The 57,671-nt window shown below is 59.8% G+C and carries 36 protein-coding genes, 18 pseudogenes and 1 riboswitch (1 of these 55 cut by a window edge); of the genes and pseudogenes, 24 read left to right on the top strand and 30 right to left on the bottom strand.

Annotated features, from left to right (window positions below; all coding sequences use genetic code 11):
- The 10 genes and pseudogenes from HU230_RS40195 to HU230_RS40150 form a co-directional block, all read right to left on the bottom strand.
- Positions 1–819, bottom strand: a pseudogene (locus HU230_RS40195) (IS481 family transposase) (it extends 146 nt beyond the left edge of the window).
- 344 nt (positions 820–1,163) lie between these two features.
- Positions 1,164–1,886 (bottom strand): outer membrane protein, encoded by a 723-nt coding sequence (locus tag HU230_RS40190; RefSeq protein ID WP_173643943.1) that lies wholly within the window; start codon positions 1,884–1,886, stop codon positions 1,164–1,166.
- 607 nt (positions 1,887–2,493) lie between these two features.
- Positions 2,494–2,739, bottom strand: a complete 246-nt coding sequence (locus tag HU230_RS40185; RefSeq protein WP_176533563.1) for a hypothetical protein — start codon at positions 2,737–2,739, stop codon at positions 2,494–2,496.
- 593 nt (positions 2,740–3,332) lie between these two features.
- A pseudogene (locus tag HU230_RS40180) lies at positions 3,333–4,062 on the bottom strand (IS256 family transposase); the annotation flags it as partial.
- Positions 4,047–4,583: pseudogene (locus HU230_RS40175) on the bottom strand (IS66 family transposase); the annotation flags it as partial. The pseudogenes HU230_RS40180 and HU230_RS40175, both read right to left, overlap by 16 nt.
- A gap of 7 nt (positions 4,584–4,590) precedes the next feature.
- On the bottom strand, positions 4,591–5,580 hold the full coding sequence (locus HU230_RS40170; RefSeq protein WP_173643978.1) for an IS30 family transposase: 990 nt from the start codon (positions 5,578–5,580) through the stop codon (positions 4,591–4,593).
- Between the two features lie 29 nt (positions 5,581–5,609).
- Positions 5,610–6,325 (bottom strand): annotated as a pseudogene (locus HU230_RS40165) (IS5 family transposase).
- 127 nt (positions 6,326–6,452) lie between these two features.
- A pseudogene (locus HU230_RS40160) lies at positions 6,453–6,947 on the bottom strand (IS630 family transposase); the annotation flags it as partial.
- A 79-nt stretch (positions 6,948–7,026) separates the two neighbouring features.
- On the bottom strand, positions 7,027–7,641 hold the full coding sequence (locus HU230_RS40155; RefSeq protein WP_173643996.1) for a group II intron maturase-specific domain-containing protein: 615 nt from the start codon (positions 7,639–7,641) through the stop codon (positions 7,027–7,029).
- A 4-nt stretch (positions 7,642–7,645) separates the two neighbouring features.
- A pseudogene (locus HU230_RS40150) lies at positions 7,646–7,837 on the bottom strand (helix-turn-helix domain-containing protein); the annotation flags it as partial.
- 899 nt (positions 7,838–8,736) lie between these two features.
- A riboswitch (cobalamin riboswitch) is annotated at positions 8,737–8,933 on the top strand.
- Positions 8,934–9,034: 101 nt separating this feature from the next.
- Here HU230_RS40150 and HU230_RS40145 point away from each other — a divergent pair.
- The 6 genes and pseudogenes from HU230_RS40145 to HU230_RS40125 form a co-directional block, all read left to right on the top strand.
- Positions 9,035–9,714: pseudogene (locus HU230_RS40145) on the top strand (5-methyltetrahydropteroyltriglutamate--homocysteine S-methyltransferase); the annotation flags it as partial.
- Positions 9,715–9,777: 63 nt separating this feature from the next.
- Positions 9,778–9,945 (top strand): hypothetical protein, encoded by a 168-nt coding sequence (locus tag HU230_RS44230; RefSeq protein WP_420831765.1) that lies wholly within the window; start codon positions 9,778–9,780, stop codon positions 9,943–9,945.
- A gap of 81 nt (positions 9,946–10,026) precedes the next feature.
- Positions 10,027–10,452: an IS66-like element accessory protein TnpA gene (tnpA, locus tag HU230_RS40140; protein ID WP_224924222.1), complete on the top strand. Its 426-nt coding sequence runs from the start codon at positions 10,027–10,029 to the stop codon at positions 10,450–10,452.
- On the top strand, positions 10,449–10,805 hold the full coding sequence (gene tnpB, locus HU230_RS40135; RefSeq protein WP_176529066.1) for an IS66 family insertion sequence element accessory protein TnpB: 357 nt from the start codon (positions 10,449–10,451) through the stop codon (positions 10,803–10,805). The genes tnpA and tnpB overlap by 4 nt, the downstream gene beginning before the upstream one ends.
- Positions 10,806–10,927: 122 nt before the next feature.
- Complete coding sequence (tnpC, locus tag HU230_RS40130) at positions 10,928–12,406, top strand: IS66 family transposase (RefSeq protein WP_176534836.1); 1,479 nt, start codon at positions 10,928–10,930, stop codon at positions 12,404–12,406.
- Positions 12,407–12,412: 6 nt separating this feature from the next.
- Positions 12,413–13,048 (top strand): annotated as a pseudogene (locus tag HU230_RS40125) (5-methyltetrahydropteroyltriglutamate--homocysteine S-methyltransferase); the annotation flags it as partial.
- Between the two features lie 735 nt (positions 13,049–13,783).
- Here HU230_RS40125 and hemN (HU230_RS40120) read toward each other — a convergent pair.
- The 5 genes and pseudogenes from hemN (HU230_RS40120) to HU230_RS40100 form a co-directional block, all read right to left on the bottom strand.
- Positions 13,784–15,136: an oxygen-independent coproporphyrinogen III oxidase gene (gene hemN / locus HU230_RS40120; protein WP_176533564.1), complete on the bottom strand. Its 1,353-nt coding sequence runs from the start codon at positions 15,134–15,136 to the stop codon at positions 13,784–13,786.
- Positions 15,137–15,641: 505 nt separating this feature from the next.
- Positions 15,642–16,010 carry a hemerythrin domain-containing protein gene (locus tag HU230_RS40115; protein WP_224580942.1) on the bottom strand — a complete coding sequence of 123 codons (369 nt, stop codon included), beginning with the start codon at positions 16,008–16,010 and terminating at the stop codon, positions 15,642–15,644.
- A 120-nt stretch (positions 16,011–16,130) separates the two neighbouring features.
- Positions 16,131–16,307, bottom strand: coding sequence for a helix-turn-helix domain-containing protein (locus HU230_RS40110; RefSeq protein ID WP_224924784.1), 177 nt, complete (start codon positions 16,305–16,307; stop codon positions 16,131–16,133).
- The gene (locus HU230_RS40105; protein ID WP_224924220.1) at positions 16,222–16,872 is read right to left on the bottom strand and encodes a cyclic nucleotide-binding domain-containing protein; all 651 of its coding nucleotides are present in this window, start codon (positions 16,870–16,872) and stop codon (positions 16,222–16,224) included. The genes HU230_RS40110 and HU230_RS40105 overlap by 86 nt, the downstream gene beginning before the upstream one ends.
- A 617-nt stretch (positions 16,873–17,489) precedes the next feature.
- A pseudogene (locus tag HU230_RS40100) lies at positions 17,490–18,205 on the bottom strand (IS5 family transposase).
- Between the two features lie 132 nt (positions 18,206–18,337).
- Here HU230_RS40100 and HU230_RS40095 point away from each other — a divergent pair.
- The 3 genes and pseudogenes from HU230_RS40095 to HU230_RS40080 all read left to right on the top strand — a co-directional run bounded on the left by HU230_RS40095 (position 18,338) and on the right by HU230_RS40080 (position 20,338).
- The gene (locus tag HU230_RS40095) at positions 18,338–19,207 is read left to right on the top strand and encodes a DMT family transporter (protein ID WP_224924219.1); all 870 of its coding nucleotides are present in this window, start codon (positions 18,338–18,340) and stop codon (positions 19,205–19,207) included.
- A 93-nt stretch (positions 19,208–19,300) separates the two neighbouring features.
- Positions 19,301–19,675, top strand: coding sequence for a hypothetical protein (locus HU230_RS40090; RefSeq protein ID WP_224924218.1), 375 nt, complete (start codon positions 19,301–19,303; stop codon positions 19,673–19,675).
- Positions 19,645–20,338: pseudogene (locus HU230_RS40080) on the top strand (hypothetical protein). The gene HU230_RS40090 and the pseudogene HU230_RS40080 overlap by 31 nt, the downstream one beginning before the upstream one ends.
- A 680-nt stretch (positions 20,339–21,018) precedes the next feature.
- Here HU230_RS40080 and HU230_RS40075 read toward each other — a convergent pair.
- The 4 genes and pseudogenes from HU230_RS40075 to HU230_RS40060 form a co-directional block, all read right to left on the bottom strand.
- Entirely contained in the window at positions 21,019–21,984 is a 966-nt protein-coding gene (locus HU230_RS40075; RefSeq protein WP_176533565.1) for a TauD/TfdA dioxygenase family protein, read from the bottom strand.
- Between the two features lie 198 nt (positions 21,985–22,182).
- Positions 22,183–22,772 (bottom strand): annotated as a pseudogene (locus HU230_RS40070) (helix-turn-helix domain-containing protein); the annotation flags it as partial.
- A gap of 1,246 nt (positions 22,773–24,018) precedes the next feature.
- A pseudogene (locus tag HU230_RS40065) lies at positions 24,019–24,265 on the bottom strand (IS256 family transposase); the annotation flags it as partial.
- Between the two features lie 444 nt (positions 24,266–24,709).
- A pseudogene (locus HU230_RS40060) lies at positions 24,710–25,480 on the bottom strand (NEL-type E3 ubiquitin ligase domain-containing protein); the annotation flags it as partial.
- Here HU230_RS40060 and HU230_RS40055 point away from each other — a divergent pair.
- The 3 genes and pseudogenes from HU230_RS40055 to HU230_RS40045 all read left to right on the top strand — a co-directional run.
- Positions 25,478–25,867 (top strand): annotated as a pseudogene (locus HU230_RS40055) (ISL3 family transposase); the annotation flags it as partial. The pseudogenes HU230_RS40060 and HU230_RS40055 sit on opposite strands and share 3 nt — an antisense overlap.
- Before the next feature lie 535 nt (positions 25,868–26,402).
- Positions 26,403–26,573 (top strand): hypothetical protein, encoded by a 171-nt coding sequence (locus HU230_RS40050; protein WP_176529003.1) that lies wholly within the window; start codon positions 26,403–26,405, stop codon positions 26,571–26,573.
- Positions 26,563–28,632 (top strand): recombinase family protein, encoded by a 2,070-nt coding sequence (locus HU230_RS40045; RefSeq protein ID WP_176529004.1) that lies wholly within the window; start codon positions 26,563–26,565, stop codon positions 28,630–28,632. The genes HU230_RS40050 and HU230_RS40045 overlap by 11 nt, the downstream gene beginning before the upstream one ends.
- Here the strand turns inward: HU230_RS40045 and HU230_RS40040 are convergent.
- Positions 28,602–29,704 (bottom strand): annotated as a pseudogene (locus HU230_RS40040) (IS3 family transposase). The gene HU230_RS40045 and the pseudogene HU230_RS40040 overlap by 31 nt on opposite strands.
- 1,706 nt (positions 29,705–31,410) lie before the next feature.
- On the opposite strand from HU230_RS40040, the pseudogene HU230_RS40035 reads away from it, so the two are divergent.
- The 7 genes and pseudogenes from HU230_RS40035 to HU230_RS40005 form a co-directional block, all read left to right on the top strand.
- Positions 31,411–31,512 (top strand): annotated as a pseudogene (locus tag HU230_RS40035) (IS66 family transposase); the annotation flags it as partial.
- A gap of 368 nt (positions 31,513–31,880) precedes the next feature.
- Positions 31,881–32,246, top strand: a complete 366-nt coding sequence (locus tag HU230_RS40030) for a hypothetical protein (RefSeq protein WP_173643987.1) — start codon at positions 31,881–31,883, stop codon at positions 32,244–32,246.
- Between the two features lie 291 nt (positions 32,247–32,537).
- The gene (gene hemN / locus HU230_RS40025) at positions 32,538–33,872 is read left to right on the top strand and encodes an oxygen-independent coproporphyrinogen III oxidase (RefSeq protein WP_173643988.1); all 1,335 of its coding nucleotides are present in this window, start codon (positions 32,538–32,540) and stop codon (positions 33,870–33,872) included.
- Between the two features lie 215 nt (positions 33,873–34,087).
- Entirely contained in the window at positions 34,088–34,948 is an 861-nt protein-coding gene (locus tag HU230_RS40020; protein WP_029085027.1) for a tyrosine-type recombinase/integrase, read from the top strand.
- A 20-nt stretch (positions 34,949–34,968) separates the two neighbouring features.
- Positions 34,969–36,195, top strand: coding sequence for an IS91 family transposase (locus HU230_RS40015; RefSeq protein WP_176528572.1), 1,227 nt, complete (start codon positions 34,969–34,971; stop codon positions 36,193–36,195).
- Positions 36,196–36,613: 418 nt separating this feature from the next.
- Positions 36,614–36,796, top strand: a pseudogene (locus HU230_RS44225) (IS630 family transposase); the annotation flags it as partial.
- 1,129 nt (positions 36,797–37,925) lie between these two features.
- Positions 37,926–38,137 (top strand): annotated as a pseudogene (locus HU230_RS40005) (sarcosine oxidase subunit beta); the annotation flags it as partial.
- Between the two features lie 542 nt (positions 38,138–38,679).
- Here the strand turns inward: HU230_RS40005 and HU230_RS40000 are convergent.
- On the bottom strand, positions 38,680–39,189 hold the full coding sequence (locus tag HU230_RS40000) for a hypothetical protein (protein ID WP_224924216.1): 510 nt from the start codon (positions 39,187–39,189) through the stop codon (positions 38,680–38,682).
- A gap of 1,141 nt (positions 39,190–40,330) precedes the next feature.
- On the opposite strand from HU230_RS40000, the gene HU230_RS39995 reads away from it, so the two are divergent.
- Positions 40,331–41,914: a carbohydrate porin gene (locus tag HU230_RS39995; RefSeq protein ID WP_176396264.1), complete on the top strand. Its 1,584-nt coding sequence runs from the start codon at positions 40,331–40,333 to the stop codon at positions 41,912–41,914.
- Between the two features lie 671 nt (positions 41,915–42,585).
- Here the strand turns inward: HU230_RS39995 and HU230_RS39985 are convergent.
- The 3 genes from HU230_RS39985 to HU230_RS39975 form a co-directional block, all read right to left on the bottom strand.
- Positions 42,586–43,537, bottom strand: a protein-coding gene (locus HU230_RS39985) for an IS630 family transposase (protein WP_176528729.1) whose coding sequence is annotated in 2 segments (ribosomal slippage) — positions 42,586–43,198 and positions 43,197–43,537 — 954 coding nt in all. Because the reading frame shifts where the segments join, the coding sequence is not laid out codon by codon here.
- Between the two features lie 418 nt (positions 43,538–43,955).
- A complete protein-coding gene (locus tag HU230_RS39980) occupies positions 43,956–45,182 on the bottom strand; it encodes an IS91 family transposase (RefSeq protein ID WP_176529012.1) in 1,227 nt (408 codons plus the stop codon).
- A gap of 20 nt (positions 45,183–45,202) precedes the next feature.
- Positions 45,203–46,063, bottom strand: a complete 861-nt coding sequence (locus tag HU230_RS39975) for a tyrosine-type recombinase/integrase (RefSeq protein ID WP_029085027.1) — start codon at positions 46,061–46,063, stop codon at positions 45,203–45,205.
- Between the two features lie 310 nt (positions 46,064–46,373).
- Between HU230_RS39975 and HU230_RS44220 the strand changes: the two genes are divergently transcribed.
- From HU230_RS44220 to HU230_RS39965, 3 genes are all read left to right on the top strand, one after another.
- Positions 46,374–47,282, top strand: a complete 909-nt coding sequence (locus HU230_RS44220; RefSeq protein ID WP_371821708.1) for a S10 family serine carboxypeptidase-like protein — start codon at positions 46,374–46,376, stop codon at positions 47,280–47,282.
- 17 nt (positions 47,283–47,299) lie between these two features.
- Positions 47,300–47,833 (top strand): hypothetical protein, encoded by a 534-nt coding sequence (locus HU230_RS44215; RefSeq protein ID WP_371821709.1) that lies wholly within the window; start codon positions 47,300–47,302, stop codon positions 47,831–47,833.
- A 159-nt stretch (positions 47,834–47,992) separates the two neighbouring features.
- Positions 47,993–48,229 (top strand): hypothetical protein, encoded by a 237-nt coding sequence (locus HU230_RS39965; RefSeq protein WP_173643990.1) that lies wholly within the window; start codon positions 47,993–47,995, stop codon positions 48,227–48,229.
- Between the two features lie 1,072 nt (positions 48,230–49,301).
- Here HU230_RS39965 and HU230_RS39960 read toward each other — a convergent pair.
- The 4 genes from HU230_RS39960 to HU230_RS39945 all read right to left on the bottom strand — a co-directional run bounded on the left by HU230_RS39960 (position 49,302) and on the right by HU230_RS39945 (position 53,888).
- Positions 49,302–50,288 (bottom strand): pectinesterase family protein, encoded by a 987-nt coding sequence (locus HU230_RS39960; RefSeq protein ID WP_176533566.1) that lies wholly within the window; start codon positions 50,286–50,288, stop codon positions 49,302–49,304.
- Positions 50,289–50,549: 261 nt separating this feature from the next.
- Positions 50,550–51,839, bottom strand: coding sequence for a glycoside hydrolase family 28 protein (locus tag HU230_RS39955; RefSeq protein ID WP_173643992.1), 1,290 nt, complete (start codon positions 51,837–51,839; stop codon positions 50,550–50,552).
- An 898-nt stretch (positions 51,840–52,737) separates the two neighbouring features.
- Complete coding sequence (locus HU230_RS39950; RefSeq protein ID WP_173643993.1) at positions 52,738–53,154, bottom strand: hypothetical protein; 417 nt, start codon at positions 53,152–53,154, stop codon at positions 52,738–52,740.
- A gap of 530 nt (positions 53,155–53,684) precedes the next feature.
- A complete protein-coding gene (locus HU230_RS39945) occupies positions 53,685–53,888 on the bottom strand; it encodes a hypothetical protein (RefSeq protein WP_173643994.1) in 204 nt (67 codons plus the stop codon).
- 449 nt (positions 53,889–54,337) lie between these two features.
- Between HU230_RS39945 and HU230_RS39940 the strand changes: the two genes are divergently transcribed.
- The gene (locus tag HU230_RS39940) at positions 54,338–54,739 is read left to right on the top strand and encodes a hypothetical protein (RefSeq protein ID WP_173643995.1); all 402 of its coding nucleotides are present in this window, start codon (positions 54,338–54,340) and stop codon (positions 54,737–54,739) included.
- A 423-nt stretch (positions 54,740–55,162) separates the two neighbouring features.
- Here the strand turns inward: HU230_RS39940 and HU230_RS39935 are convergent, their stop codons facing one another.
- Positions 55,163–56,854, bottom strand: a complete 1,692-nt coding sequence (locus HU230_RS39935; protein ID WP_476727277.1) for an oleate hydratase — start codon at positions 56,852–56,854, stop codon at positions 55,163–55,165.
- Between the two features lie 43 nt (positions 56,855–56,897).
- A complete protein-coding gene (locus tag HU230_RS39930) occupies positions 56,898–57,656 on the bottom strand; it encodes a glucose 1-dehydrogenase (RefSeq protein ID WP_166071941.1) in 759 nt (252 codons plus the stop codon).
- Between the last annotated feature and the right edge of the window lie 15 nt (positions 57,657–57,671).

Genomic DNA, 57,671 nt, shown 5'->3' with positions numbered 1-57,671 from the left:
CGGTAAGGTGAGCTTCGAGCTGATCGTGTCGATCGTAATGATAGCGTTGGACGGTCGCTTCCTTGATCGTGCGGTTCATGCGCTCGACCTGCCCATTGGTCCAGGGATGCTTGATCTTGGTCAGCCGATGTTCGATGCCATTCTCTTGGCAGCGCATATCGAACATATGTGTCACGTATCTTGCCGTCGGGCCGTCCGCGTAGCGCGGCAAGAAGGTGAACTGGATCCCATTGTCGGTGAGAACCGTATGGATCTTGTAGGGGACAGCCGCGATCAGAGCTTCGAGGAAGGCCGAGGCGGAGGTCCTTCCCGTCTTCCTAGCCAGTTGTACGAAGGCGAACTTGCTGGTGCGACCGATTGCGACGTAGAGGTAGAGCTTGCCTTCGGCGGTCTGGAGCTCAGCGATGTCGATGTGGAAATAGCCGATCGGATAAGCCTTGAACTTTTTCTTCGAAGGCTTGCCGCCTTCAACCTACGGCAATCGGCTGATGCCGTGGCGTTGGAGGCAGCGATGCAGGGACGACCGCGTCAGATGCGGGATGGTCGGCTGCAGGGCATAGAGGCAACCGTCGAGCGGCAGCAGTGTATGCCGCCGGAAAGCGACGATGACCGCCTCCTCCTCGATGGAAAGGACTGTCGAGTTGGCTTCCTTGGGGCCTGTCGAACGATCGGCGACGTCTCGCGCTGCTTCCACTTCGCGACAGTCTTCTGGTTGATCCCGTAGCGCTTGGCGAGTGCTCTCAGGCTCTCTTGACTATTTTGTATTGCTCGACGGACTGCCTCCGTCGTGGTGGCGCAGCCGTGTAAAACTTGTCCCATAGCGCATCCTTCGAATCGTGCGACAAGAATGCACCATCAAAGCCCGGGACTAAACACCTAGGGCAAGGTGGCCGCGCCAGTGGCCTACGTCGTCTGGAGCTGCTTGCGCTCAGTCGGCGAAAACCGGTGATCATCCCGGCATCTGGCTCATAAATTTGGTGGCGCCACGTACACCATTTGATGTTAGCTGCCATTTGAGTGACGTCGCGCAGTCCGTCGAGAGACCGAGCTCGGGATTCAGGAAAATTCGGCCGCGGCCGGGCCGCTGCAGAGAGCGCCTCCTGAAGAAAGAGCCCCGACCCAAGTCGAGGCTCTCGATTCACCGCGCTAGTGCGTAGAGATCATTATTTGCCAAGCACTGGGCTGAGCTTGTAATTGAGCCGCGCTGTGATCAGATCGACGTCCTGGTGGACGCGATCCACGCCGGCACCTGGGAAGGCTACATTGGTGCCCTGCATGAACAAACGGTCATACTCGACGCCGGCGGACCAGCTCGGCGTAAGACTGACTTCGACACCGGCGCCCAGCGCGCCACCCCAACGCACATTGCTGCTTTTGGCAATCTCCGTACCAGTCGCCACTGAGTCGATGTGGTAGGTGTTGCTGGTCACGGCGGCACCGCCCTTGGCGTAAAGCAGCACGGCATTGAATGCGTAGCCAATCTGGCCAGCAAGCAACCCGAACGCATCCGTCTTGGTGCGGAGGGTGTCGGCCGGGAAGGCGGTGCTGACATTGGAGCCGCTGAAGTCGGCCCAATTGCCCTGGCCCTCGATGCCGTAAACCATATTGAAGATCTGCCAACGATAGCCAATCTGGCCGCCGATCGAACCACCTGTCGAATTATGACAGCCCTCGGGAGTGGCGCCATTGAAGTTCCAGCAATTATGGCCAGCCCCCCAGCCGCCATTGATACCGATATAGTAGCCGGTCCAGTCAGTGATCGGGGCCGCGATGGGCATCGGCGGCGCCTTTATATTGACGGGCTGCACGGCGAAGTCCGCGCCAAGCGCCGGTGCCGCTGCACTGAGCGCGACAATGCTTGCAGTCAGAATCAGAAAACTCTTCATTTCGAGTGTCGTTCCTTTCGGTGCCCCCCGGCGCTGTGCGTCTTAACAACATCGACGCCGATTGCTGTAACTGCAGGACAACAATCCTTCGGGAGAAATGCGTCGAACCGCACGCAGCGTCAGATTGTGGAGCGTGCAAGGACGTCACGCGCACCCGTCAGCGAAATGGCCGAATCTCGCTGGAGCTCACACGCAAAATACGCCAATGGAAAATCGGATCAGTCAACGTTGGAAGACGTGAGGCATTATGGTGCAGCGTGCTCCTTGGGACTGCGGTTTCGCATCGCGGTGCGCCGTGATATGGGGTGTAAGCTCCCCGTCAAGAACCAGCGCGAGAGCCGAGCTGCGTAAGTCCTGCCGGTGCGTGATGAGCTGCTTGGCGAGTGCTCTCAGGCGGGCCGCGCTTTATCAAGCCGTTGAGGATCACCCGATCGCAGGGCACGTGCGATCACAACGCGCGCGGCGTTGCGGCGCCTTCAGCGCGGCGAACGATATGAGTGGAGGAAGGTCAGATCGGTCACCATCGGCGTCGGCGTTCGTTCTTGGCTGAATGACGGGGCAAACCCGGCGAACCGGATCTCTCTTGCCAGTGGATGTGCGAGGAAGCCTATTGCGTGGTCGCATGCGCAAGCTCGGCGCGCAAATTGCGTATCGCCTCGTTTGCAAGATGGAGTGCATTGCGTTCGCCGTTCCTTACCGAGCTCGCCAGTAAATCGCGCAATCGGCGATGAAGGACGGACTTCAGATTGTGCGCTAGGATCGGATCACTCTCGACAAAGCGCCACGCCTTATCAAACGCCACACTCACGAGAGCCTCTGGCGCCCGGACCTGCTGGGATAAGTCGTGATCCATCTCAAACTCCACTGCAACGCCCTTCAAAGACAAATCAGTTTGCCCCAAACGAAACCGAGAGCATGTGGCTAGCGCTCAAATCGGTTTGCGATCTTGCTCGCGCATCGAGCTACGCTCGGCGCCATAATGGACATCATATAGATGCTTGTTGAAGTTCGGATGACCGAGCGTCGTAATGTCGATCAATTGGAATTGATCTCGGAGCGAGTGAAGCTAACAACGCAGTACAAGCGTCTCTAGCGGTACCGCTTGAGGTCCGCTAACGGTGCAAGGCGTTGCTTCAGGCGATCAAACTTCGCTCGCGCCAGTCGCAGCTTCAACACGACCATGGCGGTCGGGGTCGTCCACCATTTGCAGATCTCAAGCGAACAGCCTGGTCGTTTTCTGAGATGTCGGCTTCCGATCAAGCCCGGTATATTCCGGACAAGTGTTGTTGGTGTTGTGACATGTCTCGGGGCATTATCTTGCTCGCATTATGGATCTAAGCCCCGTACAAGCCGAACATGTTAGAAGAGGATGAAAAACGCCAGCGCCGATCGGGCCGGAATTGATCCAGAGTGCGCCGGATCGGGTCCACGGGCGTGGTGTGGCGCGTTGAGGCGCTCGATCGGGTTGGTCGAGTGCAGGTTGGTTCGATGCTGGGGCAGGAACGTCATGTAGGCGAGCACATCGGTCTCGGCCTCGTCGAGGAAGCCAGCAAGCTTGAGCAGCTTGGGGTCGGCGACCTTCCGCCCACTGCGCTTGGGCGGTCTCGGCATCGTCCTGGGCAAAGGCGGTGGCGATGAAGGCGGAGACGACGCGCGGTCCGCTCTTGCCGGCATGCGACCAACGCGTTGCGCATGAAGTGCACGCGGCAGCGCTGCCAAGTGGCGTTGAGCACCTTGCTGATGGCGGCCTTGATGCCCTCGTGCGCGTCGGACACAACCGGCTTGACGCAGCGCAAGCCGCGGCGGGCGAGCTTGCGCAAGAACTCCGTCCAGAATGTCTCGGCTTCGGAAGGGCCAATGTCCATGCCGAGAACCTCGCGGTGGCCGTCACTGTTGACGCCGACCGCGACAATCACCGCGACCGACACATGCGGCCATTCTGGCGCACCTTCACGTAGGTGGCGTCGATCCACAGATACGGCCAGTCGCCCTCGATCGGGCGGGCGAGGAACGCCTTCACTTTGTCGTCGATCTCGCCGCACAGCCGGCTCACTTGGCTCTTGGAGATGCCGCTCATCCCCATTGCCTGCACTAGGTCGTCTACCGAACGGGTCGAGATGCCCTGCACGTAGGCCTCCTGCACGACGGCGCAGATCCTCTTCATGCGTAAGCGTCGTTCTCAGGCCACAGCTTTGAGGTCTTGACGGCAAAGGCCCACGGAAGCAGTTGATCGATGTCGCTGTTTGGATGGCCGTTGACGATCCTGGTGAGGGCGTCGGTCAGGTAAGCGAGCGGATCGACGTCGTTCAGCTTACAGGTTTCGACCAGGGAGGCGATGGCGGCCCAGTGCTCGGCGCCGCCGTCGGAGCCTGCGAACAGCGCATTTTTCCGATTCAGCGTGATCGGACGGATCGAGCGCTCGACGACGTTGTTGTCAAGCTCGATACGGCCATCATCGATGAAGCGCGTCAGGCCATCCCAGCGTGTGAGCGCATAGCGGATGGCGTCGGCCAACTTGCCCTTTTGGCTGATCAACGCGAGCTTTGCGCGGAGCCATCGCTCGAAGGCTTCCGCCAGCGCCCGGATTGTCTGCTGCCGAACGAGACGGCGCTCCTCGGCGCCGCGGCCACGGATGTCCCTTTCGATGGCGTAGAACTCGGCGATATGCTTGAGCGCCTCGCTGGCAATGGGCGCGGGGATGGAGTCACGTTTGAAGTGCAACGATTGATTTGAGTTTGGAGAATGCCTCGGCGGGGGTCTTGAAGTCCAGGCATTTGCGTGGGGTATCGAGCCGCCTGAGGGCGGCTGCCGTAATGTACCTGAGGTCGGTTTTGCGTGGTAGAGAGCGTCGTAAGCGCCCGATGGAGTTTTCCACGCCGCCTTTTTGCCAGGGACTATGGGGATCGCAGAAGAAGGTTTGGACGCCGAGGGCGTTGTGAAGCCTGTGATGCTCGGCGAACTCGGTTCCGTTGTCGAAGCTGATGGTTTTACGGATCGCCTGTGGAAGCTTGCCAAGTTGACGGGCGATGGTCCGAGGGGTGAGGACAGCTTTCCGATCGCGTGGATGCAGCACGATGCTGAAGCGGGCTTGTCGCCCGTGGAGAACCAGCAATCCTTGGCCATATCGCGCGAACAGCATGAAGTCGGCTTCCCAATGACCCGGCGTCCCGCGGCCTTCGACCTCGGAGGGTCGTTCATCGATCGAGCGCCGTTGTTTAATGAAGCTGGCAGGGCTGCCGCCTGGGCGTCGCCGGCGCCCTCGTCTGAGTTTATGGCACGGCAGCAGGCGGTGCCAGTAATCCTTCTGGGCCGTACGATGATAGATGAAACGATAGATTGACTCGTGGCTGATCATGACGCGACCATGCTCTCGCGCCAGTCGACCAGCGATCTGCTCCGGCGAATGTCCCATCGCAAGGCTTTTGCCGACGCAGTCCCGCAGGGCCGGCTGGCGCGCCAGCTTGAAGCGGCCATCCTGCCGTCGCCGACGTTCGGCCAATTGTTGAGCCCGGACAGGTTCGTAACCGCCCCTCCAGACCTTGGTAGGCCGCGAGTTGCGCTCCAGCTCCCGACTTATCGTCGACGTCGCGCGGTCAAGCGCAGACGCAATATCGTTTTGAGATTTACCGCCTGCAGGCAGGCGGTAAATCTCAACGCGCTCTTCAAGGCTGAGCTGGCCATAACATTGTCCCATCGCCACAACACCCTAGGTCGTGTGGACACTTACCGCATCCAAAGGACGATGGCTGCGAGAGTGACGACGGCGCGATAATTTCGGGCGGTCTTTTCGAAGCGGGTTGCGACGCGGCGGAACTGCTTGAGCTTTGAGAAGCAGCATTCGACGAGGTGACGCTGGGCATAGAGGTGCTTGTCCAGCGGGTATTTGAGTGTGCGTGACGGATTGTTGGGGATGACGGCGAGCGCGCCCTTGGCGGCGATGGCTTGGCGCAAATGATCGGCGTCATAGGCCGTATCGGCCATGACGACCTCGGCAGGTAGTCCCTCGATCAATGCGGCAGCTTGCGGTGCATCGCCCTGCTGGCCTGCGGTCAGCGCGAACCGTACGGGACATCCCAAGCCACGAACGGCCATATGTATCTTGGTGCTCAGCCCCCCGCGCGAGCGGCCGATCGCCTGATCTTCAGACCCCCTTTTTTGGCGCCGGCGGCGTGCTGATGCGCCCGGACGATGGTGGAATCGACGATCAAATATTCGAAGTCCGGATCATCGGACATCGCCTCGAAGATCCGCCACCAGACGCCCTTGATGCTCCACCGACTGAAGCGCCGGAACACGCTGTTCCAATCCCCGAACGCCTCCGGGAGATCACGCCAGGGAGAGCCCGTGCGAACAATCCAAAGTACACCTTCCACGAACATCCGATTGTCGCGCCCAGTGGAGCCCTTCTGGTCGGGGCGACCTATGATCAGCGGCGCCATCCGCTCCCAAGCCGCGTCGCTCAATACCAAACGGTCCATCACACCCAAGACTGCCTCCCCAAAAGCAGTCTTGAATCTGATTTGCGCCTAAAAGGGAATCCTTAGAGTCCACACCACCTAGAGCGTTTCACATTTTGACTGAAGCATAACCGGCGTTTGCGAAGTAGTTTGGCATTCGCGAGGCTGGATGTCCTGAACGAGGTGACCGATTTGGCGCCAAGTGTCTTCGACGGTGCGCCTCTGAGCCTGCCGCATCCAGTGTTTGATCTTGGAGAAGGCCTGTTCGATCGGGTTGAGGTCGGGCGAGTATGGCGGCAGGTACCAGAGCCTGGCGCCAGCAGCCTGGATCATCTGCCTGACAGCTTTCGACTTGTGGCTTCCGAGGTTGTCGAGAATGACGATGTCGCCTTCGCGCAGGGTTGGCAGGAGAAGGTGCTTCACATAAGCGCAGAAGCATTCGCCGTTGACCGGGCCGCCGAAGACGCAGGGTGCCGTGAGTTGGTCATGGCGGAGCGCGCCGAGGAATGTGAGGGTATCGCCAGTGACCGTGCGGGGCGAAGCCGCGCAGGCGTGCGCCCATGGGGCCCCAGCCCCGCAAAGGGGCCATGTTGGTCTTGATCCAAGGGTGAGTAGGCCGGGGGATTTTCACCCCCGGCCTCTCGCAGAACGGTGCGTGAACCTCTCGGTTCACACCGCTCCCGTCAGGTGAACGTGGTCGTTCCGAAGAACTGCCAGTGTACGAACAGCTCCGCGTTATTCCGAGCCAGCTTTCGCAAGAACAGCGAAGCACCGGTTTTGTGGAGCCGGAAGCGCTTGTACTTTCGCATGGTCCACGCCTTCAGCTTCTGATTGACGTAGTCGACCAGAGAGAACAGCGCTGAACGGCTGAACCGACCATAATAACCTATCCACCCCCGGAGGAGCGGATTGATCTGTTGGGCAATCTCAGCCAGCGTCCCCGGCGTTTGCCGGGGAATGTGCAAGCTTCGGATCGTTGCTCGCATGGTCTTCAAAGCTGTCGGACTGACCGCCGGGGTGTATCCACAAAAGAATTCCTTCCGCTGTGACGTTGCCACCTGCCGCGGCCTGAACTGATATCCGAGAAAGTCAAACTTGACCCTCTGATACGTTCGCCGACGCCTGTTGTCCATGCAATAGACGATCTGCGTCTTTGTCGGGTGCATCTGAAGTCCGCACACCTCCAACCTCGCTTGAAGCTCCGCCCTAATGGCCTCTGCTTCTTGCTCGGTCCGGCAGTGCACCAGTCCGTCGTCGGCATACCGACACCAAGGGAGGTCGGGATGTGTCCCCGCCATCCAGATCAAGCACGGGCTTGCGGTGACCGCCGATGTTGCCAAGCGCAACCGAGCCGGTCGCCCGCTGCCGCTGTGACCACTTCACAACCGACGAGAGCGCAACACCAAACCGTTCCGCCACAGATCGGCAGCTCTCGCCCGCTAAAACCGACGCCACCACACGCTCGCGAAGATCCAGGGAAAGAGGTCGGGTCATGCGATGCTGGCCTCCAATCCAGTCAGCATCTTGAATCATAAACCGCCAAAAACCGGAATCCCCTCCGATTCAGTTAAGCAATGAAATGCTCTAGTTGCAGCGCCAGGCAGATGTGCTTGGCACTCAAGGGCCCACAACGATACGAAACCGCCCATCAGCGCCGGGCGTTTGGAACAGACGCCGCCGAAGTGCACGCTTTAAGCAGGCGGGCAAGATGGTAGCATTCACTCGCTGGCATGCGCGATCGCTCGTGTCGGCCGGCGCATATCGTGCTCTTCAATCGACCGGAAGATGCGGCCTCGACGCAAGTCCTGTCCTCCGCAAGCAGGTAGAGGCGCCGAGCCGTGCTAGCCTCGGCTTGAGCCGATCAATAGTTTCGAGAGAAACTGTCGAGCGGTGTTACTCAAGAGCGGTCTTACCATCAACCCGAACAGGCCGACCGCCGAAACGGCAACAGCAAAGACACCGAGGGCACTCCAAACAGCCATTTTCATTGCGAGCCGGTCTCCTTGGTTTGGTTGATATGCTTGCCTGGGCAGTATCGCCAAAAAGTGTCCGAGTGACGCCTACCAGAAATGGCTGGCATCACAGAACCACCTCGCGCCGCGTATGCTATCTTATTCGGTGGATCGTTGATTGCTTGGAGAAGGCAGCGCAGCGCGCCGTGCTTGATGAACCGGGGCCAGCTTGCATGAAAGCCGTCTGTTCGACCAAGTGGTCCTCGGTGCAAAGGCGGCGTATTCGGATTTGTCGCTGCCCACGCGGAGGGACATTCGGGGTGTCATCCGATGTCCGTGATTGTAGAGCGACTTCTGCATCGAGTATGAACGGCGGGCATGCCGCTAGGCACATTAGCAGATCGCAACATGACGCGAGGTTGACGGAATATCCCTTTTGCCGATAATTGAAGGTGTCGAGGTTCTCCGGTCTCATTAGGCCGGAGCTAAGAGGGAAGCCGGTGTCAATTCCGGCGCTGTCCCCGCAACTGTGAGTAGCGAGCTGTCCAACGAAGGCACTGAAGCCTGACGGTTTCGGGAAGACCGGACAGCAGCGCTGAGCCGCGAGCCAGGAGACCTGCCCCGCCACTATCTTCGTCCACCGGCGGGTGTCCCGGTGGTGCGCCAAGCAACGGTCGCTCGCGCGGCTTCTTCTGCCTGCGTCCGCCATGGCCTTTGCCACCAATATGGGGTTAACGCTATGTCTCTTCTCTCTCTTCCGGTTGCCACACTCGGAACGCCACGCATCGGTCCAAGGCGAGAGCTCAAGGTTGCGCTCGAAAGTTACTGGGCCGGAAAAATCGCCGAACAGCAGTTGCTCGAGGATGCAGCTGGCCTACGTGCCGCAAATTGGGCTCGCCAGAGGTCTCTCGGTGTCACCGTGATCCCATCGAACGATTTCTCACTGTACGACCAGGTGCTCGACACCAGTGTCATGGTTGGTGCCATCCCAGCAGTCTACGAGCCGAATGCCGGATCCATTTCGCTCAAGACATACTTCGCCATGGCACGCGGGGCACAATGCGACGGTCAGGATGGGAGTTGCGGTCACCCGTCGCGTGGATATGGCGCACCCGCGCAGGAGATACCAAATGGTTCGACACCAACTACCATTACATGGTCCCGGAATTTCACCCGGGGCAGACTTTCAGACTATCCTCTCGCAAACCAATCGAGGAGTACGAGGAAGCCAAGGCCCTTGGCTTTCAGACGCGCCCTGTCCTGATCGGGCCGGTTACATTCTTGAAGCTTGGCAAGAGTGCCGATCCTGCGTTCCAGCCACTGTCACTGCTAGATGACCTGATACCGGTCTATATTGAGCTTTTGAAGGAATTGGCCAAACGCGGGGCAAATTGGGGTCAATTCGACGAACCTTGCCTGCAACCATGATCTTGATGCTTCGGCGAGCAACTCTCCGGCTTCGCATTTACCAAAAACGGTTGGGTGCAATCCTATGGCTCGCGCTGTGTCCGGCCGCCGATCCTGTTTGGAGATGTCTCGCGGCCGAAGCCGATCACGGTGGACTGGTGGCGCTATGCGCAGTCGCTAACCAAAAGGCCGATGAAGGCGATGTTGACCGTAAGCGCTGTTCAGCGGCCACCTTCCGGATGACGGGGTGATCTGCGAGTCTGCGGTTCGGTTTGGACCGTTAGGCTTAGAATGGACACAGAGCATAGTGCTATCACGGAGCCGGTGCGGCGGCTTGAAGTCTTCACCGGAGCCGGCCGTCGGCGGAAGTGGAGCGATGGGGACAAGGCGCGGATCGTTGCGGAGATCGTGGCGAGCGGCGACTCGGTCTGTTCGGTAGCCCGACGGCATGGATTGTCACCGCAGCAGTTGTTTGGCTGGCGACGTCAGTTGCGAGAAGCAGCAGGCGGTCATTCCGCAATAGAAGAAGTACAGTTTGTGCCGGCGGTGGTGGATGCCGCGGTGCCGGCGCCCGCTGTTGACCGGGAGCGCAAAGCGGTGCGCTGCAAGGCCAAAGCGGATACCCGGGCTCGCCGTTGCGATGCCGGGATTATCGAGATCGAAGTCGACGGCATCATGATCCGGGCCGGTCGTGGTGCGGATACGACGATGGTTGCGTCGATTGTCCAGGCGCTGAAGGCGAGCCGGTGATCGGTCCGTCGGGTGCGGTCCGGGTGATGGTGGCGACCAAGCCGGTGGACTTCCGTAAGGGGATGGAAGGGCTCGCGACCCTGGTGCGCGAGAGCATGCGGGCAGATCCATTCTCGGGAGCTGTCTATGTGTTCCGGGCCAAGCGGGCGGATCGGATCAAGCTGGTGTTCTGGGACGGAACGGGTCTGTGCCTGTTCGCCAAGAGGCTCGAGGATGGGATCTTCCGCTGGCCGAAGATCGAGGACGGCGTGATGCGCCTGTCGGCGGCGCAATTGTCGGCGCTGCTGGAAGGGCTCGACTGGCGGCTTGTGCATGAGGCGCGGGAGACGTCGACGCCAACGCAGGCCGGATAGCTGTTGGCAGCGCTGCGGCGAAATGAATCAGGAGCGTCGGACGCGTCGCCAGATGGCGGCGAATATGCTCTGAATTGGGTGTGAGCGACGCCCTGCCTGACGATCCCGAGACGCTGAAAGCGATGCTGCTTGCCGAACGATGCGAGAGCGAACGGCTGCGTCAGATCATCAAGGAATTGCAGCGGCATCGGTTTGGCCGGCGGGCAGAGACGCTGCCTGAAGATCAGATGCTGCTGGGCTTGGAAGACGTCGAGCAGGTTGCCGCATACAACGAGACGGCACAGGACGTGAGCGCACCTGAAGGCCGTGAGGCGCGGGCTCGCACGCGCCGCGGCAACCGTGGCGCCTTGCCGATGCACCTGCCGCGGATCGAGGTCGTCGTCGACATCGAGGGCAAGACCTGTCCCTGTTGCCAGGGCGAGTTGCACCGGATCGGCGAGGATAGAAGCGAGCGGCTGGACCTGGTCCCGGCGCAGTTCCGGATCCTCGTGACCCGGCGTCCCAAATACGCCTGCCGGGCTTGCGAGGACGGGGTCATGCAGGCGCCGGCCCCGATTAGGCTGATCGAGGGCGGATTGCCGACCGAGGCCACCGTCGCCCACGTCCTGGTCTCCAAATATGCCGATCACCTGCCGCTCTACCGGCAGGCGCAGATTTACGCCCGCCAGGGCATTGAGCTCGATCGTTCGACGCTGGCGGACTGGGTAGGACAAGCTGCCTTCCACCTGCGTCCGCTGCATGACCGTCTGCTCGGCAAGCTCAGGCAACGGCCAAAGCTGTTCGCCGACGAGACGACGATGCCGGTGCTCGATCCCGGCCGCGGACGCACCAAGACCGGTCAGCTCTGGGCCTATGCAGCGGACGACCGGCCGTGGGGCGGTGCCGATCCGCCGGGCGTTGCCTATGTCTATGCCCCCGATCGCAAAGCCGATCGGCCGATCGCCCATCTCGCAGGCTTCGAAGGGATCCTGCAGGTCGATGGCTATGCCGGCTATGGCAAGCTCGCCGAGCGTGGCGATGTCCAACTTGCATTCTGCTGGTCGCACATGCGACGTAACTTCTACGAACTTGCCACACCCGGTCCCGCGCCCATTGCCAGCGAGGCGCTCAAGCATATCGCCGAGTTCTACGCCATCGAAAGGGACATCCGTGGTCGCGGCGCCGAGGAGCGCCGTCTCGTTCGGCAGCAGAAAATCCGGCCGCTGGCGGAAGCCTTCGAGCGATGGCTCCGCGCAAAGCTCGCGTTGATCAGCCAAAAGGGCAAGTTGGCCGACGCCATTCGCTATGCGCTCTCACGCTGGGAGGGCCTGACGCGCTTCATCAATGACGGCCGCATCGAGCTCGACAACAACGTCGTCGAGCGCTCGATCCGTCCGATCACGCTGAACCGGAAAAATGCGCTGTTCGCAGGCTCCGACGGCGGCGCCGAGCACTGGGCCACCATCGCCTCCCTGGTCGAAACCTGTAAGCTGAACGACGTCGATCCGCTCGCTTACCTGACCGACGCCCTCACCAGGATCGTCAACGGCCATCCAAACAGCGACATCGATCAGCTGCTTCCGTGGGCCTATTGTCGTCAAGACCTCAAAGCTGTGGCCTGAGAACGACGCTTACTGTTGACCGGACCAGTAACGATCTTGAACTGGTCGTTTGTTCGCGAGGATATTCCCCGAAGCGAAGTCTGCCGTCAGATTGCGCTCGCAATTCGAGATGAAGTCGGCGATCGCGAGAATGCGGGTGCTTCCATGATCCAGATCGATGAGGGTGCACTACGCGAAGGCTTGCCATTGCGTAGTGCGCAGTGGACCGTTTACCTCGAGTGGGCTGGAGATTGCTTCCGCATCTGCTCATCGGGCGTCGCCGAACAAACTCAGATTCATACCCACGTGTGTTACTCAGAATTCAACGACATCATCCATGCGATTGCTGCAATGGACGCAGATGTCATCTCGATTGAGACTTCGCGCTCGAAGATGGAACTGCTCGACGCGTTCAGGAACTACAACTATCCGAACCAAATTGGGCCAGGCGTGTACGACATTCATTCCCCACGCGTTCCCGAGACCGGCGAGATGAAGGAGCTCATGGCCTTGGCTCTGAAGCGGCTGCAGCGGTCGCAGCTCTGGGTCAATCCGGATTGTGGCTTGAAGACACGCAAATGGGAGGAGGTTCGCCCGGCACTTGTCAACATGGTCGCTGCGGCCCGCGAACTGCGCGCTGCATCCGCTCCAATAGGCCATTGATCCTTGGTCAGGTCTTTCGTCGAGCTGATCGGCTTAAGGAGATCTCGATAGTCCCGGGAGAGCCTTGGTGAATACAAAAGGCCCGGCCGCGTTTAGCGGCCGGGCGGAAGTCGAGTCTGGGAGGAGCGACGCTGCTAGGCATCGCGGCCACTTCCATCGGCAGAGGGAGCACGGCCGACGGCTCGATCTCGGCGAGGACATTCGCCGAAAATCTAAGTCCCAGTTAAGGCACAGGTGATCGTAACTCAATTATGCCCTGGTATGCGCCCAATATAGCCAAGGATTAGAAGACTACACCAAGGTTGTTGCTGATGAGGACTGTCTCAACGACTCGCTGAGTCGAGCATGGGTGGGCGATGATGTGGAGCGATCGCCATGGAAGGCAACGAGCCGCAAAACGTGGTGCGCTCTCCTGCCCGCAAACAATACGCTCAATCACCGAGACATATCAAAATCGCGCTCGCAAGGACCTCATCATCACCAATGAAATGAGCAGCTTGAGTTAGGCCAGATTCGGTGGGTCGTTGGTCAAACCGTTGTCGCCCGATTGGAATCCTCGGTTCCAACGAGTGTTTGAAATCTACGTACGGCTCGACGTAGTGGGTGTGACGACGCTTGTAGATAGCTCGGGACCGGATGCCAAATCGGCGTGCTATCAGCCCCGCGATACTCCTAACCAGAAGCCGATTTGGTGATGTTGATCTCCGATCGGAACCGGATCGGGTTGGCTTCGGTTCAAACCGCCCGACCGTGCGTAGCCCTCGACCCAGGGAGGTGCGCGTCGAACGAAGATGCGACGCTCCGGACGAGAAACTCTGCGCCATCGACCACGGAAAGTCGACCGTCGTCCAGTACGGCAACTCCATCTGCGATCAGGTTGGCGAGTCGAGAACGATCGACGACGGCCAGGCTCGGATCCTTGCCGTAACGACGGCATGTCTCGCAAAGATCGACTGCCATGCCGCACATGAGTCGCTCGATGATTTCGGCGCGGAAGCGATCGTCGTCGGCCAGCAAATAGCCCTTCATCGTGGCCAGCCGTTCCTCGGCGATGCGAGCAAGGTAGTCCTTTATCGACACAGCGTTCGCGACGAACCCTTGTTGCATCTGGCCAATGGCGCTGGCGCCGAGTCCAAGGAGGGTGTCCGCCGAATCATCCGTATAACCTTGAAAGTTGCGCCTCAACCTGCCTTCCTGCCGTGCCAGGGCGAGATTGTCGTCCGGCAGGGCGAAGTGATCGATGCCGATGCGTACATATCCAGCGTCGACCAAAGCTTGCGCGATCGTTTCCGATTGGAGGTGTCGCTCGACGCTGTCGGGCAGAGTGGATCCATCGATCTTGCGTTGATGCTTCTTAAAGAAAGGAACGTGCGCGTAGCCAAACACCGAGAACCGATCCGGATGCAGTGCGAGGCATTTGGAGAGAGTGTCGAGGCAGGAAACGACGGTCTGCTGGGGCAGCCCATAGAGCAGGTCGAAATTAATCCGGCCGATGCCGGCGCGGTGTAGAAGATCGACCGATACTGCGGTCTGTTCGAAGCTCTGCAGACGGCCAATGGCCCGTTGAACAACCGGATCGAGGCTTTGGACACCTAGGCTCGCCCTGTTGACCCCGCAATAGCCTAGCGCCTCGGCCATCGGCTCGGTCAATATGCGTGGATCGATCTCTACGGCGATCTCGGCATCAGGCAAAATTGCGAACGAATAGCGCAACGAGGCGACCAGATCAGCAAACGTTTCAGGTGTCATGATCGTCGGCGTGCCGCCGCCGAGGTGGACATGGGAGACCGGTTGTCGTCGACCGATGGTTTCTCCAATGAGGTAGGCTTCAGTTCGCAGTGCGGTTGCATAGGTCGCGAGCGGCTCCTGGCGTTTCATGACAGATGTGTGGCAGCCGCAGTACCAGCACATGCTTTGGCAAAATGGCACGTGCACGTAAATCGAGGCGGACTGCTGGCCGCCTAACGACTTGAGCCACGCTTGATAGTCGGATTCGCTAACTGACGCCGAGAAATAGGGAGCCGTCGGATAGCTGGTGTAGCGTGGCAGGGAGTGCTGCCCGTAGGATTTTGCCAAGTCGGGTCGCATTCTTCTTCTCTGGGTCCAAATCGCAGATACGCCGGATAGGTTTTTTACGCCGGATAGGTTTTTGCGCTGCGTCAGTTTAATGGTGGCTGATGGCAGTGGCGAGTCTGAAGCCAAATTGGTAGGGCATGCCCACGGCGTATGTCGTCCCTGGATCGCGATGAGCGGTGATGCCGCAGCAATGGGCGGCATGCAAGCCAGTTCTCGTTTTGATCCAATTGCATGAGCGAAGGGAGAAAGTATTCCTCTCCCGAAGGATACTAGCCGTCCCTCGTGAGGCCATGTAGCGGGCTGCCGGCCATTCCGGAGGAAAGAGCGACCGAACTCCGTTCGGCTTCAGCTTCTTGCTCCAATTCTAGGATATGCGCTCTTAGCGCATCGGAGGTCGCCCTTGCTGCTTCGCTGAATAGGGGATCACCATGATCGGTGAGTGCAGAAGCGATGTCGGACCAATCCTGAGGGGATAGAGCCAGAACGGCGGCGGGAAATAAATCTCGTTCTTCCAACATCATGTGGTGCCGCTCGCGTACGATAAAGTCGCGTACGGTATTGCCGACGTCTTGCCGAACGAGTTCACGATCCGCGAGGACCCATCAATAGCTTGAACGGCGTGGTGCAGACGGTCGACGACTTCCTGGTGTTCATGTGCGAGATTGCCGACGATCGCATCCGGATCGCGAGTCTCGAGCTTTGAGAAAATCAAGTCTTCTTGAGGATGATGGTACATCGCCGGGTAAACCTCGAAGTAACTGAGGATCGCGCGAATGACCTCATAGTCCGGACGGGTCCCATGCTCGAAAACCTCCAATTCGCGTTGGAGGAAAGTCAGAAGAAGATCAATATTGCGATGCTCTCGAAGCAACAGATCGATGGTCATTGTAGGCTCCATGGAGGAACAAGGTAGCAGGTCGCTCGAGCTAAGGGTCAGTGTCCTTCACGGCGCCGCAATTGTTCGCGCTGTTCTTCCAGAATTCGCATTTTCGCCGCGGCTTGCGACTTAACCCAAGTTCTGCGCATAGCGGCTGGATAATCTGCCGTCACGCAACTCGACTCGGCGTGAGGTTGGTAGGGCAATAACGCCATTCTGCTCAAGTTGGGTAAAGGCGTACGACACCGTCTCGATGGTCAAACCAAGGTAATCGGCAACATCCTGCCGTGACATGGGAAGTTCGATCGCAGCGTTCTTGGTAGCGCGGCGAGACATATCGAGCAGAAAGGCCATCACCCGATCTTCTGCGCTGCCGATCAGGAGCATTGAATGTTGCTTGAAAGAGGCGGAGCTCCAGCGCCATACCGTCCCACAGCTGTCGCGTGAGCTCCCTCTCGTGACTGGCGCGAACAATGACGGCGGAGCGCTTCACCATCAGCAGATGCGTCTCACAGATCGCCTCGGCCGAAGAGATATGGCTTTCTCTGGCCTCGAAGCCGAAGATGTCACCGGGCAGATAAAATGCACCGATCTGACGGCGTCCGTCCTCCAGAATCTTGTAGGTTCGCACAGCACCTGACACCACCTGATACAGGTATTCAGCTGCCTCATCCTCGCCGTAGATCTCGCTGTTGCGAGTGAACCGCATCGGTGCCGCAATCATACCAAACGGACCACAACCATGCGGCTGCCTGCGCAAGACGCTAGTCGGATGTCGGCTGATCTCGCGAGAAGGTGCGGCCAGGCGGAAGCGCAATGCCTTAGAATGTGGCAGGTCGATATCGATCGAGCTGCTGGAGGAGCTGCTCACGGACAGTCTTGCCACCAAAATCACCGGAGAGCGGCAAGGCCAGCCGTTGAGCCGGATCAATATGTCACCCGAGCCAAGTTCTCGGGCTCACGCGTGCGCGCGTATCCGATCATACCAAGCTCGTCGTCCAGGTGGACCTGGCGTAACCGATGAGGGGAGCCGCCAATATGCGCGTTGTCACAGCGGCGGCCGGCCGGTGGCTGGAGAAGGATTATTGGCCAGGTCATCCTAAGGCGGAGAGCCGAAATCGGCCGTGGACGAAGGTGCCGGATCCGCCCATCACCAGCAGGTCGAAGCTTTGGTGCGCCGCGAGCGACAGGAGGGTGCACCCCGCTGACCGGGATGCCGGGAGTGAAACGACCTTTTGCAGCAAGGCCGACTTTGTATTGCCCCAAATGCTCCGTAGAATTTTCCGCCGGAAGCCTGTTTGGAGCGGCGATCGCGACAATGGTGAGGACGTCAGCTTCGCGCAGCAGCGGCATCGCGTCGTGCAACGCGCGGGCCGCGCGACGGCTGCCGTCCCAGCAAATCCCGATTCGCCTGGCCGAAACGGGCCGTGGAAGATGCATGGCAGGCGGGCGATCGGCAAGTCGCTTCGCTCTAGGTCGTGTGGACACTTACCGCATCCAAAGGACGATGGCTGCGAGAGTGACGACGGCGCGATAATTTCGGGCGGTCTTTTCGAAGCGGGTTGCGACGCGGCGGAACTGCTTGAGCTTTGAGAAGCAGCATTCGACGAGGTGACGCTGGGCATAGAGGTGCTTGTCCAGCGGGTATTTGAGTGTGCGTGACGGGTTGTTGGGGATGACGGCGAGCGCGCCCTTGGCGGCGATGGCTTGGCGCAAATGATCGGCGTCATAGGCCGTATCGGCCATGACGACCTCGGCAGGTAGTCCCTCGATCAATGCGGCAGCTTGCGGTGCATCGCCCTGCTGGCCTGCGGTCAGCGCGAACCGTACGGGACATCCCAAGCCACGAACGGCCATATGTATCTTGGTGCTCAGCCCCCCGCGCGAGCGGCCGATCGCCTGATCTTCAGACCCCCTTTTTTGGCGCCGGCGGCGTGCTGATGCGCCCGGACGATGGTGGAATCGACGATCAAATATTCGAAGTCCGGATCATCGGACATCGCCTCGAAGATCCGCCACCAGACGCCCTTGATGCTCCACCGACTGAAGCGCCGGAACACGCTGTTCCAATCCCCGAACGCCTCCGGGAGATCACGCCAGGGAGAGCCCGTGCGAACAATCCAAAGTACACCTTCCACGAACATCCGATTGTCGCGCCCAGTGGAGCCCTTCTGGTCGGGGCGACCTATGATCAGCGGCGCCATCCGCTCCCAAGCCGCGTCGCTCAATACCAAACGGTCCATCACACCCAAGACTGCCTCCCCAAAAGCAGTCTTGAATCTGATTTGCGCCTAAAAGGGAATCCTTAGAGTCCACACCACCTAGGAGTTCTCTTTGTGGCGCTTTATGTCGTCGTGAGCGCCGCAGGGGAGGTTTGTGCCGCGTCGTATTTTCAGCAAGCAGACGTGTTCGTCGCTCTGCTGCTGTCCTTTGCTGCGGTTTGTCTAATGTTCAATCTCCTAGCTCGCCACGAGGGAGGCGAGGCGCGGCTGACGAAGCGCTCGCTCCCGGTGCTTGTCTCGCTCAATGTCGTGACCGCGATAAGCTGGATCGGCTTGTTCATCGGTCTCAAATATGCAGAACCGGCGATCGTCGTCGCGTTCATGGTGGCGTTAGGGCCCACAGCAACAGTGTGGTTAAATGCACTGATCAGGCGACAGGGCGTCCCTCCAGCATCCGATGTTGTCGTGAGCGTTACGATCGCGGCGATTGGATGCTACATGATTTGGATCTCGGCTAGCGGCAACGCGGGCATGGAGTGGGGGACTCGATCGTCCTTTGGCATCGTCTTGGCAATCGTGGCCGGTCTCTCGCTGGCCCTCACAAATATTCTCGTCAAGTTGCTCTTCGACCGTGGGTTTTTTGTACGGCAAGTGCTGGCCCATCGGTTTTACGCAACCATTCTGCTGCTGCTGGGACTGGCTGACTATTCCTCTCTCGTGCTTGAGATCTCGCAGCATTGGCTTGCAATCGCAACGATTGGGCTGTCGACGATCATCGTTCCTTTGCTCTTGATCCAAGCGGGCATTCGCCGCGTAGAGCCGTTCACAGTCAACATGGTCCTGTCCACGCCTCCTATCATCACCTTTCTGTTCCAGTACTTCGATTCTCGCATCGTGCCTTCCTCACATACGTTCGTTGGAAACGTGCTCATTACGGCTGTCGCCTCGGGCAACATCTACTTGCAGTATCGGAGATCCGCATGAAGGAACGCAGTTGCGTAATCGTGGACGCATACTCGACCGGTCGATGACCTACCGGAGGAGTTTGAATGTTATGAAATTGGAACGGTGCGCGTGATGTCTGCTGCGCAAATTCCTGCGATCTTTCAACCGCATTTCAATGCAGATCTGTATGATGAAGTCACTCGTCCGCCCGAGCAAATGTCTAATGAGGAGATCGTTGAATTTCATGCTCAGGTCCTCCGCGGCAGGAAGCTGGAGTTTGTTATCGCGGGGTGCGAAACCGGTGTTGAGCTCGCCAACTTGCTGTCGGAGCGGCTAGGGTTACCTTCAAATGGGACGGCGCTGTCAGCCGCCCGACGTGACAAAGCGCGTTTGGCTGACGCGCTGGGCGCTGCAGGCGTGCGATCGATCAGGCAGGTCGTGTATACAGCTGCGCTGCCGGGTTCGAGTTTGAATTTATGCTGTTCAAGGAGAACGCAGACACGATAGAAGAGAAGCCCTTTGACAAATGGGTTCCGTTAACGCGTGGTCCATTCGGTTACTCGATTGCGCGCTCTGTCGCACACCAGGAGCTGTTCGGTGAGATCTTGGTGCTTTGTGACAAGGCCAGAATACCTCTTATCGCGCTGCACTTTGAAACGGGGCCTGGCGTCATTGAAGCGTCACTTCATTATTGTGATGCTGGAGGCCGCGGATCGAGCAGTCGCATTCAAATCGATGATAAAGGCGTGGGCGCAAACGCGGGGCATGATGGCCACTTTCATGGCCAAGGTTTCTGAGAAATGGCCCGGCCGGTCCGGACATATTCACATCTCAGTTGCGTCCGACGGTGACAATGCGTTCCACGACCGCGACAGGTTCCGCAGTATCTCAAAACAGATGAGTCAATTCATTGGCAGACAGCTGAAATACATGAGTGATTTCTGTGTGCTCGCCGCGCCGAACTTCAATAGCTACAAGCGGTTGGTGCCCGGCTGCTGGGTTCCAGCCTGTCCAATAGGCGCGGACATGAACCCATATCTCGCGCTCTCGTGCGCGATCGGTTCAGGCATTCCGGGAATCGAAGAAGATGCTGCATTGCGGGCTTCGATCGTCGGTGATGCAAGCGAGAAAACCTGCCATACTTCCGCTAGACTTCCGCAAAGCACCTAGCGTAAGCTCCATGCTGCTCCAATGGTTCGTGATGTCGGCTTGACCTCGGATCCTTGTCAGGATGCACAGCGCCTTGCAAGCCCGCGGGCCCGAGCGTATCGGCGATCGGCATCACCAACCGCACGTTTCCGGCTGTTCGATCGGCCATTCTGTTCCAGTTCGTCAGCTCCTCGAAAGCGAACCTTCTTACCATTCGAACCTCGGCTCAAGAGGTCGATGCTGCCTATAACCGAACGTCGCGAATCTGGGATGTCCGCTCCGCAAATAGGCTACCGGCGAGAGCTTTATGGTCTTCAGTTGGATAAGCGGTGCTGGCTCGCCAGGAATTCCAACGGAGTACGCCGGCAGAGAGGGGGACAAAACTCTATTCAAGCAGGCCGTGAGCGCCACCAGAACAAACCATGCGGAGATGAAAGCGAAGATTGAGCTGACGCGCGCAAGCGGGCCAGCTGCAAAGGCCGCCGGCACAACACGTGCGTCATCGACGCAATGGTGTAAGTCGGGTCATCATCTGCTCCAACTGTACCGGCAAAGGCTCCGATTTGGAGCTCGAGCGATCCATACGGCAACTTTTCACGGTGACTACTCTGGGAACAACGACGTATGGGGCGCGTGCGCTGGACCTCAGACGATTTCAGCGGGAGCAGTCAACCAGTGGGACTCAGCGGGAACAGCTCCGTTCAGCCAGGCTCGCTCGATTGTCCAGCTTGGAGCACGATGGGCGGTATCGAGGGCGGCTGCTTGGTGATCTTGAGCCGCGTTATGCTGCGCCTGCCGTCGACGCTTACGGGCACGTCGCCATCGATCGTGGCCCGGCGCATGACGCGATGCTGATCGCCATAATCGTTGACCGCGTAGTGCAACGTTGCGCAGTTGTCCCATATCGCGACGTCGCCCTCCGTCCAGTTCCAACGCACGGTGTTCTCGGCTGCAGTGATATGATATTGGAATAAGTCGAACAGTTTCTGACCGTCATATTTGGGAATGTCGACAAAACGCTGTACCAACGCGCCGAGCAATAGCGTGCGTTCACTGGTCTCGGGGTGGACGCGGACGAGAGGATGCTCGGTCTCAAAGATGGTTCTGGTGAAGACATCGTCAAAATGCTTCTTGTCGACTTCGCGGACACGGGCCATTCCGGCGTAATCGAAGAGGTTGCTGTGAACGGCCCAGAGGCCGTCGGCAAGCCGTTGTAGCGGAGGCGGCAGATCGAGATACGCGGCTGCTGTATTCGACCACAGCGTATCGCCGCCGAACGATGGGATTACAACGGCTCGTAGAACCAGAATCTTCGGATATGCGTCGGCAAAGGTCCCATCTGCGTGCCATATGTCAGCGCGACCTCCGCCGCGGGTGGAGTCGAGCTCAAGGAGCGACGCAGTTCCGTTGGCAGCACCCAGCATCGGGTGCGGTACCAGCTTTCCGAACCGAGCTGCAAAGCGCTCCTGCCCAGCATCATCAAGATGGCTCTGGTTACGGAAGAAGATCACCTTGTGCTCGAGTAACAGACCACTGATCGCAGCGATGATCTGGGTCGGCAAATCGCCCGTGAGCCTCAGATCTTTGATTTCGGCGCCGATGCGCGCTGCCCGTTTCACAACGTTGCCGCGCGGAATGACATCATCGATCAAAGGTGTTGCACTCATCGTGACATATCTCCCACGTCTGGTCGTCGCTTCCTCGTCCCAGCCAGTGAATGATCCACAGCAAGCATTGTGCCAGGCGAAGGGACCGCGCCCCAGGCGGCCATGTACGACACGGACACTAAAGGATTGGAATATTTGGCGCGAGCCGGCCAGGGACTGAGCTCAGGCGCAACTATGCCGCTTCTAATCGTGGCTCTAGCCGGGCAAGGCGCGGCCGTTGAGCAACTTCGGATGCTCCAAGGCGTGGATCTGAGCGCTTCTCGTCCACGCATAGCGCCTTCGCTGGCGGGGCGACGTAAAGGCCGACTACATCGGCGGCTTTGGCCGCAACGTTCGGGTCATTGCTCTCCCACCAGACTGGCGAGCCGCGAGGTCAATCTTGTGGTTGTGCAGGGGCCGCCAGACATATTGGACATCAACATCGCCCAGCGCCTCGGCCAGCAGAGGGCGGGTGGTCCAGCGCGCAAACCCTTGCGCGGGGCGCCTTATCCAGCAGCTTGAGAATCCGCTTGTCGGTCGTCTTCGTATAGATCGCAGCTTGCCGGGCCGCGGCTTGTCTTGCAGCCCTTCAAGACGTTGCTCAGCATAGCGATGCCGCCAAAGGCTGACAATCCGCGGCTAGACCCCAACTTCCTTGGCGATCGACCGGGGGCCGCGTCCGGCCGCCGCCAACAGCAGTATCCGCGCTCGCTTCAAATCACGCTGCAATGTCACCGGTGAGGGGCAACAGGTTTCAGGCACTTGCGATCTTTCCTCGAAAAGCGCACTTCTCTTGCTTCGGGTATTATCTCGCTTGAATCACGACTCTCGTTCCACGAAAAGTGGGTGCTAGGGTGAGCAGGGGTTGATCGAGGCGGGTGTGGAGAGCCTTTCGTTCGAGCAGCACAAGAAAGCCTGTTCAATCGAGATCGCGCAGAGTCATCGAAGGGGAATACACCTCAGTTGATAAGCGGTCCAATCGACATGTGAAAGCGGCAGTCGTGACGCCGTCACGGCGACTTCAACGCCTCGTCGATCCAGTTCCGCGGCATCCTTGTAAGCAGATCAACGTCCCCGGGTGTGCCAAGATACTGTGCTCCAACGGTTTCACGGCCGATTGGCCCGGCCGGCTTTGCCGGAGCTTGCGCTCGCCACGCCGGGCCGCGGCAGAAACGGTTGTCAAGAGTCCAAGCCGCGCCGAGCGTCGAAGCTTCTATGGGTGTACCGCGCAAGGCGGAAGCGCGCTGTTTGGAGCTTGGAGGGCCTGCGAGAAGAAGGGAGGCGGGCCGTTGTCCAAGACGCTGCAAATCTGCTACTGGCGGGGCGAAGAGCGGCATGATGAGGGCGCGCTGCGCGGTTTACGGAATGTGGAGCGCGTCATGGTCGAGTAGGTTGCAGCTTGGAACAGCAGCGGCGACACGAAGCACGCCGGGTGGAGAATTGTGGACACACGATGGGAGGTTGGCAAAGTTGGCTGGGATTGAAAAAGAGACGCCGAGAGTAGCGTGACACCATGGTCTGGCCTTATTTGAGGCGGAAGTCGCCGGTCAAAAGTGCAGGTGCTATATTGGGAAAGGCGGAATATGTCGAATGAGCGGAAAAGCATTGTCTGCGCAGGACAGATCTTGGTTGATGGCAGTCCAATGCGCTGCAAGGTCCGCCACCTCACGGCATCCTCCGCAATCGTTCAGACGCCTGACGCGCGTTTCATGCCCGCAACCTTTGGGCTGCGCGTTCTAAGCGCGGACGTCGATACGATATGCCAGGTAGTTTGGCGTGATGCGCGCCGACTTGGCGTGACATTTCTGAGTTAGTCGACAACAGTTGCCCAGACGCATCACCGTCCTGAACTCGGACCCTATTGAGTTGTAGGTTTGCAGGACACTTCGACTTGATTTCGGCCGGTGCCGCCGCATGAGGCGCATCGAATCGCTCCTGAAGAGCAAGCGTCAACCACGGAGTGAAAGACCTGAAGACAATTTGAGCTGGACGTGCGGAGCCTTCATCGACCACGCGTCGACGGTCACTCTCCTGCGTAACTGTGAGTACGACAGATATCCGCGAGCAGCGCACCGCTACCGAGCCGATGCCAGTTATGATCTCTCGCTCGGGCAGATGGCCGTGGCGCACCAGCCGTTGGCGGCCATCATCGGTAACCTGCGGCGTGCCTGCCGAGCAAAGCCGCCACTTCGGCCTCCACGGCCTCCATCAGCAGCGCTCGCGCGCCGTTGCGAAAAACCTCGGTAAGCGGGTCCGCGAAACTTCCTGGCTGGGAAAATTGAAAACCGTTAGTGTCGGTCACGGCGTATCTTCCTTCGATGGAAACTGGAGGCTTCGAACACCACCACGATACGCCGCCTTACCTCTTCATGCTGTCACCAACTTTCGCCCATAGCCCATCCGGTCGATCCACTTGGATGACCTTATCGAATCATCGATTCAGCAATTGTCCAGAAACCTGTTCAGCCTCTTCAACGCCTCCGGGATGCGACCTGTCAATAGGTTCCGTCGTATTTGTTTCGGCTGGCGGAGACGCAGGACTTTCGGAAAGGAGTGCGCCTTTTGGAGGTCAAGGACTTCATTCCAACAAAGGTGTACCTACAAGTTCGTTCTTCGAATTCTTTGTTGATTTCTAATGCCTCTGACAGGCTCACGCCTGTCGATGCCAGGACCAGAAAAAGGAGCTGATTCTCTTCGGCCAGCTCGGCGTGGCAAAGCTTCATGTCGGCTTCCAAGAGGGGAAGTCTCATTGTTCTAGGCCACGCTCTGCGAGCAGCCGGTGCATGACCTCGCCTTTTATCTCGGCTGCGATTTGGTTTCGGACTTGGGCTCCGAGCACCCGCTCGGCATCGACGTCGCCTACCAGACCATGTTCGGCCAGTCGCTGATCCAGACGGCTTTGAAACTCTTCGCCCATGGCTTCGACAAGCCGGTCCTGCATCGCTGCATGTTCGTCCGGTGCGATGCGCCTCAGCACCGTCTCCCAAGGTTGCCAGCGGGTGGCCATATAGTCGGTGAATTGGTTCGCTTCCCGCTCCCGGACCAGGTCCAGCGCCTCCGTCGCATCATCCTCGCTTACGCGAGAGACCGCCAGGAAGCGCATGTCAGGGGCGACGTGACTGAGCTCCAGCGGCTCGCGCAGCCGATGTTGATAGGCCAAGTAGACTTCCACGTCGTCTATGTCTGGGTCGAGGCTGAGGAGCGAGTTGACCCTGTCGCGCGCGATCTCGTCAAGCGCCTCCAAGCGGAACGCAACACGGCCGCGCTGGATCAGTTCGCCAAGACGATCGTCATAGACGCCGCCCTCGACATCAGCGTTGAGGCGCGCGGTCTGCATACCGTTCCAGTGCAAGGTAACTCGATCCTCGCAGCTCGCGTTGGCCTCGGAAGCCTGTGCAAAAAACTGCTCGCGCAATCTCGGATTGGCCGCCGCCTGCCGCAGATCATCAGCCACTCTCTGCCGAAACTCGTGATTGCCATAGTTAACGGTCTCTCGTAGCCTCTCTAGGAACCAGGCGGCTGTCGCAACGGTGCCGAACTCTAGCGCCGTTTGAGAGGGCAAGGCTTTAAGGGATCACTGCGCGCGGTGGCGGAATGGGCCACGCGACGGCGACGCGCCGAGACTATCAGCCGTCAACAATTGCAGAAGGTCCCCGCCGCCAGGACAATCGCGCAGTTGTTGACGACGAAGCGCGACCACCTAAGCAAGGCCGAGACCGTAACGGATGCCGGTATTGAACAAAGCGTTCCTATGCTGGCCGATGCCCACGCTCTCGTTGGCCGCTTCCACGCGATGATCAGAAAGAGGGGCGAGATCGAGTTCGAACCTTGGATAGATGAATCCAAGCGGAGCCTCATTGGCTCGTTCGCGAATGGCATCGCCAAAGATAAGGGCGCGGTGCACGGCTAACACTGATCTTCCCCCGAAAAAGTGGACGGGTTTAAGCGGCTTTTAGCTCCGTTTTGATCGGGGCGATATATCCGATGGCGGAATGGAGCCTGGTGCGGTTGTACAACGACGTTTGAGAACGCCCACAGGACCGTTCTTCGCGAGGTTCTTTATCGGCATCATCCCTGGTTTGGTCGCCGAGTTTGCGTTCATGGGGCGGTCGACAAGGCTGACGATGTCGTTTTTCGCTGCACCCTGGACGGATCGCAAGCAGACCGTTGGCTGGAAGTTCCAGCATGGATGTTCGACCGGACGGCCTGCCCTGACGCCGAGCTTCTGACAGTTCGGCCGTTTGTTAGCATCGATGCACTTGCGGCGCTCGCTGCGCTTCTCGATCTGGCGTTGAAGGATCGAACGCCATCAGCTGCCCCGCTTTCTGGCGCATCCAGAGGCTCTCACGACCAGAATCGGGGAGCGACTCATGTCACGCGAGACGGCAATGCCAGGGAGCGGATACCGACACAATCGACAACCGCGGTTGCAGCAGCAGATGGATCTGTTCGGGAGCGGCCTGTCGAACGGCGCCCTCGGCGCGCCGGCATGGTCGGAGCTGCCGGCGGAAGCGCGGGCGGCCCTCACAAGCCTGATGACGCAGTTGATCCTCGACCATGCTGCGATGACAGCGACGCCGCCCGCGAAGGGGGTCGATCATGATCTCTGACAAGGTCAGGCCTCATCATCTGGAGCGTAAGGCGATTCTTTACGTGCGCCAATCCTCAGCACATCAGGTGTTGCACAATCGCGAGAGCAGCGCATTGCAATACGCCATGCGGGACCGGCTGACGGCACTCGGGTGGTCAGAGATCGAAGTGATCGATGATGATCTCGGTCGTTCAGCCGCCGGCGGCGTGCAACGCGCCGGTTTCGAGCGAATGGTAGCGGAGGTTTGCCTCGGTAAGGTTGGTGCGGTTTGCGCCCGCGAGGTCTCGCGCTTCGCCCGCAACAGCCGGGATTGGCAGCAACTCATCGAGATGTGCCGCGTGGTCGATACCGTTCTGGTCGATCAGGAGACTATCTATGCGCCAAGGCACGGCAACGACCGCCTGCTGCTCGGGCTCAAGGGCAGCCTCAACGAGTACGAACTGGATTTGTTGCGCCAACGCTCGCTCTCGGCCCGCTACGAGAAGGCGCGCCGGGGCGAGTTGGTTGTGGCGGCGCCCGTCGGCTTCGTGAAGGCCGGCGACCATTATGAGAAAGATCCGGATCGGCGTGTCCAGGAAGCGATCAAGCTGGTGTTCGACAAGGTCGAGGAACTGGGCAGCGCGCGACAGGCGCTCTGCTGGCTCCACGAGTACAATCTCGATCTACCAGTGAAGCAGTCCAACGGCGACACAGCCTGGCGGCGACCGAGTTACTCCGCCATCCACCGGATCATTGAGAACCCGGTCTACGGCGGCGCCTATGCCTATGGTAAGACGGCTGTGGCGGCGGGATACAGCGCCGGGGGCGTGAGCTTGAAGATCCGCCGCAAGACACGGAACGAATGGCTGGCGCTGAAGCCCAACACCCACGACGGGTATGTGAGCTGGGAGAGGTTCGAGGCGATCCGCACCATGGTCAGCAGCAACGTTCCCACCGGTCGGCATCACGGCGCACCCAAGCATGGTGACGCGCTGCTGGCCGGTCTGATCCGGTGCAAGCGCTGCGGCCGCAAGCTCACACTCCGGTACTCCGGCATGAAGCACCATATCCCACGCTACAGCTGCAGCCGCGCCTGGATGGACAATGGCGGTCCTCACTGCATCGCCTTCGGCGGATTGCGTGTCGATGATGCAATCGAGGAAGCACTGCTTGGCGTCGTCGGTCCGGGCGCTATCGCCGCTGCAACCGCTGCCGCCGAAGGAGCCAGGGAACGGCGGGATCAGGTGCGCGATGCGCTCAGTCGCGATCTGGAAGCGGCGCGCTATGCCGCCGACCGGGCTTTCCGGCAATACGATGCCGCTGACCCCGCGAACCGGTTGGTGGCGAGTGAGCTGGAAGCGCGCTGGAACAGGGCACTCGCTCACGCGGCGGAGGTCGAGGGCAAGATCGCCATGCATGATGCGGCCACGCCCGCACCCATTGCTGATCCAGCTTCGCTCGGCGTACTGGCCTCGAACCTCAAAACGGTCTGGGATGCGCCGACGACGGATGCTCGTCTCAAGAAGCGCATTGTACGCACCCTCGTCCATGAGGTCGTGGCCGATATAGACGACGCGGCGTCCGAGATCGTTCTCATCGTCCACTGGGTGGGTGGCGCTCACAGCGAGTTGCGCTTGCCCAAGCGCCGGCGCGGACAGCGCAACAGCACTTCCGCCGATATTATCCAAGCCGTGCGTCAACTGGTGCTGATCGCCAGCGACGATCTGATTGCCGGCCTCCTCAACCGAAACGGCCTCAAGACGGGCAACGGCAATCGCTGGACCCGCGAGCGCGTCACATCAATGCGCTCGAGCTACCACCTCCCGGTGTTCAAGCCCGCCGATGACGGGATCGAACCCTGGCTCAACCTTAGCAACGCCGCAAAGCTCCTGAAGGTCGCGCCCAAGACGCTCCGGCTCGCCGCTGAAGCCGGCGAGATCGCAGCCATCCATCCGCTATCGGACGGCCCGTGGATCTTTGCTCGCGCCTCGCTGATAACAGCTGCCGCTCAATCTATCGCCGAAGGAGCGCGACAGAACCCAAGATACCCCACAGGATCGCATCCCGATCAGCAAACTCTCTTCTCTTCAACAACATAGACAGATGGGTGTTCTGATGCGCGGTTGTAAAAGCCCTCGATGAAGGCGAAGATATCGCGCTGGGCTTCGGCGCGGGTGTTGTAGTCGCGATGATGGACGAGCTCGGTTTTCAACGTATGAAAGAAGCTCTCCATCGGGGCGTTGTCGTAGCAATCGGCCTTGCGGCTCATCGATGCGGTGATGCCGGCGCCCGTGAAAGCGTCGCGATGGGCGCGTGAGGCATACTGCACTCCGCGATCGGAGTGGTGGATCAACCCGTGCTGCGGGCGTTGCTGCTTGATGGCCATTGCCAGAGCCGCGGATGGCAGTTCGACCTGCATGTGATCCCGCATCGCCCACCCGACGATCTTTCGGCTGAACATGTCCATGACGGCCGCCAGGTATAACCAGCCCTCCGCGGTCGGGATGTAGCTGATATCGGCGAGCCAGACCCGGTTTGGCGCTGCGGCGGTAAAGTCACGCGCGATCAGGTTCGGCGCGATCGGCAGATCGTGACGACTGTCGGTGGTGCGAACCCGACGGGGTCGCGCCATGAGCGCTCAAATGCCATATCGACGCATCAGCCGTTCGATCCGGCCGCGGCTGGCGCCCCGTCCCTGGGTCCGCAGAGCGGCATAGACCCGCGGGCTGCCATAGCGCTGACCGCTGTCGTGATGGACCTGCCGGATCTCGGCCAGGAGCGTGGAATTGGAGCCCGCACGCGCGCTCACCGGGCGCTCGCGCCATGCGTAATAGCCCGCCGGCGAGACCTCGAGCACGGCACACATCAAGCGTATCGGATAGGTCTCGCGGTGGTCCTCGATGAAGCGAAAGCTCATGTCCGGGTTCCGGCAAAGATCGCGATCGACTTTTTTAAAATGTCGCGCTCCATGCGCAGCCGTTCGTTCTCCTGACGCAACCGGGCGATCTCTGAAGCCTGGTCCGCCGACATCGGCGTCGCCTGCGTGGTGGGGCGCCACGCCGCCGATGCCGGCTCCTGCCGGAGCTTATCTACCCAGCGCCGCAGCACCGAGTCGCGCAGACCCAGCTCTTTGGAAACCGACCCGATCGAGCGACCGCTCGACACCACCAGTTCGACCGCCTGGCGCTTGTAATCCTCGGTAAACGACCGACGTTGACGTTACATTCGAGACCTCCGGGCTCATTGAGCCTACTACAGGTGTCCACTCATTCGGAGGAGGTTCACACGCAACCATGGTCCAATGGCCAAGTGGAAGCTCAGGAAACTCAAGCTCCTTCAGGCTAGAGCGGTTTTCGGTTGATGTGAATCGGAACAAATAAGGGCGGTCCCTGAGGCGCGCTAATCAGATTCGGGTTGCTTTGACAAGCAATGGCGAGGTCGCGATGGCTCGGGGATATTCGAAGGATCTCAGGGCGCGGGCGGTCGCGCTAGTCGAAGACGGCGAGAGCAGACGGAAACGGCGCGGGTGCTCGGTCTCGGCGCCTCGACCGCAATCCGCTAGATTGAGCGCTGGGTGACGACGGGCAGTGCCCTTCTTTAAGCCCGGGCCGCCCCGAGGATGAATAGAGGATGAGTGGCCAGGGAGCGACGGGCCCCCCAGAAAAGGTAGGAGCCCGATCCAATGTTGATGCTGTACCGTCAAACGTGGTTAGCCTTTCGGGCTGGACTCCGTGGAGCATCAGGATCTGACGATGTCTAGAAAGACTGCCTGCTTGCACGCCGAAGTTAAGAAGCGCATTGCCCAGATCGAAAGTATGAAACTGGTCCAGATTCAACGGGTCATGATGGATTGTGTGTCCGAGCGGTCCGCTGGCAGGATGACGACAGATGAGGGCAATGCGTTGCGCCGAGCACTGAACAAACGGGTTAGCATTCTCAGACGAGACCTTATCGCGTAAGAGTTCGCGAGCTTGTCAGGCAAAGCACTGACGTCGCACAGCGGTAGGACACGAATTTAGTCGGGGAGAACCCAGATAAATGACTGCTTTTAGGTGGGGTTGCTAGGTAAGCGATTTACCCGATGGACTAAGCTGGACGACCAGCGGGTATTCGAACTGCGGGAAGCCGCGCGAGCTGCGCAAGAGATCGCGAGTGAGCTAAAGCGCAGTGATTCGGCGATCAGAATCCGGGTCGTCACCCTTGCGGGCCTAAAGAAAGAACCCGCGGTGGGGAGTTAGGACGAAGAGGAGCGGCGTCTTTTATTTGGACTCCCTTACCCTCGGCGATCGTTGCCGGCCATTGACGACACGGGGGCGCACTCGGCGCATCCCGCCCTTCGTCCGTCCGGCATTAGGTAGGTGATATGAAACAGCATGTCCGAGTGGCGTCAGCTGCGGTCGCGTTCGCTTACCATCGCCGCTGCGAAGTCCTCAGCGTGTACGAACGCGAAACCAAAACGCGCAACGAGATTAGTGTCGCCGTATGCGGAAAACAAGTGGACGGATACGACTACGACAGTGAATGCCACGTCAGCGGTTTGTTACCGAACCTATGTCACCACGGGGCGAAATCGCGTTGGATATTGAGCCCTGGGACCTCGGAGATATGCATCGGCTACGAGGACGACACATCGTCCTTCTTCTCAGTGAAAATCGTCAGCGGTCACGTTCAGGTATTTGATTGCCGCCAAGTCCTGTCCTTCACATACACAGTATGGTGGAGAGACGTGCAATCCGATAGCTGCTGATGCCCCTCGGCTCGCCGAGGCCGGGTGATTTCTACGGAGGATTAGGCCGAGAGGACGTTGAACTGGAACACTGCGAGGCGGTCGGCGACGCTGGAGTTGGCTTCCGCGTCTCTCGTTACCGGCACTTGCTTTGACGACGGAAGCGCTTCTGGCCCAGATTGCCGTTGCCAAATATGCCGATGGCGAGCCGCTTTACCGCCAGGAGGCCATCTACGCCCGCGACAAGCTCGACCGCCACGCAACAACCGCATCTCACTAGGCCGGCGAAGAGATGCCTGGGCCGCCGGCGTCGGCGGTGGGTACACGATGATCTCGAAGGACCTGCTCGGCTGCGCGGCGGCGCGGGAACAAGGGGACGTGCAATAATCGCGTGAACATCCGGCACGATGCGCTGGCGCCATCCGTATTGAACGGCCTCCGGACGCACTTAATAAAGCCCGAATTGTTCAAGCAGTTTTGCGAGGAATTCACCCAAGAAGTGAACCGAATGCGGATCGAACGTCGAACCGATCAGGATGCTTGGCAAAGCGAGCTGGAAAGAGTCAAAAAGCAGATTCGAGGCATTATCACTGCGATCAAGATGGCATGTATGAACCGTCGATGAAGGCTGAGATGGATGCGCTCGAAGCTTGCAAGTCGAAGTTGACCGATCTGCTCGCGAGCGCTGAGGCCCCCGCCGCTCTTGCACCCGAACATGCGGAGTCTATCGGCAGCGCATCTCTGCACTGTATGAAAGCCTGCAGTGCGAAGAGGAGAAAGCCGAGGCGGCGGTTCCGTACGTTGATCGATCAGGTCACGCTCGTGCTCGACGGGGAACAGCTCGCCATCGTGCTGCGCGGTGACTTGGCCGCGATCCTGCGATTTGCGGCGGACAAGAAGAACCCCGACTTCCTCTCGGAGGCCTGGGCTCTGGATGGCTTGCTATCGCAAACATCGGTCGTTGCGGAACCGGATTTGAACGTATGACCATCAGTTCATGAACCCTCCTGCCCTATTGATCCTATGCTGCCAGACTGCCAGAGCGAATTTGATCCCGCCAGCCGTCGGCGCGCTTTACCACATCCGCCGCGAGCTGATGGTTTGAGATCATTGCTTCTTCATAAACGTGTGAGAGCCAGAAGCGACACACCTTCGGAGGACGGATTGCCACTACGTCCAGACAAAGATCGAGACCAAAGCGGGCACATTGACATGAAGCAAAGACACCGAAGAGGAGATGGGTCAACTTCATGTTGTGTGAGCATGGATAGATAAGACGTGCAGACCTCGTTGCTGAACAAATATTGCGATTCCCGCCTGCCTTGGTACACTATTTATCCGACCGTACCTGATTTCTCCGCGATGGTGGGCGCCAACACTTATGGGAGATGGTTGAGGCGGCTGCCGCGCGATGAACCGGTATCCATCTATCTCCACGTTCCGTTCTGTCGCTCGATTTGCTGGTATTGCGGCTTCCCGACAAGCCTCACTCACAGCGAGCGACCGATCCGCAAATATCTCGCGGTGCTCCGCGAGGAGATTGATTTGGTCGCAGCGCAGGCGCCCCGCGCCTTGTCCGTCAGCGACGTGCATTTCGGCGGCGGGACGCCGACCATCATCTCGCCTGCCGACTTCTTGGGCCTGATGGAGCTCCTGCGCGACCGCTTCACATTCAGCAAGTCGACCACCGTTGCCGTCGAGATCGATCCCAGAGCGTTCACGACCGAGATGGCCGAAACATTAGGCTCAGCCGGCGTCAGCCGCGCCAGCATTGGCGCGCAAAGTTTTGATCCCCTGGTGCAGCGGGCAGTGAACCGCGTCCAGAGCGAGACACAGATAGCTCTTGCCGTCGAAAGTCTGCGCCAGCATGGAATAAGCCGCATCAACTTCGACCTCCTGTTCGGATTGCCACACCAGTCGGTGCAGTCCTGCGTTGACTCCGCCAGAATCGCGGTAGCTATGCGGCCGGACCGGCTTGCGGTTTTCGGCTACGCCCATGTTCCCTCCTATATGAAACGTCAGCGCCAGATCGATGAGGCGGCGCTGCCAGACAATGTCGCTCGCGCCGAGCAAGCCGCGGCGGTGGCTGAAACTCTGGTCGCGGCGGGCTACCGACAAATTGGGCTCGACCATTTCGCCTTGCCATCCGACGAGCTCGCGCTGGCGCAGAAGGCCGGTCGCCTTTGCCGCAACTCCCTGGGTTATTCGGCTGATACCTGTCAAACCGTGATCGGCTTCGGTCCGTCCGCCATTGGCCGCCTTCCTGACGGCTACGTCCAGAATGAGCTCGCAACCGCTTCCTATCATCAGCATATCAAAGCTGGCTGCTTCCCGACTTCAAAGGGCTACCGTCTCACCGAGGAAGACCGGCTTCGGGCCGAAATCATCGAACGCGTGATGTGCGACTTACAGGCCGATGTTCCAGCAATCTGCGCCAACCACGGATTTGATCCGGTAGCTTTTCTTGATTCAGCTGATCGCTTGGAGATGCTCACCGAGGACGGGATAGTGGAGATCGAAAAGGGTATCCTCCGCGTCAAGCAGGAGCACCGTTTTGTCATCCGCGCCGTTGCTGCGGCATTCGACGCTTATCTCGACCGCGCACCATATTAACGAAGACCACCCATATGCGCACAGTTCTTGAAGCATCAAATGAGGTCGCGGGCCGCGGCCCGTACGGTCATACTAGAGCATTTTCCGACCGGAACGAATCGGGTGGGGATTGAACTAAGCCGCTGCCGCGGCGTAGGGGGCAAGGTGGCATAGATCGCCTCCTGGCTGAGAGGATGTGGGTGTTGGAGCCCACCCCCTCAGACAGGAGTATCGAGATGGCCGATTTGAGCCCTCTTCGCCGCCGCATGATCGAAGACATGACCGTCCGCAATCTGTCGCCGGCGACGCAAAGATCCTACATCAGCGCGGTTTCGAAGTTCAGCCGCTATTTTGGCCGATCGCCTGACCGGTTAGAGCTGGAAGACGTCCGCGCCTTCCAGGTGCATTTGGTCTCGACCGGCATCTCATGGCCGGCGCTGAACCAGATCGTCTGTGCGCTACGGTTTTTCTACGGCGTCACGCTCGGCGAGGCGCTCATCCCAGAGCGCATTCCCTATGCGCGAGAACCGCGCAAGCTGCCGGTCGTTCTCAGCGCCGACGAAGTGGTTCAGTTTCTTGAAGCGGTATCGAGCCTGAAGAGCCGCGCCGCGCTCACCACCGCCTATGCGGCCGGGCTCAGGGCCTCGGAGGTTGCGGGACTGCGGATCGAAGACATCGACAGCGCCCGCGGCGTCATCCAGGTGCGCCACGGCAAGGGCGCGAAGGATCGCAACGTGATGCTGTCGCCCCAGCTGCTGGGCATCCTGCGCACCTACTGGCGGCTCGCCCGGCCGCGGCTTTATCTGTTCCCTGGTCGTGACGAAGATCATCCGATCGATCAGACCGTGCTGCATGCCGCCTGCCGGTCGGCGGTGAAGGCTGCGGGCCTGACCAAGCGCGTCACGCTGCACACGCTGCGCCACAGCTTCGCGACACATCTTCTCGAGAACGGAACCGATATCCGGATCATCCAGGTCTTGCTCGGGCACAATAATTTGTCGTCGACAGCGCGCTACACGCAGGTCGCCACCGATACGATCCGAGCGACGCAGAGCCCGCTCGATCGCCTGTCGCTGGAGGTGACGCCACCTGGATGACCCGCAGCGGGATGCGGGTCATGACCCGCTCCGACATCCGCTCCAACAGGCCCGCCATCGAGATTGCCGATATTCTGTGCCGGCATGGCGACGCCTATCGCCGTGTACATGCCGGTCATCTGGGGCGGGTCGAGCGGCGCGTGATGAGCGCGATCGTTGCGTGCCGGACCGAGGCGCTCGGCGGCCACATGCAGGCTTGCGACGACTGCGGCACGACACGCGTTGCCTATAATTCCTGCCGCAATCGGCACTGTCCGAAGTGTCAGGGGAGAGCCCGAGCCGCGTGGCTCGCCGCGCGTCAAGCCGACCTGCTTCCGGTTCCCTATTTCCACGTCGTCTTTACACTTCCCGCACCGATCGCCGCGATCGCTTTCCAGAACAAGGCCGTCGTCTATGCCATCCTGTTCAAGGCTGCCGCCGAGGCGATGACGACGCTCGCCGCCAATCCACGCCGGCTCGGCGGTGCGATCGGCGGCGTCGCCGTCCTCCACACCTGGGGACAGACGCTGATGCATCATCCCCACGTCCATTGCGTCGTTCCGGGTGGCGGCCTCTCGCCCGATGGCGCGCGCTGGACCGCTTGCCGACCGAACTTCTTCCTGGCCGTCAAACCGTTGTCCAGACTATTTCGCACACTTTTTCTCAAACGTCTGTCGGCAGCCTTCAACTCCGGTGCCTTGCGTTTCTTCGGCGATCTCGGAGCTCTGGCCGAGCCGGCTGCCTTTGCGGCCCACCTCGACGCCATGCGACGCATCAACTGGGTTGTTTACGCCAAGCGGCCCTTCGGCGGACCCGCACAGGTCCTGGCCTATCTCGGCCGCTACACCCATCGCGTCGCGATCGCCAACAGCCGGCTCGTCGCACTCGACGACGATCATGTCGCCTTCTCATGGAAGGACTATCGCCAAAACAGCGCGACAAAGATCATGAATCTCAAGCCCGATGAGTTCATTCGCCGTTTCCTGCTTCATACGCTGCCTGACGGCTTCCACCGCATCCGCCACTTCGGCTTCATGGCCAACCGCCATCGCGCTGCCAAGCTCGCCCTTTGCCGCGAACTTCTCGATCATGAGCGAACAGCCCCAAACGATGGCCAGCCGTCGCCTGTGGATTCGGAGGCTCAAACCCGGGCCGAGGTTCCTGCCTGTCCCGATTGTGGTGGCGTCATGCGCATCATTGAGCGCTTTCGACATAGCTTCAGACGCCCCAGCCCTCGAACATCACCGTTCCGATGCGACACATCGTGAGCCAAGTCATGTCGTGCACGACGATCATCATTCGTCATTTCGCTCCCAGCGTCTCGATCATCGCGGACGATGTCGAATCCGTGCTGTCACACTGCGCGACAACAACCGTCCGATGCAGCAAAAGGCCTATCGCGATCTCAGGCGAAGCGCGTCTGATCTCAACTCTTCCAGGATGCGCACTCCTGTGTCTCTGCCTCACGCGCCGAGCCAGCAGATCGGGCATGGCGATCTCGAACAATCCCCATAGCTGCAAAACCGCGAATAGCCTCCCGCGCCTTCGTTCAATCCGGCTTCAATGAGGTCGCGTCATAAGCGCCTGCCGCGCCCTCGCGTGAGCGCGACCTCACAGAACCCTCCAGATTCCCAAAACGGCGCGAGTCAGATTCAAGCCACATGCTGGCGAGGGAGGCCAGCATGTATGGCCAGGGCGTTTTCGGTTGATCTTCGCCAAAGGGTGGTAGCAGCGATTGACGGTGGCATGTCCTGTCGACAGGCTGCCGAGCGCTTTGGTGTCAGCGCGATCCGCCGGCGCGGTCGCCTCAAGGAAGTTGGCGACATCGTTCCTAAACGCCAGGGCGGTGACCGCAAATCGAAGCGCATTCGCAATTGATTCTGGAGGCGGTGACAGCGAAGCCGGATATCACGCTCGCCTAGTGGCTCTGCACAGTGATTTTGATAAGTTGGGTCCGGCGGTCAGATTAGCCCCGGCAGGGGTTTCGGACCAAGATTGGATCATCCGACGACCAACCGAGACGGGGCCCTGTTCGTGGGCGGCAATCTCATGACTATCCGATGGCACGTGAACCAAATCCGTAACGCGCCGAAGATGGGACGAGTCCGAGCTACGGCTGCAGACACGAGTCAGCTTGCAACCGTTCACACGCATACTAAAGACTTTCAATTCACGCGGCGGTGAACGGCCTTACTATGGGAACTCCAGTCAATTGCGAACAATATCTAGCACTCGGAGGACAGCATAAATGAGGATTGCCCAAGTCCCAGCGCAAAACAACACGGCAGCACGCCACGTGTTGGCCCTGAATCGATTTCGCCATTTGATGAGCTCGGATGCGTAACCATTGAAGCAACGACCGCGGACGACACCGATCATCTGGCCGTAGCTGTCAAACCGGAATTGGGAACGATGTTTTCGGATGTAATTGATCCTCTCTTGAGGCGATAGACACCAAGTCCATATGTCAAGAGCTGAAGCTGCCTGCTGCTCGAGATGTGGCGTCCCGCGCAGTCTACTGCGATGATAACCTACTCCCGAAGCCTTGCTATATGCTCTGTTTGCGGCGCGCACGTCGTCGAAGTCTGTAAATCTAAATTGCATTATCGGATCGAGCCTGCTTTGGTCATGTTTCGCTGGCGACGCTACAATATGACCTTACGTCAGCTTCAAGCCAAATTTGACCTACCAGCCCTCTGAGGCTCCCCTCGACGTCTTGATGAGCCATGAGCGCTACGCGGGGGATGGTGAGCGATCACCGCTGTCACGATCGCCAACTGATGTTCGTCGTGAGCTCGCGTCTCTCTGACAAGTTTGCGACCAACTGACCCGAAATCCCCGATCTTGGCGATTGTGCCAACCGCGCGGCATACTCGCTCAGTGCGGAGACGCTTCAATTGTCTGAAGAATTTAATCGTAGAACCTTCTTGCAACGGACAATGGCTCCCGATGGACTCGCAACGGCCGCTCCGTCCAGGGATAGCGGCTTGACATCGTAGGCAATGTTGGTCGTAACGCGACGATTGCTCGCTCGAACTACCTACTGCCCGGCAACAATCCCTTCTATGAGCCATGAACTGGGAGCAGGACTTCAACTTAAACGCCATGGTCTCAGCGTGGCGCGTTGGATCGCTTCCATTCCGACGCTCAGCGCGACGCTTATACGCGGCGCGCAAAGCCATGCGGCTACACGGCGTCGATGCCAACCTTTGGACCCAGACGCAGCGGTGATCTCCACCGACAGGCTGTGCTGCGATGGGTCGCGCGCAAGGCCAGGATCGTCGTGCAACGCGGACTCTCTATACGGAAGATTCACGCGAGCCCGCGGGAGACGCGTCCGCGCCCCGGCCGGCGACGGGCTGCCCTGCGAGTTGCCTGGCCCGTGAGATGACCCCGGCATCCTTAGCGCTCTTAGCTTCCGCTGAAAGTCCGTTGGACCCCCACGGTGCTAACCAGTCAAAATCACTGTGCAGAGCCACTAGGATAGTCCAGGTTCGGCGTTGCTCGGGCCCATCATTCAGATCGACAGGCGTTTCGGTTCGGACTTACGGCGGAGGCCGTCCGTAGCGGATCTTCTCGCTGTGATCGCGAAGATCCGGCTGCACTGACGAGACATGTGATGGACGGGGCCAATCCATATCCGGTTTGGGTCGAGGCGGCGCGAGCCAGCTTGACGCGGCGCTCGGCGCGGGCCCCGCCCCGGCGGTGGCGAGGCGGTGAGACCGCGATACGGAGGCGACCGGTCTGTGGTGTCAGCGCTCGCCGATCGGTCCTGCGATCAAAGGCGCGCCTCCGACCGAAACAGGACCCTGTGGTTTTGAGCGTCCGATGCGTTTCTTGACGGAGCTCAAGACCGCTTTGTCTGGCGGCAAAGTAGCAGCGGAAGGAGCAGATGGACCAGGCGCCGGAATCTGCAAGGTGTCGATTCGCGAAGTCAGTGTGGTGAGCTGATCCAAGATCGCTTGGAGGTCGCCCCGCTGGGCCTCGATGTGGCGGGTGAGCTCTGCGATGTCATCGCTCAGCTTCTGCTGCGTCCCCTGTGTCTCGGTCAGGGATGCCCTGTCCTCCGGTGACAGAACCATCGTTGAACCGACTTGCCCAGCGGCAGGCGTTTCGACGAACTCTGCGAGGCTCGATGCAAAATGGGCTGCCGCCGCACCCAGGCCGACGAAGATAACAAGAAACATCAAACCCCAGCGAATGCGCCCTAACGAGCTGTGCAAGAGCGGCCGCAAGTCCGAGGCGGCAGCTTGATCTGTCATCTCCATGGTTCCACGCGCGACTTCCCCGACCCAATAGGCCGCTCGTTGCTGCAATAGCCTGCGATGCTGACGGGCTGCAGCCGCCCGCGCCCCCCGGGCACCATCATTCTTCGCAACCTCTGATTGTTTGCCCTTCGGCTCCAATGTGGGCTCTTTTTCAGCGCAAAAGACCCCCTAGCGGGGATCTCCTGCATCCTACCGTCGGCAGCGGCGTACTGCTTCGCGTCTTTGCGAGCAACGGGGCACCATTTTCTCACGATTCACAAGATCCTTGCAGATTTTCTCACCCTGCTGCGGCCGAATACGAACCGCGCCAACTCGCCGGAGTGCGTTGTGACGGAAACTCAGCCCTGCCAGCTAGCCACCTCAGCACTGGGCGCCATGCCATTGGACCGGCAGCCATTGCAACTACCAATCTCGGCAGGTTGATCGAGACGATGGACAGCTGGCAAGCGTGGCCATCGAACGCCCCACGGGTCATTTTTCAAGGAACTCGGAATGCACCATAGATCTGGCCGCGCTAATGGAGCTGACGGATTCGCCAACTGCCCTGCGGCAGCGATCAAAGCTGCTCGAATGCTATTTTCTCCGTTCTCCTGCGCCAGCTCGCAGAACACTCTGCCACGATCGCCGGGGGCACAGACGGCAACATTTTCCAGACCTCGCGCCCGTCGATTGCCTCGTCTTTCGGTGACCGAGCTGCCAACAAAGCTTCATGATGCCTGCCCTCGTCACCGGCGGGGTTGCTTTTCGGTGACTACCATTTCGTCGAGAATGACGTCTTCAAGCACGATGTTCGGCACCATAAGACTCCTCTGCGGCATCACGGAGCACGGTCGCTCGCGATGTCTTGCTGGCAAGGACAGCTGAAGCTCGTTCGTCATCATCACCTCATCGAGCCAGCACGCCGCTCGCGCTCGCGCCACGCATGATGCACAAGCTACGTGCAGGCCAGATCAGCCCTCCCCGGGTGACGAGGTTCGGGACGGTTAAAGCCGGTCCCGCTGGGGACATACGACACCTTTTGCTTTTAGAGGTCACCATAGCCTTCAGACTCCAAAGGCTGGGAAGTCCGCTTCTCGGGCAATCAGGCCGAAGCTCGATCCATTCACGGCTCGCAGATAGGGACGCGAAGTACATTATGCGCGATCGCATTGTTTCGGCGATAACGTCTCGAACATCTTCGGCTACGGCGGCACTTGCATACAGCTCGAAGCGACGGGGCCGGGTTGTCGCACTTCCGCTGGCGGCTTGTCTGGTCGGCAATTCAGTTCTGGCAAAAGCCGCTAACGAGCTTGATCTCAACAGAGATACTGCAGATCAGGTCACCAAAAGAAGCCGCAGCACCGCTCCCGATCGGAAGACAAGGCTCTCCATCCGCTTGATCAGTAAGGCATCCGGACCCCGTGCCGCGGCGCCGGCAAATGGTCCCAGCATGCCTCTCAAAACGAGCGGCAGTGCCGATCGGGCTACCCAGACGAGAACACAAGCGGCGATCGACCCTTTCGCGCGTTTCGAAAATCTACGAGAAAAGGGGTTGTGGCTCGCCATACCTGGGCCTTCCGATACGATAGATCAGGACAAGGGCGGCGCCAGATCGGCGCTGGCGGACATCGGCATCGGGTATATCGGCTGGACGCACAACAGCTTTGCAGACAACCAGCTGCCGAATGCAGCCAGAAGCAGCTTCGCAAACCAGCTCTATATGGGACAGAATCCGACATTTGCCACGGCGAACTTCATGATCGTCACCTACGATCTCAGCCGCTTCGGTATTGCTGATGGTCAAATTGCCGTGGGGGCCGAGCAGCAATACTGGACATGGAAGCGCCCGGGGCCTGATCGAGTAGGACTCAACACGCTCGCTTACTACCAAACTTTCCTCGACAGGACACTCGAACTCAAGTTTGGCTATCTTAGAAATCAGAACGAATTCACCGGCACATTGTTCGGAGGAATTTCAGGATCAAACATGTTCGCCCTTTTCCAAGCAGGGATGAGCACCAACGCGGCGCCGACCCCCGCCCTCAACCTGAAGTACAATTTCGATGATCGCTGGTACAACAAAGTCTCCGTGCAGCGCTCAATCAGTCCAGATGGACCCTATGCGCATGTAACCGAGAATCCCAGCGGCGTGAACTGGAGCACAGCAAACGCGGGCATTCTTTTCATCGACGAGATTGGCTACAAGAGTAAGGCCGCTCCCGGCGTGCCTGACACGTGGTTGCGGGCAGGCGCTGGTTTCAGCAACAGCCGCTACAAGAATGTAGCGGACCCGGACCGGCAAAGGCATAGCGGCAATAGTTTTCACTACATCGCCGCGGACCGGCAGCTCTGGCAGAGTGACGTCCAGGGGGCACCATCTCGTGGTATCTATGGCGGATTCTCTCTCATGGGAGCACCGCCCGACCTCAACAGAATCAGCCAGTACTACGAGCTTCGCCTTTATGCGAAGGGACCTTTTGATAGTCGGCCCAGTGATCTGATGGCTCTCGTTGCCACCAACACCGTCTGGAGCAAGTTTGCGGTGGATGCTGCTTTCGCCAAGGGCGAGCTCGTGCATCGCGATACAACAGCAATCACGGGAACATACACTGCGTATCTCGCGCCCGGAATATATGCGAGCATCGGCCTGTCATACATCCATAACCCGACGAGCATCACACACACGCCCCAAACGGAGCACGCCCTCGACCTATTGGTGTCTACGTTGATATTCTTCTAGATCATCGCAAGCCTCGTTTTGCTCCTACCTTTTCATGGAGCATGCGACAGCGAGCTTCTCGATTGCGATTCCGATGATTTCGCCTGGCTGTACCGATTTGATCTCGCCCAGGATTCCGAGATGATCTCGCCCATCGCCCGGGGCGCGAGGCGTTCTGGCTGTTTGGTTTGTGGTATCGGCGAAGCCGCGAGGTCAATCTAGAATCGCGGCTCGAAGGATTTGGTTTTTTTGCTGCTCCTGCTGTGGGCAGGTGGGCAACGCCCTTCGCGTTGTCCACGCGCGGCGGCATGTCCACGGAGCCACTCGCTCAGGCCTTTCGGCCGGGCTTGCGGGTTCGCCGCAGGCTCTCGACGCCGGGGGGCCGCAGATCGGCAGGTTGGCGTGGTGGGCGGTCCAGCCGCCTTCGACCAGCATTGCCTGAAGGCTGCGGTCCAGACCGCGCGGAGTGCGATAGTCGATGTCCTCGACGGCGGCCTGCTGCCGCAGCTTGGCGATGTCGACGAAGGGCGTTGGCCATGCCGTGAAGGCCGAGCGCGTTGAGCTGATCAGGGGTCGAACCGCCAACCGGGCGATTGGCGATGGTCGGGCATACGATCTGCACCCGCCGACGGTGGCAACTGCTGACTCTGGTAGGTTTGTTGTTCCCACGCATGAGCTAGAGCAGATTCTGATCAGACACGGTCATAACCGGCTGCGGCGAAGAAGTTCAGGCACTCTTGGGCGGTGAAGGCGGTCAGGGCGGTGGCAATAGCGTTGTCCAAAGCCTCGATTGATCTGGCGGCGGCCTTTCGAAGTGCGGCTTTGAGCTTGGCGAAGGCCATTTCGATCGGATTGAGGTCGGGCGAATAAGGCGGCAAATAGAGGAGCTGGGCGCCCACGGCATCGATTGCGATGCCGACCTCGGCGCGCTTGTGTGCTGCGAGATTGTCCATCACCACGATGTCGCCGGGCCTGAGTGTCGGCACGAGGACTTGCGTCACGTAAGCCTCGAACGCCAGACCATCCATGGGACCGTCAAGGACCATCGGCGCAGTCATGCCGGTCGCTCTGAGCGCGCCGACGAAGGTCGTCGTCTTCCAATGACCATGCGGGAGCGCTGCGACACAGCGCTGGCCGTACGGCGAGCGGCCATAGCGCCGCGCCATCTTGGTCGAGGCTCCCGTCTCGTCGATAAACACCAACCGATGGATGCCGATCTCAGGCTGAGATGCCTTCCACGCCGCGCGTTCAGCGGCCACGTCCGGCCGATCCTGCTCGCTGGCGTGCGATGTTTTTTTTGAACGTGATGTTGCGGCGATCGAAGAATCGCCAGACCACGCTCGGCACGAAACGCTCGCCGTGGACTTTGAGGAGATGGTCAGCGATCTCGGCCAGCGTCATGTCAGGCGTAGCCTTGACCAGGGAGAGGATCTCCGCAGCATGACCCTCGATCCGAGCTGAACGTCTGTCTCCGCCCTGCGCTCCCGCCTCACAAGCGCCGGTGCTGCGCCATTCGTTGACCAGTTCGATCGCTGTCGATGGCGCTACGCCGAACCGGCCGGCGGCGCCCCGACAGCTCATGCCTTCCTCTTCCACAGCCCGAATAATGCGAAGGCGAAGGTCCGGCGAGAGCGGCTTAGCCATGGGGGCTGGCCTCCATCACCAGCCCTCAGGGTGAATCACGATTTGCCTCACAAGGGAATCTGGAGGGTTCTGTGAGGTCGCGCTCACGCGAGGGCGCGGCAGGCGCTTATGACGCGACCTCATTGAAGCCGGATTGAACGAAGGCGCGGGAGGCTATTCGCGGTTTTGCAGCTATGGGGATTGTTCGAGATCGCCATGCCCGATCTGCTGGCTCGGCGCGTGAGGCAGAGACACAGGAGTGCGCATCCTGGAAGAGTTGAGATCAGACGCGCTTCGCCTGAGATCGCGATAGGCCTTTTGCTGCATCGGACGGTTGTTGTCGCGCAGTGTGACAGCACGGATTCGACATCGTCCGCGATGATCGAGACGCTGGGAGCGAAATGACGAATGATGATCGTCGTGCACGACATGACTTGGCTCACGATGTGTCGCATCGGAACGGTGATGTTCGAGGGCTGGGGCGTCTGAAGCTATGTCGAAAGCGCTCAATGATGCGCATGACGCCACCACAATCGGGACAGGCAGGAACCTCGGCCCGGGTTTGAGCCTCCGAATCCACAGGCGACGGCTGGCCATCGTTTGGGGCTGTTCGCTCATGATCGAGAAGTTCGCGGCAAAGGGCGAGCTTGGCAGCGCGATGGCGGTTGGCCATGAAGCCGAAGTGGCGGATGCGGTGGAAGCCGTCAGGCAGCGTATGAAGCAGGAAACGGCGAATGAACTCATCGGGCTTGAGATTCATGATCTTTGTCGCGCTGTTTTGGCGATAGTCCTTCCATGAGAAGGCGACATGATCGTCGTCGAGTGCGACGAGCCGGCTGTTGGCGATCGCGACGCGATGGGTGTAGCGGCCGAGATAGGCCAGGACCTGTGCGGGTCCGCCGAAGGGCCGCTTGGCGTAAACAACCCAGTTGATGCGTCGCATGGCGTCGAGGTGGGCCGCAAAGGCAGCCGGCTCGGCCAGAGCTCCGAGATCGCCGAAGAAACGGAAGGCACCGGAGTTGAAGGCTGCCGACAGACGTTTGAGAAAAAGTGTGCGAAATAGTCTGGACAACGGTTTGACGGCCAGGAAGAAGTTCGGTCGGCAAGCGGTCCAGCGCGCGCCATCGGGCGAGAGGCCGCCACCCGGAACGACGCAATGGACGTGGGGATGATGCATCAGCGTCTGTCCCCAGGTGTGGAGGACGGCGACGCCGCCGATCGCACCGCCGAGCCGGCGTGGATTGGCGGCGAGCGTCGTCATCGCCTCGGCGGCAGCCTTGAACAGGATGGCATAGACGACGGCCTTGTTCTGGAAAGCGATCGCGGCGATCGGTGCGGGAAGTGTAAAGACGACGTGGAAATAGGGAACCGGAAGCAGGTCGGCTTGACGCGCGGCGAGCCACGCGGCTCGGGCTCTCCCCTGACACTTCGGACAGTGCCGATTGCGGCAGGAATTATAGGCAACGCGTGTCGTGCCGCAGTCGTCGCAAGCCTGCATGTGGCCGCCGAGCGCCTCGGTCCGGCACGCAACGATCGCGCTCATCACGCGCCGCTCGACCCGCCCCAGATGACCGGCATGTACACGGCGATAGGCGTCGCCATGCCGGCACAGAATATCGGCAATCTCGATGGCGGGCCTGTTGGAGCGGATGTCGGAGCGGGTCATGACCCGCATCCCGCTGCGGGTCATCCAGGTGGCGTCACCTCCAGCGACAGGCGATCGAGCGGGCTCTGCGTCGCTCGGATCGTATCGGTGGCGACCTGCGTGTAGCGCGCTGTCGACGACAAATTATTGTGCCCGAGCAAGACCTGGATGATCCGGATATCGGTTCCGTTCTCGAGAAGATGTGTCGCGAAGCTGTGGCGCAGCGTGTGCAGCGTGACGCGCTTGGTCAGGCCCGCAGCCTTCACCGCCGACCGGCAGGCGGCATGCAGCACGGTCTGATCGATCGGATGATCTTCGTCACGACCAGGGAACAGATAAAGCCGCGGCCGGGCGAGCCGCCAGTAGGTGCGCAGGATGCCCAGCAGCTGGGGCGACAGCATCACGTTGCGATCCTTCGCGCCCTTGCCGTGGCGCACCTGGATGACGCCGCGGGCGCTGTCGATGTCTTCGATCCGCAGTCCCGCAACCTCCGAGGCCCTGAGCCCGGCCGCATAGGCGGTGGTGAGCGCGGCGCGGCTCTTCAGGCTCGATACCGCTTCAAGAAACTGAACCACTTCGTCGGCGCTGAGAACGACCGGCAGCTTGCGCGGTTCTCGCGCATAGGGAATGCGCTCTGGGATGAGCGCCTCGCCGAGCGTGACGCCGTAGAAAAACCGTAGCGCACAGACGATCTGGTTCAGCGCCGGCCATGAGATGCCGGTCGAGACCAAATGCACCTGGAAGGCGCGGACGTCTTCCAGCTCTAACCGGTCAGGCGATCGGCCAAAATAGCGGCTGAACTTCGAAACCGCGCTGATGTAGGATCTTTGCGTCGCCGGCGACAGATTGCGGACGGTCATGTCTTCGATCATGCGGCGGCGAAGAGGGCTCAAATCGGCCATCTCGATACTCCTGTCTGAGGGGGTGGGCTCCAACACCCACATCCTCTCAGCCAGGAGGCGATCTATGCCACCTTGCCCCCTACGCCGCGGCAGCGGCTTAGTTCAATCCCTTCCGATTCCGCCAGGTCAGAAAATGCTCTAGTGACTAGACCGTTTTTGACAGACACGCCTCGCGCACCAACAGAGCAAGCCTTGCACAGGAGAACCTCTATGTCGTCGACCGCACTGCGCAGCACCTCTCTTGCGTTGATCCTGTTTGCTTGCGGGATCATGGGGAGCGTGCGGGCAGACGATCTGCCACCGCGCGCTAATGCCACGACGCCGGCCGGCCAGAAGGGCGGCCCCGGCGAACACGCCGGCCAAGCGCCGAAGTACGCCGTCGGCGGCCGAGCAGCATCGCCTGCCGCCGGACTCCAGCACCAGGCAAACGCTTGATCTCCCTAGGCGGACGCTCTCTTTCATCGCGACGGGCGGCTCCATCCGCCTGTTCGACGAGAAGGGTGAACCGGAGGCCGACATCGCCTATACGTCCTATCAGCTTGACGGCGCCGATCGCGGCACGCGCCCGGTAACGTTCTTCTTCAACGGCGGACCGGGCTCATCATCGGCCTGGCTGCAGCTTGGCAATGCCGGACCGTGGCGGCTACCGATCAATGCTGACGAGGTCACGCCATCCACTTTTCCGGAGGTGAGGCCAAACGCGGAGACTTGGCTAGATTTCACCGATTTGGTGTTTCTCGACCCCGTGGGCACAAGCTATAGCCGTTTCGTGGGGACCGGCGATGATGTGCGCAAGCGGCTCTTTTCCGTTGACGGCGACGTCAACGCGCTCGCGCTGGTGGTCCGCCGCTGGCTCGAAAAGCATGACCGGCTGTTGTCGCCGAAATACATCGTGGGTGAAAGCTATGGGGGTATTCTCGGGCCAAAGGTTGTGCACCAGTTGCAGATGCGGCAGGGCATAGGCGTCAAGGGCCTTATAATGGTCTCGCCACTCTTCGACTACGGCCAGTATGCCCGCACTTGCCTGCTGCAATACATCGCAACACTGCCGAGCTATGTCGCGACCCTGCTCGCGCCCCTGCGTGAAGCCGAGGGTCCGGTAAAGCGAGCCGATCTCGCCGACGTGGAAGCTTATGCACGCGGAGAGTTTTCTGGTCGACCTCATCAAAGGCGGACAAGGAAGCGACCACGCGTCTGGCCGACAAGGTCGCGGCGCTGACCGGCATCGATCAGGCGGTGAGTCGCAGGCTCGCGGGCCGGTTTGAGCTCGCCGAGCTTCGCCGTGAGTTCGATCGTAAGAACGGCAAGTTAATCGGCAATTATGACGCCTCAGTGCGTGGGCTCGATCCGTATCCGGACTCGGATTTCCATCTTTCCGGCGATCCCTCCAGCGACACGCTGCTCGCACCTCTCAGCAGCGCCACTGTCGATCTCCTTACGCGCAAGCTAAACTGGCGGCCGGACGGCTCCTATGAGCTAGTCAACGGCGCGGTCGGGCAGGCTTGGGATTTCGGCCGGCGGGCCTCCGGAGTCGCTGTCGGAGCTGCGCCAGATTCTCGCAACGGACCCGAAGATGCAATTGCTAGTCGGGCACGGCTGTTTGCCCTCGTCACGCCTTATCTCGGATCACAGATCGTGCTCGACCAATTGCCGCCATTTGCCTCAGCACCGCGCGTCAAACTCGTCGTCTTTCCAGGCGGTCACATGTTCTATTCACGAGATGGCTCGCGCCACGCGTTTCGTGCAGAGGCCGAAGCGATTATGAAGTAACCATGACCACCGCGAACTAGGTCACAAGCATGCTCGCGTTCGCACGAGCATAGTTATGATCTCTCAACGAGATCCGGGCACCGGCTTCAATCGGCGCGAGACTCGGCTACGATCATCGTGAATCAAGCAATTGGGTGGGAATTTATGTGTCGAGTAAGCTTGGACTCGATTCTGGTCTGCCAGACCTTCCCGCTCTACCTGTCGCGCGGCGGTTTCGGTCAGGATTTGAGGATTGGCCTCAGGCTGCCGCCGATCGGCATCTTTTTCTATGTCGTCGCCGGCCGTACGCACCTCGTGCCGTGGATGATGGGACAGACAGGCGAAGCCGTCGACGGCAGGGGCATGGCTGGTAGGTCCATGGTATCCGTAAATCCACGGTCGCGATCCAGCTGCTGACGATGGTTCTCCCGCGTTCCTGGCAGCGCTGCGCCTCCTGCGCCAGACGAATTCGAAAAGCGAGCCAATCGCGCCTGCCGTTCTCACGCACGCGCTCGCTCAAATGGCGCGGGTCGGTCGCCGCATTTTTGATGTTGCCTTCGCTGAGATTGCCTGCCGCTAACTCTTTGATGAGCGCCTCGTCCGCCGCGTCGACCCCGCGCGTCCGGCCGGCTGCCTCGCGTAATGAATGCGAAGCTTCGTTGAAGAAACCTCTGACAGCCCGCGTCTCGCGAGGGTTTTTTACTCCTGCTCCCGCCAAGGGCTTTGCCGCCCCCGATCTGATGCGTGACCACAGTCCGCGGATTTTTCCGCTCTTGGCGTGAACCGCAGCGTCTGAGTCCGGCAAGCTGTAGCGTTCGCTGCTGAACGGGTCATCCCGCAAACTGGACTGCGGCGCTAGGGCGAAGCTTCAAGCTGAAAGCGGGGAATGTCCACGCTCGCCCGCCCACCGCTGAGCGCGCCGCCTCTAGAACCAAGGTGTGGCGGCATCCGCATCGAACCGCCGATATCGCCTCGGCTGATCCGTCCACGGCCCTCTGCGACAGCCCGATCCGGCGAAGGCGAGCTTGCGGGGGTCCCCTCCGTCGAATCAACCTGCAAATCCTCCATCCGCCGCTCAAAGTTGCTTTGCTGGCTTGCGTTGCCTGCTCGCGCCTGTTGCGCGGCGTACTCCTCGATTCAAGCGCCCGAATTGAAGAAGGGGTCGGTTGGATCCATCCGTTCTCCTTGCGATGGTACAGGGCTTGCGCAATCCGCACGCCTTACAAGGCCGCAAGCGGCAGCCGTTCGGCGGCCGTTGGATTCTGGAGAATACGGGATTCAGCTTTCGAAAGCTGACAAGAATTAGGAATTCGCAGCCGGCAATGTCGATCGCTTTGCTTTCCTTCTTAAAGGAGGCAACAAGAATCTGGCGCGCTACGATGGCCGCCCCTGCCCGAATGCGAGTTGCTGTGGACGAGCCGCCCGAGCGCAACGAGGCTCGGGTCAAAGGGTTTGAAAACCCTCCACTTCCCGAGCGTTCGTCTAATTTTTATCTTGAAGGTTCGCTGGACAGCCAATCTGTCGCGCCCCCGAAGAACGCTTTCAGCGACCATTTCGCGGCTTCGCTGTCAGTCAATTGATGAGAATGAGGCTCGCGGCCTGCGGGATTGGCCCCGATGCTGGAGGATTTGTATTCGGCATAGTAGGCCGTCCTGAACGTATCCGTCTTGCCGGGGGCCCATTCGCGCCAGCCTTCCGCAATGACCGGCGCATCGATCTTCGTCGACAGGAAGATCACTGTGGCATAGGGGCGCCAAGCGCGGCCAAGCGCAACATAGCGCGCACCAGGCTCGGCAGTCAGCCTGCACTGATCGAACACAAAGGCACTGTCCTCGCCCGGCGCTCTTTTGCTCTGCGCCGTATACACAACCGCTTGATTTGCGATGCCGTGCAACTCACAGCGCCTGAAATAGGCCTTCGCATTGCCAAAAACGAAGTCGACATGCCCCTCGATGTAGCAATCAGAGAAGTACTGCCGCGACATTCGACCGTTAGGGCCCTTACCGGCGAACAATGTATCCTGGGCGCCAAGCAGGCGAACATGGATGATTGCGTCCCGGTCGCCGGTCACCGATAGAGCCACGGCCTGCGAAGCTGGATTGTCCCCCTTGAGGGAATAGTCGTTTTGGACCGTCAGATTGTCGAGCCGGAAGTCATCGCCCGAGGCGTTGAGCGTCGCAGAACGGGCCGTCCCTCCCACGTTGATTGCGCCATCGCCGTACACGATGATCGTATCATCCGGCTTTTTGCCGGTACCTTTGAGATGAACACCAGGTTTGAGGACTTTGACCTTTTCGCGATAGATGCCAGGCTCGATCTGGATATCCCCGCCTTGCGGTGGCAGTGCGTCAATGGCTGCCTGCACGGAGTGATAGGCCGTCTCTCCGGCGTGCGACACAAAAAGCAACTGAGTATCGGCTGCCGAGATAGAGCAACATTCCGCGAGAGCCGCAGCGGATAGCGCGATCATTCGCATGTGACCTTCTCCATCCGATCCGCTGCGCGCTCGATGATCGATACAAACAGCCGCAGCGCAACAGCAGCCGAACCTTGCCAACGCAGCGAGTATGCCGCCGGGCGCGATTTCCAGAGCGGCTGACCGCGACAAGGCTTGTCGGAAAGCTTGGCAAGAACGTGAGCGCTATGAAACGACCCGGGGCGCAACGCCACTCAATCTCAACCGCATTGACACGAAACCTGACCCGCCGGACACGAAGTTGTTGTGGTTACGCATTAACTAGTTCCGGAAGGCCTTTGCACATTGCTCCCACCCGCCCGGCCCCCTCTCTCCAGCCCAGCCGGGCAGCGGCGGCGACACTTCAGAATGATCGGCGGTTACATTGGCGTTTTCCAGCCGCCAAGTCGCAGACTCGGCAAACCGAACATCCTCCAGCGTCACGTCAAGTGCATGCTTGCCGTCTACACCGCGCATCAGCAGCGTACCGTTGTCGCCGCGCACATGGCGGAGAGCGATCTGGCGATAGACTGGAATGTTGAAGCCTTGTGCGTGTGGATTGTACTTTGTATCGAAGGCGATCGGCCATCGGTTGCCGCGCAGACACACGTTCTCATAAGTCACTCGCTCCACCAAGCCGCCTCGACTGACATCGCTCTTGATGCGCAGGCCGGATGTCGTGCCATCCAGCGTCAGGTCGCGCACCAATATGTCGCTGGCGCCGGAGTTCACTTCGCTGCCGATCGACATTCCATGTCCCCAGCCGAAGTAATTGTCGATGATGGAGATATGACGGCTTGGGCCATTGTCGCCGGCTTTGATGGCCACGTTATCGTCTCCAGTGCGGATAAAGCTGCGGGTGATGGTCACATCCTGGCTGGCGCCAGGGTCGATGCCGTCGGTGTTGCGGGCCTCGGCCGGCGCATCGATCGTGAGCCCCCAAAAGGTGGCACCTTCGACCCTGTTCATCACGACGTGGAAATTGGGCGCATTGCGTAGCGTGACACCATAGAACGTGATGTCCTGCGCCTGATCGATCTGGATCAAACGCGGGGCGTTCTGATTGCCGCTCTCAGTCTGGGCGCGGCGGGCCAACTGCCACCAAGTTTCGGTGCTGCCGGCCATGGCTGCTCCACCCTGGCCATCGATGGTGCCGTCGCCATAAATGCCGCCGCCACGCGTCTCGGAAAAGCTGATGAACGGACGGCAACCATCGCCCTTGCCTGCGATCCGTCCACAATGGCGCCGGCCTTTGTCATAGAGAGCTGGTTCGGCTATGGCGACAAGCGTGGCGCCACGTCCGATCCATAAGGTGACGCCTGATTTCATCCCGAGCGGGCCCGAGAAGTACTGGCCACGGCCCAGATAGACCGCCGCGCCGGCGGGGCAATGGTCGATGGCGTCTTGCAACCTGGCCGTATCGTTTGTGCCAGACGGCACCGGGCGGTCGCAGACCGTGTGAGGTGCAACAGGTTCGGCAACAATGCGGCGGTCCTGCGCCTTGGCCACAGGGCAGAAAGCCATGAAAGCAACGAAGGACAATAAGCCCCAGTTGCGGAAACGCTTTGTCATCGACTACCTCGAGCTTTGCCGCCCGCATCCTTGCAGCATGCTTTGTGTGAAGCTGAGCGCTGGCTGGATCGGCCGTAGCGCGGCTCACTGGCATGGGCAAGATGACATTTATAAGACGCAGAGGAGGCGTGAACCTTGCAACCCGGCGACAGCACCTTGCTTGTGAGCGAACAAAGATGAGCCGGTCAAAACGGCTGATCCCAACACTTGTCACGCGCGTGAGCGTTCGTGGCTTGGCTTCTCGCCACTTGCACTTGTGCGCGAATTCTTGCGCTCTACACCGCTCAGCCATTGCACCAAGCCAAGCCCCTGTTGCGAAGACCCGGTTGGCAGCCTACTTCCAGCTGTCGCTCGGTCGGACGCTGCCCCCAGCATCCGCTCGCAGGTTAGCGGGATCCAAGACAGGCTCCAATTGACGTGGTCGCACGTTATGCTCTCCGACCTCCTGCGCACGTGCGCTGAAGTGTCCCAGAGCAGATCGATGAGCCGTCTTCACGCTTCGGCGTTTGCTCGAGCTCTGTCAATTCTGCTTGGTACCTGGCCACATCCGATCGCGCGCGAAGGAGCTTGACTTTGATCTCGTCTCGTCGCCTCGATTCCTCTTCAAGCCGCCAATTATCCTCGATCGGCTCAATGGTCATTTACGTACGGTCTCCGATCTGCAGATGACTACAATCCTCAAAGCCTCGGACTGTCGATCTCCGGCGCAGGTGGACCTTTGCCAGAACGACTTGAGGCACTGTTCACAGCAAGTTGCTCGAATTGTGCGTAGCAGGTTCTATTGTCAGCTTGAGACCACTGTCAGGAAGTTGACACGACACACTCTTAGAAACTTCGCTGCAAAATATCGGCACGCGGTTCGGCCAGAGGCCGCGTGACAAGTTAAAGCTGCGCCGCGTCATGCTCTACGTCGATTAGACCCGCCTTTCCCGCGGCGACGCCGCGACCTTTGACGGTGACTATGGGGAGGAATAAGTGATTTTGCCGCATCCATGACCGGTTGCGCGGTGACTTCGCTGGATGGGGGATCGATGGTTGATCGAGGCCGCTCGCTCTGATCGGCGACGGCCTTTTCGAGCGCGGAGAGGAATTGCCGGCCCTCTTCCGTGATTTCCCAGCCAAGAGTATCGCGAAAGACAAACCCGGCCGAGAAGATATTCAGGTCAGGTGCGCGTTCGGCCAGCCGCTTCATGCGATCGGTCCAGTCACGGCCGCTGCTCATCAGGATTTCAACGGCGTGCCTTATGTCGGCAACGGAGGCCAGCCCGGCAGATTGGCCGGCCAGCACTTTCAGGACGGTCAGCTGGAAGGACACTTCCACCTCTCCGGTGGGCCGGGTGTGCAGTTTCCGGTGCAATGGATCAAGCATAGGGGCGCAACGTCAATATCATAGCGCGGTTAACCTCAACTATATTGACTAACCGCGAGCGCGACGGCCCAGATTTACCTCGCCGCGGGGCGTCAAGGTCAACGCGCGAGCCCGTTTGCCTCAAGACGTGAAAGGCCTCGGGCGTCAGCGTAGCTGATATTGCTCTCCGGCCGCAACGCCGCGGGCCAGTATGGGCCTACCTGGCGGACCCAAGCTGTGCGCGCCCCTTCATCAGCCACAGCATCACTATCGATCGGCAGCACAGCCGACGGCATCGCTGCCTGCGCCGATCTTTGCGCGGTGTGCACCTTGACCTACGGGGTACGATGAGCGCCCAGTTCAGACCGTTCTTAGCTCACTGACAAAGGAGTATCTCGCCATGCCCACAACACACCTCGCCGGAAAAGCCTCAATTTCCTGCGGCGCGGGTCGAGCGGCGGTTTTACGAGACTGGACTAAGCTGTTAGTATAGCCTGCTACACATCGTGACGCTCCAAAGGAGAAAGTGGCAGGCAAAAGCGCCGCGCGCTCGCGACAGGCAAACCGAATGCATGCGCAATCGCGAAACGGAATATGCAGATGGCCGATTCCGAGAGCCGGATGGGGAGACGGACGTTGATGACCTCGCCACGGGGCTTCGCCTGCTCGATCCCGACTTCGAGAATCCAGGATATCGACATGGACGGCGTCGTTCGGATTGAACGGCCGGGCGTCGCCCCCAACATCAACCAAGCGTCCGCGCCATACCCGTGAGCCGCCCCGCCCAAACGGCAGGTTATCGTTCCCGCGCCATCGCGATGGATGCGAGCGTGATGGCGGCCAATGCCAGCCGCAATCACGGCAAAGCGCATCGACGTGCGACCGCACCACCTTTGGCGGCACCGTCGATCTACGCAGTCAGCGCTCGTCCTCAACGAGGTTGCCGCGATTCTCAGCCTCTGAACCGGGGATGGGTGAACATTCCAGCAAGTGGCGCCTAGAATGCGCAATTTGCGGCGCGATCACGCCGTACCAAAAGAGGTAGGTATGACATGTTGGAGGGTGTGGTACCTTCTGAAGGTTGATGATCGGAACTGAGCAGCGAACAACTCAGGTGTTACAAATCCTCTTTTAGGCTAGGAGACGTCGAATGAACGCGAATACAACCGAAGACGAGAAACGCGAACGGCGGCCACGTCCAGAGCCCGGACTGACCCAACTGACCGGCGCCGCAGCCGATGGCGCTGGAGAACCTGCAGCAGTGGCATCACGCATTCCGTCAATTTTTCCGGAATGGCAAAAATCGATCGAATCGACAAGGCACCTGTACGCCGCGGCATTAAAGGATGGATTAAGTTTGGCTGCTTCCTCTCTGCACGAACAAGCAAGCTTTCTGAGAAATCTTGCCGACTCTAAAACTCCCTCAGAGCTACTGAAGTGCCATCTGGACCTCGCGGAGAAATTCTGGTCGAAGTCGTTCAGCGAAGGCTCGAAAATATTGGATCATCTCAAACCATCGCCATCCTCTGCGGTAAGGCAAGGAACCCACTAAGCTTGAGAAATGAGGCCCCGACCGCACTCTGCTTTATCCGCAGCCGGGGCTGCACGTCCCCGACCGGCGACGTTATGGATACTGCATCTCGGCGCGTCCTGAGAAAACCTCCTTCCGCCACCTGGTCGATTTGGAGTTCAGGTGACACATCGAACGCGAGTGTCAAGCAGACGGTCGGCGCCAGCATTATGTGCGGGCACGATTGTTGCGGCTTCCATTACCAGCCATGTTATGAATTGCGGCCCGAGAACAGTTCCGCCTTCGCGTGTGTCGCCTTCGACACTCGACGAAGGGCTTGCCCCTTGCAATTCACACTCGTACGGGCCGTGGAGAACGAGCTCTCCAGCTGCACAAGACAGGCGAACGCACAAAGCCCTCACTGAGCAGTCTTGCCGGGTTCGGTAGCGCCGATATTCTTCAGCATTAGGTCGCGCAAGAGCGCCGGTCCGGGAATTCGGATTTCCTTGCCGTCGCGCAGTCTGCCGATTGCCGCAAGCAGCTTGCGGATATCATAGGTCGAATTGAACACCTCTGGCACACCACGTTCGACGTTGAGGAGCGTGTAGACGGCCTCCATCGCCGTGCGCACTGATATTCGGTCGTGAAGACGCAATCGCGCTCCGCCGACTCAGCGAACTGGCCGATGAAGGCAAAATTGATAGCGCCTTTGGGCACAACATTTGGTCGATCACCCGCCTGCCGCGGCATGAAGAGAGAGGTGACGTAGGGCATCATCACCGGCACAGTTTTTGCGGCCATCGCGGCGAGTCCCGGTATGTCCTCGACCGGCACGCCGAGGTTATGCAACCATTCCTGCGTGATTTCCTCGCCCGTGCAATCTTGCATCGGCTTGTTCACGTAGTCGCCAGGCTCGTCGACGAAAAGTGAGTAGACCCAGACGACGATCTGATTACTGGGCTGGTACTTGAAATGCGGTTGACGGTTTACAGTCCAACTGAGCAGCCAGTTCGAATCCTTCGCCGTGACGATCCCTCCCGTGACGACCTTGCCGCTGAACGGATCGCGTTTGGCGATCTTGCGGATATAGGCTGGAATGCGCGCATCTAGAGTCGTGATCGTCGCCGATTGCCATTTGGTTGCAGGAATATTGCCGCCGAAGACATCCGGGCGGCCGAACGCCGCGTCCTTGGCCGCAATACGCCGCCACAGATCCCAAGCAGGCGCCGGGCCTTCGTCGAGCCTGGAGGGCGTGTGATGGTCTGCCTTGTCCGAGTTTTCGGTGAGCGACCCGATCGTCATGAATACAAGATCGTCGGCGCCAAGGCCGATGCCGCCGGCGACGCCGCCCTCCAGCCAGTGGATAGCCGTGGCCTGCTTGCATCCCGCCTTTATGTCGAAATCGACATCAGTGACTTCGACGTCGTAGCGGAAGTTGACGCCCTGCTCCAACAGCCATTTGCACAACGGTAGAACCAGCGATTCATACTGATTGTACCTGGTAAACTTCAGCGCGCTGAAATGGCCCCCGATATGATGGATGAACCGATCCAGATAAAGCTTCATCTCCAGGGCAGAATGCCACTTCGCAAAGGCGAACATCGTCCACCAATAGAGCCAAAAATTGCTGCTGAAAAACTCTTTCCCGAACACTTCGTCGATACGACTGTCCTCCATCTCCTCACGGGAGGCAAGAAAGACGGCGATCAATTCCTTTTCCGCCTTTTCGCTCAGAGTGAAAAGGCCGTCGGTGTGCGCGTCCTGTCCCTGGTTCACCGTCGACCGTTGCAGCGAGTAGTTCGGATCATCCTTGCTCAACCAGTAGAATTCGTCGAGCACGCTGGCACCTTCAGTTTCCAGCGAAGGGATCGACCGGAACAAGTCCCATAGGCACTCGAAATGATCCTCCATCTCGCGACCTCCCCGGACCACGAAGCCCCTTCCTAGGTGTTGGTTACCGTCGAGAGCCCCACCCGGTATCTTCAGCCGTTCGAGGATGGTGATCCGGTCGCCACGCATATGGCCATCGCGGATCAGGAAGGCCGCACCGGAAAGCGCCGCCAGGCCCGCACCGACGAACCACGCAGTCTTGTTGTCCACACCTTCGGGTTTGCGAGGGCGGGCAAAGGCTTCGTAATTTCCGCTACCGTAGTACATCGCAACATTCTATCCGACTAGATTGGACATTCAGTCAGGTTAATCAAAAGAGGTTCTCGGGCGCCAGGCATTTGCGCGGGACGCCGACCGTCAGACCTCCATCGATGACGACCTCCGAACCGGTAAGGTAGCTGGACTCGTCGCTGAGGAGGAACAAGACGACCTGCGATACTTCCTGCGGCTCGGCTGCCCGCCCGAGTGGAACGGGGAAAAGGGAGGACTCGAAGCTCTCGGTCATCGGGGTGGCAATGAAGCCGGGATGGATCGAGTTGATGCGGACTCCCGAGGCCGCGGCTTCCAGTGCAGCGGACTTGGTTATGCCCCGCACGCCGAACTTCGAAGCGACATAGGCGTGGAGTCCGGCACTGCCCCGCAGCCCCTCGACGGACGAGACGTTGACGATCGAACCTCCGCCCGCGCGCCGGATGGCCGGTAGGGCTGCCTGCATTCCGAGGAATACGCCGGTTAGATTGACGGCAAGGGTCTTGTTCCACTGATCGAGCGAGAACTGCTCAATAGGGGCTATGTTGGCGATCGCGGCGTTGTTGACCAGCCCGTGGAGCGCGCCGAAGCGCCCTTCGGCGCTTGCGACCGCCTCGGCCCACTGCTTCGGCTGGGTAACGTCCTGAGGCATATAGATGGTCGAATTGCCAAGTTGAGCCGCGAGAGCCTCTCCTTCTGTATGAAGAATATCAGTGATCACGACCCTGGCCCCCTCAGCCACCAGCAGGCGCGCATTAGCTGCCCCCATTCCGCGAGCCCCGCCGGTCACCAGAATGACCTTGTCGTTCACACGTCCCATAGTCGTCGACCCGTT

Origin of the sequence: Bradyrhizobium quebecense (genome assembly GCF_013373795.3) — a bacterium.
GTDB lineage: Bacteria > Pseudomonadota > Alphaproteobacteria > Rhizobiales > Xanthobacteraceae > Bradyrhizobium > Bradyrhizobium quebecense.
Note: the sequence above shows the minus strand (reverse complement) of the source record. Positions and strands in the feature narration are given on the sequence as shown.

Bases quoted from the DNA above. Each gene is read 5' to 3' on its own strand.
- HU230_RS40190 (WP_173643943.1), bottom strand. From the start codon at position 1,886: ATGAAGAGTTTTCTGATTCTGACTGCAAGCATTGTCGCGCTCAGTGCA.
- HU230_RS40185 (WP_176533563.1), bottom strand. From the start codon at position 2,739: ATGGATCACGACTTATCCCAGCAGGTCCGGGCGCCAGAGGCTCTCGTG.
- HU230_RS40170 (WP_173643978.1), bottom strand. From the start codon at position 5,580: ATGGGACAATGTTATGGCCAGCTCAGCCTTGAAGAGCGCGTTGAGATT.
- HU230_RS40155 (WP_173643996.1), bottom strand. From the start codon at position 7,641: ATGGCGGGGACACATCCCGACCTCCCTTGGTGTCGGTATGCCGACGAC.
- tnpC (WP_176534836.1), top strand. From the start codon at position 10,928: ATGCTGCTTGCCGAACGATGCGAGAGCGAACGGCTGCGTCAGATCATC.
- hemN (WP_176533564.1), bottom strand. From the start codon at position 15,136: ATGCGACCCGACTTGGCAAAATCCTACGGGCAGCACTCCCTGCCACGC.
- HU230_RS40115 (WP_224580942.1), bottom strand. From the start codon at position 16,010: ATGACCATCGATCTGTTGCTTCGAGAGCATCGCAATATTGATCTTCTT.
- HU230_RS40090 (WP_224924218.1), top strand. From the start codon at position 19,301: ATGTCTGCTGCGCAAATTCCTGCGATCTTTCAACCGCATTTCAATGCA.
- HU230_RS40075 (WP_176533565.1), bottom strand. From the start codon at position 21,984: ATGAGTGCAACACCTTTGATCGATGATGTCATTCCGCGCGGCAACGTT.
- HU230_RS40050 (WP_176529003.1), top strand. From the start codon at position 26,403: ATGGATCTGTTCGGGAGCGGCCTGTCGAACGGCGCCCTCGGCGCGCCG.
- HU230_RS40045 (WP_176529004.1), top strand. From the start codon at position 26,563: ATGATCTCTGACAAGGTCAGGCCTCATCATCTGGAGCGTAAGGCGATT.
- HU230_RS40030 (WP_173643987.1), top strand. From the start codon at position 31,881: ATGAAGGCTGAGATGGATGCGCTCGAAGCTTGCAAGTCGAAGTTGACC.
- HU230_RS40020 (WP_029085027.1), top strand. From the start codon at position 34,088: ATGGCCGATTTGAGCCCTCTTCGCCGCCGCATGATCGAAGACATGACC.
- HU230_RS40015 (WP_176528572.1), top strand. From the start codon at position 34,969: ATGACCCGCTCCGACATCCGCTCCAACAGGCCCGCCATCGAGATTGCC.
- HU230_RS40000 (WP_224924216.1), bottom strand. From the start codon at position 39,189: ATGACAGATCAAGCTGCCGCCTCGGACTTGCGGCCGCTCTTGCACAGC.
- HU230_RS39995 (WP_176396264.1), top strand. From the start codon at position 40,331: ATGCGCGATCGCATTGTTTCGGCGATAACGTCTCGAACATCTTCGGCT.
- HU230_RS39980 (WP_176529012.1), bottom strand. From the start codon at position 45,182: ATGACCCGCTCCGACATCCGCTCCAACAGGCCCGCCATCGAGATTGCC.
- HU230_RS39975 (WP_029085027.1), bottom strand. From the start codon at position 46,063: ATGGCCGATTTGAGCCCTCTTCGCCGCCGCATGATCGAAGACATGACC.
- HU230_RS44220 (WP_371821708.1), top strand. From the start codon at position 46,374: ATGCCACGACGCCGGCCGGCCAGAAGGGCGGCCCCGGCGAACACGCCG.
- HU230_RS39960 (WP_176533566.1), bottom strand. From the start codon at position 50,288: ATGCGAATGATCGCGCTATCCGCTGCGGCTCTCGCGGAATGTTGCTCT.
- HU230_RS39955 (WP_173643992.1), bottom strand. From the start codon at position 51,839: ATGACAAAGCGTTTCCGCAACTGGGGCTTATTGTCCTTCGTTGCTTTC.
- HU230_RS39945 (WP_173643994.1), bottom strand. From the start codon at position 53,888: ATGTCGATATCCTGGATTCTCGAAGTCGGGATCGAGCAGGCGAAGCCC.
- HU230_RS39940 (WP_173643995.1), top strand. From the start codon at position 54,338: ATGAACGCGAATACAACCGAAGACGAGAAACGCGAACGGCGGCCACGT.
- HU230_RS39935 (WP_476727277.1), bottom strand. From the start codon at position 56,854: ATGTACTACGGTAGCGGAAATTACGAAGCCTTTGCCCGCCCTCGCAAA.
- HU230_RS39930 (WP_166071941.1), bottom strand. From the start codon at position 57,656: ATGGGACGTGTGAACGACAAGGTCATTCTGGTGACCGGCGGGGCTCGC.